Source organism: Betaproteobacteria bacterium, assembly GCA_016720855.1.
Taxonomy (GTDB): Bacteria; Pseudomonadota; Gammaproteobacteria; order Burkholderiales; family Usitatibacteraceae; genus FEB-7.
In genome coordinates this window covers 452,839-510,013 of record JADKJU010000005.1, presented here as the reverse complement: position 1 = coordinate 510,013, position 57,175 = coordinate 452,839, and the positions used below count along the sequence as shown (strand labels likewise).

Below are 57,175 nucleotides of genomic sequence, written 5' to 3'. Positions count from 1 at the left end.
ACGTGAACGGCCCGATCGCCTCCGCGCTCGTGGGTCGCGAGGGCGCGAACCAGGCGGAGGTGGACGAAACGCTGATTGCGCTTGACGGCACCGCGCAGAAATCGCGACTGGGCGGCAACGCCGTCATCGCCACGTCGATGGCTGTCCTGCCGCGGCCGCGGCCGCTCGCGGGCTGCCGCTGTGGCGGCATGTCGCTGGCGAAGCGCCGGTCACGCTGCCCCTGCCGGAGGTCCAGATCTTCGGCGGCGGTGCCCATGCCGGCCGGCGCGTCGACATCCAGGACTTCCTGGTGATGCCGGTGGGGGCGCGCAGCTTCGACGAGGCGATGGTCATGGTGGCCGAGGTGTACCGCGCGGCGGGGGAACTCATGCAAGCGGCGGGGCGGCGCTGCGGCGTGGCCGACGAGGGCGGGTGGTGGCCGGACTTCCGGGCCAACGACGAGGCGCTCGACATGCTCGCCCGGGCGATCGGGAAGGCGGGCTTCGGCCATGACGACGTGGTGATGTCGCTCGACATCGCGGCCTCCGAGTTCGGCTCGAACGGGCGTTACCGCCTGGGTCTGGAGGATCGGGAATTCGATGGCGGCGAATGGCTCGAAATGCTGCTCGGCTGGACGAGGAGCTACCCGATCGCCTCGGTCGAGGATCCCGTCGCGGAGGATGACCCTGAGGGCATGCGAGCCTTCACCGCCGCCGTCGGGGATTCGATCCAGGTGATCGGCGACGATTTCCTCGTCACCAGCGCGGAGCGCATCGCGCAGGCCGCGGCGCAGGGGGCAGTGCAACGCGGCATTGCTCAAGCCCAACCAGGCCGGAACGATCACCGAGACGGTGGCCGCCCTCGCGGCCGCCCGGAAGGCAGGGTGGGCAACCGTCGTTTCGGCGCGGTCCGGCGAGACGGAGGACGTTACCATCGCACACCTCGCGGTGGGCTGGGGCGCAGGCCAGCTGAAGGTCGGGTCGTTCGCCCGTTCCGAGCGCATGGCGAAGTGGAACGAGTGCCTGCGCATCGAGGCCGAGCTCGGCAGCGAGGCGCGATTCGCGGGACGCGCCGCCCTGCGGGCCCGGTGACCTCGCGGGCCGGCAGGCGGGTGCCCGGCGCGTGACCCGCCTGCGCCCTTGCCCTCAAGGGGACCAGGCGAAGTCGGTGTCCAGGGGAAAGACCGGGCGCGGCACGTCACGATAGGGCACGCGCGACAGCACCGGCGTGGTGAGGCCGGGGACGTCCACTTCCACGATGCGTTCGTCGGAAAACAGCAGGTCGAAGGCGGCGCGGAAGTGGCCGCGCGACTTGACGATCACCGAGCGGGCGGCCGCGATGTCCAGGCCGAACACCTCGAACATCGCCGTGTCCTTGCACTGCTGGCGCACGCTCACGACCACGACGCGGATGCCGCCCATGCGCAACAGGGCCATTTTCCCCAGCACGATCGTGTGTCCCGCAGCGATGCCGCGCCGGCCCACCACGTTGCCGTCGTGCAACCCTTCGACCACCGCGTCGGCTTCGAACGTCCCCGACAGCGGGTGGGTCTCGCCGCGATTGAACCGGGCACGCAAAGCCGCGCCCTTGCCGAGCGCGTGCGCCTCGGCCGCCAGCGCCGGGTCGAAGAAGATGCCCAGGAGCGCGCCCTGGACGCCGGCCTGGTGAAACGCCTGCAGGATCCAGACCGTGTTGCCGCGCCCGCCGCCGCCCGGGTTGTCGGCCACGTCGGCGAAAATGAGGGAAGGCTTCGCCGCGTCGCGCCCGCAATCGAGCGCCATCTGCGTGGCATCGGCGAGATTCGTGAGGTGCGGCACATAGCGATTGCGTTCGGCCCAGCACTTGCGCGCGATGTCCTTCGCGAGGGCCTCGGCGAGCGTGGCGTCCCCGCGCGTGGTGACGGTGACGCTCATGCCGTTCTTCGGCGTGTCTCCCAGGGAGAAGCCGCTCACGACCGAGACGTTCATCACCCGGGCGTCGATCTTCGACTGGCCGTACGCGATGATGTCGGCATACGGGCCGCTCTTGGTGTTCTGGGTGACCGAAGGCGGAATCATCGGCAGTTTCACGAAGGCGGCAGCCGGCTTCGCGCCGGCGAGGATTTCGCGCATGAGGCGGGCGCATTCCGCGCCGCGCTCGGCCATGTCCACGTGCGGGTTGGTGCGGTAGGCCACCAGCACGCTGGCGTTGGCCACCATCCGGCGCGAGACGTTGGCATGCAGGTCGAGGGTCGCAAGGACCGGGATGCCGGGGCCGACGAGCTGCCGCACGCGCTCGAGGATCACGCCGTCGGGGTCCACCTGGCCGGTGGCGATGGCCGCCCCGTGCAGCGAGAGGAACACGCCGTCGACGGGCAACGCGGCATCGAGCCGGGAGACGATGCCGTCGGCCACCTCGAGGAAGAAGGCGTGGTCGATGGGGCCGCTCGCCCCGACGGTCGCCCCCATCAGGGGAACGGGCGTCCAGTCGCCCGAGGCGTCCATGGCGTCGACGAAGCCCGACAGGGTCAACGGTCCGATCGGGTGGGGACTGCGCAGGTCGGTCAGCATGTCGCCGCCCAGGCACAGGTAGTTGGCGGCGAACTCCTCGCGCGTGGCGACGGGCGAATGGGAGTTGGACTCGAGCATGAACGCGCCGATGGCAATGCGGGGGGATGGCATAGGAAGTGGAGACAGGATTGACAATGGCCTCAGGTTACACTGTCCCGGCAGGCATCGACGCCACCGCAAGCCGTCGCCAAAACCGTCCCCATTTCGCCGCTTTTTCGCCCCGAGGTACTGCCATGCTCCGCCGCCTTCTCTTCCTCGCCGCCTGCTGCCTCCTCCTTCCCGCCGCCTTCGCCCAGAATCTCGTCCTGGGCACCAAGCTCGAGCTCAACACGCTCGACCCGCACTTCTTCGCCGCCTTCCCCACCGGCTCGTCGCACGAGTACCTCTACGACAAGCTGGTGGTCCTCGACAGCAAGCTGAAGGTGACGCCTTCCCTGGCGCAGTCGTGGAAGCTCATCGACGACCTCACCTGGGAATTCCGGCTCCGGAAGGGTGTCACGTTCCACGACGGGTCGCCCTTCACGGCGGACGACGTCCTGTTCACGATCGACCGGGTGCCCAACGTCCCCAATTCACCGAACTCGTTCTCCCAGTTCACGCGCGGCATCGAGACGGTGACGAAAGTGGACGACCACACGGTCGTGATCCGCACCAAGGCGCCCAGCCCGCAGCTGCCCAACGATCTTTCCAACGTCTTCATCGTCTCGGCGAAGGCGGCGAAAGGGGCCACCACCGCCGACTTCAACTCGGGCAAGGCGGCCATCGGGACCGGCCCGTACCGGCTGGTCGAATGGGTGAACGGGGAACGGCTCGTGGTCGAGCGCAACGATCGCTACTGGGGCGCCAGGCCGCACTGGGCAAGGGTCACCGAGACCGTTATCGCCAAGGACCCGACGCGGCTCGCGGCGCTGCTGTCCGGCCAGGTGGACGCGATCGACGCGGTGCCGATCCCGGATCTCGACCGCCTGCGCAAGGAAGGCAAGTTCGCCCTCTATCGCGGAGCCGCGGCGCTGGTGCACTACGTGGCGCTCGACTCGGCCCGCGAGGTCTCCCCCTTCGTGACCGCGAAGGACGGCAAGCCGCTCGGCGCGAACCCCCTCAAGGACCCGCGCGTGAGGAAGGCCCTGTCGCTCGCCATCAACCGGGACCTGATCGTGAAGCGGATCATGGAAGGCAGCGCGATTCCGGCGAGCCAGCTGCTCGATGCGGAATTCCCCGGCGCCAGCAAGACGGTCAAGCCCGACCCGTACGACCTGCCCAGGGCGCAGGCGCTTCTGAAGGAGGCGGGATGGGCAGGGGGCTTCCGCATCGTCCTGCACGCCACCACCGAGCGCTATCCCAACGACAGCTCGGTGGCGCAGGCCATCGCGCAGATGTGGTCGCGCGCCGGGCTCAAGGCCGAAGTGGAGACGCTCCCCGGCGCCGTGTTCTTCACGAGGGCTTCCAAGCAGGAGTTCAGCGCGTTCGCCGCCCAGTACGGAGCCGAGGAAGCCGCCAACAGCCTGCGCGCGCTGGTGGCGAGCTTCAATCCGGCCAAGGGGTTCGGCACGGCAAACCGGACGCGCTATTCGAACCCGATCGTCGACTCGCTGCTCACGGAGTCCAACGCGACCATGGACGACGAGGTACGCCGCGAGACGCTCGCGCGAGCCATCAACCTCGCGATGGCGGACCAGCCGCTGATCCCGGTCTTCTACCCGATCTTCGACTTCGCGGCCCGCAAGGATCTCGTCGTCACCCCGCGGGCGCAGCGCCGGTTCAACGCGATGATGGTGGCGCCCAAGGCGAAGTAATAGAATCCCGGTATGGCGACCGCCCCCCCTGCATCGAGTGCCGCGAACCCACCCGCCCCGGCGCCCGTCGCGGGCGTTGACCGCAAGCTCACGCTGAAGGAAGTGCTCGAGTGGCTGGTGCAGGACGGGCACGCGAGCCGCGAGGATGCGGTCAAGCTCCTGCAGGACCATGCCCGGGCCCGGGGCGGCAAGCATCCGATCACGATCATCAGCGAGGCGCGGCTGCGCTCCCACGCGACGGCGGCCAGGACGCTCAACGCCGAGGCGCTCACGGCGTGGCTGGGCGCGCGGATGAAGATTCCGTTCTATCACGTCGATCCGCTCAAGATCGACCTGCGCGCCGTGACGGACGTGATGTCCTCCGAGTACGCGCAGCGCCGCGGCATCCTGCCGGTCGAGGCGAGCAGCAAGGAAGTGACCATCGCCACCTGCGAACCGTTCATGCGCAGCTGGGAGAAGGAGCTCTCGGAGATGCTCCGGCTCACGGTGAAGCGCGTGATCGCGAATCCCGCCGACATCGAGCGCTACCAGGGCGAGTTCTACAACCTCGCCAAGAGCGTGAAGCGCGCCGAGAAGGCGGGCGTGCAGACGAGCGGGCTCTCCAACTTCGAGCAGCTCGTGGAGCTGGGCCAGGCCGGCCGCCAGCTCGACGCGAACGACCACCACATCGTGCACCTCGTGGACTGGCTCTGGCAGTACGCCTTCGACCAGCGCGCGAGCGACATCCACCTGGAGCCCAGGCGCGACGTGGGCGTAATCCGCTTTCGCATCGACGGCGTGCTGCACGAGGTGTACCAGATTCCCTATACCGTGCTGGTGGCGATGACCTCGCGCATCAAGATCCTCGGGCGCATGGACGTGGTCGAGAAGCGCCGGCCTCAGGACGGACGAATCAAGACGCGCATGCCCGACGGCGAGGAGATCGAGCTGCGCCTGTCCACCCTGCCCACCGCGCACGGCGAGAAGGTGGTGATGCGGATCTTCGATCCGGAAGTGCTGATGCGCGACTTCTCCGACCTGGGTTTCAACAAGGACGAGTCGGAGACCTGGCACCACCTCACCAGCCAGCCCGCCGGCATCCTGCTCGTGACCGGGCCCACGGGGTCCGGAAAGACGACCACGCTCTACACCACGCTCAAGCAGCTTTCGACCTCGGAGGTGAACGTCTGCACCATCGAGGACCCGATCGAGATGGTGGACCAGCGCCTGAACCAGATGCAGGTGAACCACGACATCGACGTCACGTTCGCTTCCGGCGTGAAGGCGCTCATGCGCCAGGACCCGGACATCATCATGGTGGGCGAGGTTCGCGACAAGGAGACCGCGGAGATGGCGATCCAGGCGGCGCTCACCGGCCACCTCGTGCTCTCGACGCTGCACACGACCGATGCTCCCTCGGCGGTCACGCGACTGCTCGACCTGGGCGTGCCCGCCTACCTCCTCAACGCTTCCCTTCTCGGTGTGATGGCCCAGCGCCTGGTGCGTACGCTGTGCCCGCATTGCAAGGAGAAGGTCGCTTTCCAGCGCGAGGACGACCACGCCACGTGGCATGCGATCTGCGCGCCCTTCAAGTCCCCGCCGCCCGCGGAGGTCTGGCGTCCCGTCGGCTGCCTGGAGTGCCGGAACACGGGCTACCTGGGCCGCATCGGCATCTACGAGATCCTCAGCATCACGATCGACATCAAGCGCCTGCTCGTTTCCGAGCCGGACCTCACGACGCTGACCGAGGCAGCCTACCGCGCCGGCATGCGCCCGCTGCGCGTCGCCGGAGCGGTGAAGGTGGCGCAGGGCATGACCACGCTCGAGGAAGTGCTCAAGGTCGCCCCCGTCTGAAGCGCCGTCCATGAACAAGAGCCTCTACGACCTGGTCGGCGTGCCCCCCGTGGCTCCCCGGGAGATGATCGCCGCCGCCTGCCGCCGTCGCATCGCGAAGCTGGAGGCGGACCCGGGCGACGAGGCCCGTGCCCAGATCTATGCCGTTCGCGAAGCCTGGTCGATCCTCGGCGACGAGAAGCTGCGCGCGGGCTACGACGCCTCGCTCGCTGCGGCGGCGCCAGGGAACGACATGAAGCCGGCGGCGGCCCTGTCGGAAATCGACCCGCGCACCATCGCCGGCGAACTGTTCAAGCCGCGACGGCTTTGGGCGGAGAACTGGGAGCGCTACCGCAGGGTCGTGTTCGTGCTTCTCTTCGTGGGTTTCATCGCCCTGTCGACGGCCTGGAACCAGAACAGGCGCATGGCGATCCAGAAGCGCATCGAGGCGGCCGAATACGAGGCCGAGCGCGGCGAGCGGATGATGGATCCGGCAAAACCCGTGAAGGCCGAGGATGAGAAGCCGGCGGAGCCGTTCTCCGCCGAGAGATTCGAGCGCGAGCAGAAGGAGCGCGAAGCGGCGATCCAGGAGCAGGTGGCGAAGGACCAGGTCGCGAAGGAAGACGAGTTCCGCAACAAGCTCAAGCAGGATAACGATCCCTACAGAGGGCGCAGCCGCACCCGCTACCGCTAGCCCCCCGGCCGCGCGGGCGCCGCGGGTTCGCCCAGCACCTCGCGCACCAGCGCCGATTCGCGCGCGTAGAACCCCTCGGTGTGAAACGTCTCCGCGAGCTGGTAGAGCTCGTAGTCGAAGTGGTGGCACATCTCGTGCACCAGCGTGCGAAGGAAGGTGCGGAACTTAACCACGTCGTCGCGCGCGGCGGTGCGCATCCAGACGCTCACGCGGGCGACCTTCCCGTCGTTGTCCGGCTCGTACAGGCCGTGCAGCTCGCCGCCTGCGTCGCTGGGCCGGCGCGCCAGGATGCGCGTGCGAACCGGGGGTGTGCCGAGCTGCGCGTTGAGGGCATCGACCAGCGCCTGGCACGCCGCCTGTGCGGCGCGCGGCTCGCCCGTGGCGAGCGCCGGCTCGATCGCCTTGGCAAGCGCAACCAGCGAGGCGGCATCGGGAAGCGCCACGCGGGCGATCGCATCGCTCCTGCGGTAGATGCGCTGCCGGGCGGGAGAGAGCCGGTCGTAGTAGGCGAAGGGCATGGCTACCCGAATTCTAATAGACTCGATTGCATGAAGACTTCCCCCCTTGCGCGGCTTGCCTTTGTCGCGTTCGCGGCACTCGTCATTCTCTCCGGCTGCGCCGCCGCTCCGCCGGCGTCAGAGTCCGCGGATAGGCCGCGCCTCGTCGTCCTCATCGTGGTGGACGGCCTGCCGCAGGGCCAGGTGACCGGCTACCGCGACCATTTCGGTCCCGGCGGATTGAACCGGTTCCTCGAGCAAGGCGCGTGGTTCGCCGATGCGCACTACGGCCACGCGAATACGCTGACCGGCCCGGGTCATGCCGTGATCCTCACGGGCGCCTATCCGCACCGCACCGGCATCATCGGCAACGACTGGCGCGACCCCGTCACCGGGGAGCCGGTGTACTGTGCCGGCGACCCGGCACACGGATACCTCGGGCACCAGACCTCGAAGTTCGCAGGCACGAGCCCGAAGAACCTCGAGGTCGAATCGCTGGGCGACGTGCTCAGGCACGCCGACGCGCGCTCGAAGGTGATCGCCATTTCGGGCAAGGACCGTGGCGCGATTCTGCCGGCGGGCCGCGACGGCACGGCCTATATCTTCATGGCGCAGACGGGGCAGTTCGCCTCGACGACCTACTACATGAAGGAGCATCCGGCTTGGGTGACGGTGTTCAATGGCGCAAAGCCGGCGGACCGGTATTTCAAGGCGACCTGGTCGCCGCTCCTGCCCGCAATGGCTTACGCGCGCTCGTTGCCCGACGGCCAGGCGTGGTTCGCCCCTGGCGGCAGGCTGCCCATGGTGATCGGCGAAGGCCAGGATTCCCCGGGGCCGAGGTATTACGCGAACCTCGAAAGCAGCCCCTTCCTCGATGCCCTTGCGCTCGATTTCGCGCGCGCCGCGATCGAAGGCGAGTCGCTCGGGTCTGACGAGGCGCCCGACATCCTCGTCGTCAGCCTCTCGACGCACGACTACGTGAACCATGCGTGGAGCGCGGAATCGCGACTTTCGCACGACCACCTGCTGCAGTTGGACAACCTGTTCGCCGCCTTTTTCCGGGACCTCGACCGCAAGCTCGGCAAGGACCATTACGTGGCGATCCTCACGTCCGACCACGGGTTCATGCCCGCGCCGGAGTTCCTGCTCTCGAGGGGGCGCGAGGGCGGGCGGCTGGCATCGGGCCGGATGGTCGCCCGGCTCAATGCCGGCCTGGACGGGAAATTCGGCGAGGGGCAGTGGGCCCGGGGCATGAGCGCGCAGGGCATCCTCTTCGACCGCGCGCTCATCGCGCGCAAGGGCGTGGATCCGGTCGCGCTCGGCGCGGAAGCCAAGCGCATCCTGCTCGCGGAGCCGGGAATCGCGGGGGTGTTCACGCGGGCGGAGGTAGAGGATTCCTCGACGCCTCCGGCGCCCTTCCTCGATGCGGTGCGTGCGGGATGGCATCGCGAGCGATCGGCCGACCTGCAGGTGGTGCTGAAGCCCGGATGGATGTTCTCCTCGTCGCGAATCGGGGCCACCCACGGTTCGCCGCATCCTTATGACACGCACGTGCCGATCCTCCTTTACGGGCCAAAGTGGGTGAAGCCCGGCCGCATCGACGCTCGCGTGGAGGTCGTGGACATCGCGCCCACGCTGGCCGGACTGCTGGGCATCGCCGTGCCGTCCTCGTCCGAGGGACGGCCACTCCCCTTGCCGCCGTGACGCCGATAAAGGGGTCTGTCCCCTTTTCCGGAAAAGGGGACAGACCCCTTTTCGAACGGGTCGAGGCGTGGTTTGCGGCCAATGGGTGGCGCGCGTTCGACTTCCAGCGCGAGGTGTGGAGCGCCTACCTCGCGGGCGAGTCGGGACTCATCCACTCGGCCACGGGAACGGGCAAGACGCTGGCCGCATTCCTGGGCCCCGTGGTGGAGGCGATCGGGGAAGGCGGTGACAAGGCGCCGCCACTGCGCGTGCTGTGGATCACGCCGATGCGCGCGCTTGCGGGCGACACGGTGCAGTCGCTCCAGAAGGCCGTCGAGGGAACGGGCCTGACGTGGACCGTCGGCATGCGCACCGGCGACACGCCGGCGGCGGAACGCGCACGGCAGGCGCGCAGGCTTCCCAGCGCTCTCGTGACGACCCCCGAAAGTCTCTGCGTCATGCTGTCCCAGGCCGAGGCGCGGGAAAGGCTTGCGAGCGTGCGGTTGGTGATCGTGGACGAATGGCACGAGCTGCTCGGCAACAAGCGCGGCGTGCAGGTGGAACTGGCGCTTGCGCGCCTGAAGCGCTGGAATCCGTCGCTTCGCCTCTGGGGCCTGTCGGCCACGCTCGGCAATCTCGACGAGGCGCGGGATCGGCTGCTGGCGGGCGCGCCCGGCCGCGTGGTTCTCGGCGTCACCGACAAGCAAGTGGTCATCGACACGCTTATCCCCGCCCAAGCCGAGCACTTCCCGTGGGCCGGGCATCTGGGTCTCGTCATGCTCGACGACGTGATCGGGGTCCTGGAGGGTTCGCGATCCACGCTCGTCTTCACCAACACGCGCTCGCAGGCGGAGATCTGGTACCAGGCGATCCTCGAAGCGAAGCCGGAGTGGGCGGGACTGGTCGCGCTGCACCATGGATCGCTCGACGCCGAGGTGCGGCGCTGGGTGGAGCAGGGGCTCAAGGACGGGCGCCTCAAGGCTGTCGTCGCGACCTCGAGCCTCGACCTGGGCGTGGACTTCTCCCCGGTGGAACGCGTCCTGCAGATCGGAAGCCCGAAAGGCGTGGCGCGTCTGCTGCAGCGGGCCGGCCGGTCGGGCCACGCGCCGGGGCAGGTGAGCCGCGTGACCTGCGTGCCCTCGCACGCGATGGAGTTCGTGGAGGCGGCGGCTGCGCGACGGGCGGCGCAGGCCCGGCGGATCGAGTCGCGGCGGCCCGTGGAAAATCCGCTGGACCTGCTCACGCAGCACCTCGTCACCATCGCCGCGGGGGAGGGCTTCGTCGAGGAAGAGCTGAAGGCGGAGGTCCGGTCCACGCGCGCTTTTCACGATCTCACGGACGCGCAGTGGAGCTGGGCGATGGACTTCGTCACGCGCGGCGGGGAATCGCTCAAGGCCTACCCCGAGTACCGGCGTGTGGAGGAAGTGGACGGCTGGCACGTGGTGAGGGACGCCGCGATCGCGAGGCGGCATCGCATGTCCATCGGCACGATCGTGTCGGATGCCTCCATGGACGTTCGCTACCTCACCGGCCGGCGCCTGGGCCACGTCGAGGAATCGTTCATCGCCTGGCTCACGCCGGGGAATGCGTTCGTCTTCGCCGGGCACGTGCTCGAGCTGATCCGCGTGGAGAACATGACGGCGCTGGTGCGGCCGGCGAAGGCGGGGTCGGCGACGGTGCCGCGCTGGCAGGGCGGGCGCAGTCCGCTGTCGAGCGAGGTGGCCGACAGCATGCGCGAGCTGCTGGAAGCGCACGTTGACGGCCGCGAGAGCGAGCCGGAGATGCGTGCGGTCGAGCGGTTGCTGGCGCTGCAACGATCGTGGTCGCGCATCCCGCGCCGCCACGAGCTCCTCGTGGAGCAATGCGAGACACGCGAAGGGCACCACATCTTCTGCTATCCCTTCGAAGGGCGGCACGTGCACGTGGGGCTCTCGGCGCTCATCGCCTGGCGGCTTGCGAAAACGCGCGCCGCGTCCTTCTCGCTCGCCTTCAACGACTACGGCTTCGAGTTGCTGTCGCGCGAGCACTTCGAATTGCTGCCCTTGCTCAGGGCCGGGCTCCTCTCGCCGGAGAACCTTCTCGCCGACGTGCTCGCGAGCCTGAATGCGGCGGAGCTGTCCAAGCGCCAGTTCCGCGAGATCGCGCGCGTGGCCGGGCTCGTGTTCCAGGGCTATCCCGGGCAGCCGAAGACGAACAAGCAGGTGCAGGCCACCAGTGGCCTCATCTACGAGGTATTCGCACGGTGGGACGCGGGCAACCCGCTGCTCGCGCAGGCGGAGCGGGAGGTGCTGGAACGGGAGCTGCAGTTCTCGCGGCTTGCTGCGGCCGTGGCGCGGATTTCGGCTTCCCCGGTCGTCCTGCGCGGCACGCACAAGCCGACGCCCTTCGCGTTCCCGCTGATGGTGGCGCGGCTGCGCGAGAAGCTCACCAGCGAGAAGCTCGCCGATCGCGTGCGCCGCATGCAACTCGACTTCGACAGCGCCGTCGAGGAGGCGGACGACGGCGCCCAGGCGGAGCTGTTCACGTGACCGAAACAGGGGACAGGCCTTTTTTCCCGAAAAGGGGTCTGTCCCCATTTTCGGAGTGCTTCGTTGCCGGGGAGCGCCTCGTCCTGATGGCGGAGCGCGCCGTCTGGTGGCCGGCCGCGAAGACGCTCTTCATCGCGGACTTCCACCTCGGCAAGGCGGCAAGCTTTCGCAGCGCCGGGATCCCGATGCCCGCGGGCACGACCACGGAAAGCCTCGAGCGGCTCGATCGCGCACTTTCGTCGGGCCCGGCGGCGCACCTGGTGATCCTCGGGGATTTCCTGCACAGCGCGCAGGGCAGGGCGGAGAAGACGCTCGCCCGGTTCGCGGCGTGGCGCGATACGCGGCCGGATCTCGCCGTGACGCTCGTGCGTGGCAACCACGACGAGCGCGCCGGCGATCCCCCGCCGGAATGGAACATTCGCTGCGTTGAGCCGGGCGAGCGGTTGGGCCCGTTTGCCCTGGTGCACGAACCCGCGCCGGTTGCGGGCGCCTACGCGCTTGCGGGCCACATCCATCCGGCCGTTCGTCTTTTCGAGCGCGGCGGGCAGGCGCTCAGGCTGCCGTGCTTCTGGTTCGGGCCGCGGGTCGGCGTGCTGCCTTCGTTCGGTGCCTTCACCGGGTCGGCGCTCGTGCGGCCGCGCAAGGGCGACCAAGTCCTCGTCGTGGCCGGCGACGAGGTTGTAACAATGGGGTCAGGTTCGCGAACCTGACCCCATTGTTACATCAGCGTTCGGGAGGGCGGATCTCGCCGAAGCGGGGCAGGAACATGCCCGTCGCGCGGTCCTCGAAGAAGTGCGCCAGCGTCCGCCGCACGCTTGCGAAGGCCAGCTCGTCCCACGGAACCTCGTCTTCGCGCACGAGCTTCACTTCGAGGCTCTCGTCGCCCGGCGAGAAGTCGAGGTCCAGGAGCCTGGCGCGGAAGAGCACGTAGACCTGGCTGATGTGCGGCACGGAGAAGAGCGTGTAGAGCTGCTCCACGTCGATCCTCGCGTTGGCTTCCTCCAGCGCCTCGCGCGCCGCGCCCTCGGTCGCCGTTTCGTTCAGCTCCATGAAGCCCGCCGGCAACGTCCACTTTCCGTGCCGCGGCTCGATGGCGCGCTTGCAAAGCAGGATGCGATCCTCCCACACCGCCACGGAACCGACGACCACTTTCGGGTTCTGATACTGGATGTTGCCGCAGTCGGGGCAGACGGCGCGCGCATGCGTGTCGCCCGCCGGGACCTTGAATTCCACCTTGGCGCCACAGGCATTGCAGTGGTTGATCGGCACCGGTGCGCGAGTCATTCGAGGCCGCGGAGACGGGAAGCAATCATGCGCGGCATGGTAGCATAAGCCCATGAAATATCTCGGGAAAGCGATTCTTGTCGCCGCCCTCGCGTGGGGCGGAGCCGCGCTTGCGGAGTTCGGCCCGGGCGAGAAGGTGATCGTCCTGAATTCCGGCGACGGCAGCATCTCCATCGTCGATCCGGTGTCGCTCAAGGAAGAAAGGCGCATTCCCGTGGGCAAGGAGCCGCACCATCTCATGGCCACGCCGGACAACACCGAACTCATCGTCGCCAACGCGACGAGCAACGACCTCGTGTTCCTCGATCCGAAGACGGGCGAGATCCTGCGGCGCGTCCCGAACATCAGCGACCCCTACCAGATCGGCTATTCGCCGGACAGGAAGTGGTTCGTCTCCGCCTCCAATCGGCTCAACCGCGTGGACATCTACCACGCCGGCACCTTCATGCTCGCCAAGCGCCTCGCGCTGCCCAAGGTGCCCAGCCACATCGCCTTCAGCGCCGACAGCAAGGTCGCCTTCGTGACGCTGCAGGAGGCGAATGAGTTCGTCGCCATCGACCTCGACAGGCAGGAGGTGCTGTGGACGATGGCCACCGGCAAGCAGCCCGCCGGCATCTGGATGACGCCCGACGACCGGCATCTGCTCATCGGCATCACGGGCGAAAGCCACCTCGAGATCTACGACTGGAGGGAGCGCAAGATGGTGAAGCGCATCAAGACGGGCCTGGGCGCGCACAACTTCACGGCCAAGGGCGACGGCCGCCACGTGTTCCTCTCCAATCGCATGGCCAACACGATTTCCCTGATCGACCAGCAGACGCTGGAAGTGAAGGAGACCTTCCCGGTGCCGGGCGGTCCCGACTGCATGGAGATCACGAAGGACGGCAAGCAGCTCTGGACGACCACGCGCTGGATCCGCATGCTGACCGTCGTGGACCTGGAGACGAAGAAGATCCTGCACCAGATCCCCGTGGGCAAGTCGCCGCACGGCCTTTTCTTCCTGTCGCACGCGGCGCGCCAGTGAGGATCCGCGACCTGTTCGCGGCCGCGGCCCTCGCGGCGCTGCCCGCCGCCGTTGCCGCTCCCTGCACGGGCACGGTCTATCTCACGATAGACACCGGCAATATGGAACCCGCGGAAGCAATCGCGGGCATCCTCGACAAGCACGGCGTGAAGGCCACGTTCTTCCTGGCCAACGAGAAGACCAAGCGCGGCGACACCGCACTCGATCCGTCGTGGGCTCCCTTCTGGAAGCGCCTGGCCGACGCGGGCCATGCCTTCGGCTCGCACACCTGGCGGCACTGGTACTTCGCGGGCGACACGGCGGCAGGCAAGGTGCGCTATGCGCAGCAGGGCTCGACGCAGGGCGAGATGCTCGATGCGCAGGCGTTCTGCGCCGAACTGAAGAAGCCCGAGGAAGCCTTCCGCGCCATGACCGGCCGCGGCTTCGACGGCCTGTGGCGCGCGCCCGGCGGCCGCGTCACGCCGATGGCGATCGAGTACGCGAAGCGCTGCGGCTACACGCACGTGCACTGGACGCCCGCGGGGTTCAGCGGCGACGAGCTGCCCTCCGACCGCTACCCGGGCGACAAGCTGATCGAGCGCCAGCTTCGCGACATCAAGGACGGCGACATCCTCCTGTGGCACCTGGGCATCTGGTCGCGGCAGGACCCGCTGTGGCCCCATCTCGATCGCCTCATCGCAGGCCTCAAGGCGAAGGGCCTGTGCTTCGCGCGTCTTGCGGACGACAAGCGGTGGATGCACTGATTGCGCTGTGGGCGAGGCTGAATGACGCCGTCTTCGAGTCGGTGGTGCAGCCTGTCGTCTTCCGGCTGGGCCTCGTGACCTGGCTCGAATCCGCCTTCGACGCGACGGAAATCTTCCTCGTGGGCGCGATCGAGGTGGCGGTGCTCGCGGTCGTCCTCGGCGCACTGGAGAAATGGCGCCCGGTCGAGGTGTGGGCGGACCGCAGGCCCGTGCGCGTGGACATGATCTACACGCTCCTCGTGCGACTGGGCCTGTTGCCCCTCGCGATCTTCTTCCTGCTGCTGCCGTTCGTGGATGGCCTGGACGGGTGGCTGCGGATGCACGACTTCATCCCGCCGAAACTCGAGGATGCCTTCCCGGCGCTACTCGCGCATCCGCTGGCTTCCTTCCTGGCCTATCTCGTCGTCATCGACTTCGCGATGTACTGGCTGCACCGCGCGCAGCACACGTTCGGCTTCTGGTGGTCGCTGCACGCCTTGCACCACAGCCAGCGCAGAATGACGTTCTGGACCGACGATCGCAACCACCTGCTCGACATGGTGCTGACCGACGCGGTGCTCGCCGTCGTGGCGCTGCTCGTGGGCGTGGCTCCCGCCCAGTTCGTCGCGATCGTGGCCCTCACCCGGGCCGTCGAAAGTCTTTCGCACGCCAATGTCCGGATGTCTTTCGGCCGCACGGGGGACCGGCTTCTCGTGAGCCCGCGTTTCCACCGCGTCCACCACGCCATCGGCCTGGGCCACGAAGGCCGCAGCCGAGGCTGCAATTTCGCGGTGCTGTTCCCGGTCTGGGACCACCTGTTCGGCACGGCCAACACGGCGCGCGAGTTCCCGGCCACGGGCATCCGCGACCAGCTGCACGGGCGCGACTACGGCCGGGGATTCTGGCGGCAGCAGTGGCTCGGCTTCAAGCGGCTGGCAGGGCGCGCATGAGCATTGCCCGGTGCCTGGCGCTTGCGCTCCTGGCCGTGCCGGTCCTCGCCATGGCGGCGCCCGAGATGCCGGGGCGCGAATGGAGCGCACCGGAAACGCGCCCCGCCGCGCTTCGCGTGACCGAGGCCGCCACCACGTTCCGGTGGGGCGAAATCGATGCGAAATCGGCGGCGGGCGACGACGGTCGGCGCATGCAGGTCGGATTCGTGCGCGCAGCACCGAAGGACTTCGCCGAAGTCGGCTGGCAGGCGGTCGCGGGCGGTTACGTCGCGCGGTTCGATGTCGCTTCGGCGGGCGCCGAGGGGTTGCGGGCGCGCCTCGTGTTTTCGGGCACCGGGGCGCTGGAGATCCGCGTTCGCGATGGCGGCGGCCGTGTGGAGTCGATGTCGGTTCCGGCGGGTGCGGGCGAGGCCTGGGGCCCGTGGACGGAAGGCGCGGTCCAGGCGGTCGAGGTGTTCTCGCGCGCGCGCCTGGTGGCGGGGACCGTGCGCCTGGGCGCGATCGTGCATTTCGACCGGCCCCTCGACGCCAAGGCGGCCGGAAGCTGCACGATCGACACGCCCTGCAGCACCGGGGACCCGGCTGTTGACGCGGCCATCGCAGAACGCAAGAAAGGCGTCGCGCGCATTTCCTTCGTGGACGGGGGTCAGGCTTTCGTCTGCACCGGCACGCTGATCAATACCGAGAAGTTCCCCACGCCCTACTTTCTCACGGCCAACCACTGCATCGGTCGTGCCGATGTCGCCACGAGCATCACGAGCTTCTGGTTCTACGAGGCCACCGGCTGCGGCAGCGGCGTGAGGAACCCCGACTACCGGCAGGTGTCGGGGGGGATGACGATCGAGTTCTCCGACCCCAATACCGACCACACGCTGTTGGTGATGAACGCCGCGCCGCCCTCCGGCGTCACGTTCTCCGGGTGGAACGCGACGAAGCTCACGCCGGGCGCGTCGGTGTACAGCATTTCGCATCCCGCCGGCGACGTGTCGAAGTGGGCGCAGGCGACGATAAGCAGCGCGGCGCGCTTCCCGGAGTGGGAGCAATCGGCCTGGCTCACCGCGTTCTCGCGCGGCATCATCCAGGGGGGCTCGAGCGGATCGGGGCTCTTCACGATGACCAATGGCGAGCTGCAGCTGCGCGGCGTGCTGTCGGCGTCGACGACCAACACCAGCGGCGCGTTGTCGTGCACGAACCTCGGCCTGTTCGGGGTCTATAACCGGCTGGATGTCTTCTATCCGCAGGTCGCGCGCCGCCTCATGGCGAGCCCGCCGCCCGTGGCCGACGACCACGGCGACCGGCCGACGGAGGCGAGCCTGCTCAAGGTCGGCGCCTCGGAGACCGTGGCCGCAGGGCGCATCGACTATCCGGGCGACGTGGACGTCTTTCGAATCCCCGTGACGACGCCGGGGACGCTCATCGTGCGTTCGTCGGGCGGGATGGATACGGTGGGGGTGCTCCTGGATGCCGATGGCGAGCGGCTCGCCTCGAACGACGACGCCCAGACGAACGCCAACGATTTTGGCATCACGTACCGCGTGCAGGCGGGAACCTATTACCTCGCGGTGTCGCGTTGGGAGTCGGCCGGCACCGGGCCGTATTCGCTCGCCGTGTCGCTTTCGCCGGTCACGGACAACTACACGGATCTCTGGTGGAACCCGGACGAGTCGGGCTGGGGCATCAACTTCAACCACCAGGGGCAGGTCATCTTCGCCACGCTCTTCACGTACGGGGCCGACGGTGCGCCCGACTGGTTCGTGATGTCCGAGGGCGCGCTCCAGGGTGACGGGAGCTTCCGCGGCGATCTCTATCGCGCGAGCGGCCCCGTGTTCAACGCGAGCCCCTGGAGCGCGATCTCCCTCGCCCGGGTGGGCACGATGCAGGTTTCCTTCCCGGCGCCGAACACGGGCACGCTCACCTACACGGTGGACGGCATCGCGGTCACGAAACAGGTCCGGCGCCAGAGCTTCTCCACCAGCACGACCTGCGCGTGGTCCGCCTTCGACCGCAGCTACGCGGACAACTTCCAGGACCTGTGGTGGAACGCGAACGAGTCCGGGTGGGGCATCAATTTCGCCCATCAGGGCGACATCCTCTTCGCCACCCTCTTCACCTATGGCGCGGACGGGCGAAGCCTGTGGTTCGTGATGTCCCGAGGCGACCGTAACCCCGGCACGCGTACCTTCGAGGGCACGCTCTACCGGATGGCGGGCGCGCCGTTCAACGCCAATCCGTGGCGGCCGGCCACCCCGACGTCCGTCGGATCGATGCGGGTGGCGTTCTCGGACGGGGACACGGCCACGCTCACCTACTCGGTGAACGGGGTCACCGTCACGAAATCGATCACGCGGCAGGTCTTCGGCATCCCCGCGACGCAATGCGAGAGCGATGACTGAGGCCCCGCGCCAGGCCGCGACGGGCGTCGCCACGATCGAGTCGATCGACCACGAGGGCATCGGGGTCGCTCACGTCGATGGCAAGGTCACCTTCATCGAAGGCGGCATCACGGGCGAGCGCGTGGCCTTCTCGAGGCGGCGCAGCCGCGGCAACTTCGACCTGGCCACCGTGACCGAGGTGCTGGTCGAATCGAGCCAGCGCGTGCGGGCGCGCTGCGAATACTTCGGCACCTGCGGCGGCTGCGCGATGCAGCACGTGGAGCCGGCGGCGCAGGTGGCCGCCAAGCAGCGCGTGCTCGAGGACAACCTCGCGCGCATCGGCAAGGTGACGCCCGAATCGGTGCTTCCCCCGATCCAGGGCCCCTCGTGGGGCTACCGCCACCGCGCGCGCCTTTCCGTGCATTTCGTCGCCAAGAAGGGCGGCGTGCTGGTGGGCTTCCACGAGCGCAAGTCGAGCTTCGTGGCCGACGTGCGCTCCTGCGAGGTGCTGCCGCCGGCGGTCTCGAACCTGATCGTGCCGCTGCGCGAGATGTTCACGACCATGGCGCTTCGCGAACGCCTGCCGCAGATCGAGCTGGCGGTGGGCGAATCGGTCACCATTCTCGTGCTTCGTCACCTGGATCCTGTGGGCGAGGAGGACTGCGCGAAGCTTCGGGCGTTCGCCGACCGCCACGCAATCCAGTGGTGGTTCCAGCCCAAGGGACCGGAGACCGCACACCCGTTCTACCCCGCGGATTCCCCGGCGCTCGATTACCGGTTGCCGGAATTCGGGCTCTCGATCGGCTTCCGCCCGACGGAATTCACGCAGGTGAACACCGCCGTGAACCGGGCACTGGTGAAACGCGCGATCGACCTCCTCGACCCGCAGCCGGGGGAGCGCGTGGGAGACCTGTTTTGCGGACTCGGCAATTTCACGCTGGCGATCGCCTCACGCGGTGCGAAGGTCGTGGGCATGGAAGGCGCGGCGACGCTCACGGCGCGCGGCGAGGAAAACGCGCGGGCCAATGGTCTGGAGGCGCTCGCGAGCTTCCTCACCTACGACCTCTACACGGATGCGCCGGGCGCGCTGCAGCGCCTGGGGCCGGTCGACAGGCTGCTCATCGACCCGCCGCGCGATGGCGCGATGGAGATCTGCAAGGCGCTGCCCGATGCGGGCGCCCCGACCCGCATCGTCTACGTTTCCTGCAGCCCGTCGACGCTGGCCCGGGATTCGGGGGTGCTGGTGAACGTGAAGGGATACCGGTTGCTGGCGGCGGGAGTGGTCAACATGTTCCCGCACACGGGGCATGTGGAGAGCATCGCGGTGTTCGACAGAGTGGGGAGTGACGCCACCCAAAGGCAGGGACACGGATGAACACGGATGAATACGGATGAATACGGATGAATACGGATGAATACGGATGAATACGGATATTGGCAAGGGATAGTCATGGCCCCTCGTCGAGACGAGTGACCGTTCTCGACGTCATCACGTCGATCCGCTTTTATCCGTGTTCATCCGTGTCGCGAGGTTTCTCCCTCCCTTTCTGCACATCGGTTCCAAAACGACAAGGGGCGGCCGAAGCCGCCCCCTGAAGCGAATCCAGAGACCCGTCAGTCGCGATTGCCGCCGAAGATGCCGAGCAGCGCGAGAAGGTTCACGAAAATGTTGTAGAGGTTCAGGTACACCGCGAGCGTGGCCGAGATGTAGTTCGTTTCCCCGCCCGTGATGATGCGGTTAAGGTCATAGAGCAGGAAGGCGGAGAAGATGCCCACCGCGATGACCGAGATCGCGATCATCAGCGCCGGCAGCTGCAGGAAGATGTTGGCGAACGCCGCCACCAGCAGCAGCACCACGCCGATGAACAGGAACTTGCCCATCCCGGACAGGTCGCGCTTCGTGGTCGAGGCGACCGACGACATGATCGCGAAGATCACCGCCGTGCCGCCGCCAGCGAGGCCGATGAGGCTGGCGCCGTTCCGGAGCCCCAGCACCACGCCCAGCATGCGCGAGAGCATGAGGCCCATGAAGAACGTGAAGCCCAGGAGAAGCGCCACGCCCCAGCCGCTGTTCTTCGTTTTCTCGATGCCGAAAATGAAGCCGAAGGCGATCGCCATGAAGGCGATGAATCCGATGCCCGGACTCGCCTGAAAGAACGAGAAATTCATCTGCACGCCGATCCACGCGCCCAGCACCGTCGGCACCATCGAAAGGGCCAGCAGGGCGTAGGTGTTGCGCAGGACCCGGTTCTGCGCCTGCGCAATCGTCTGCGTCGGCGAGGCGGGCGTGATCATCGGGGCTTCTTGCATAAGTCAGGCTCCAGTCGGTTATGAGTGCCGGTCACGATTGACCAAGGGTTAGAGTAGGGATTGGCAGCGGAAGTTTCAAGAGTACAGGCATTGTCTTGCGCAATGGCCCTGCGCAAGGCGGGGAATGGGCTTGGCCGAAAAAATGCCTGTATCTACAATGGGTTATCGCTGCGTGACGTTGGCTGGGTGATTTGCTTCACGGCTGCCGACATGCGGGCGACTTCGACCTTTCGTGGACGCCCGCCCTTTCTGCCGTTTGCCCGGGATGAGGCGGACTTGGCGGGCGACGTCGCGTGACCGGCTTGTCGCGCGAGCGCCGTCATCCATGTCTTCGTGCCAAGACAACCCGCGACGAGGTCCGGCACGCTGATGTCGAGGTCGAGGCTCGGCCAGTACAGTCCATGGCCCTTGCCGACAATCTCGACCCTCCTGATCACGATCGGCTTGGCGGCGGCCAATCCCTCCACCGCGATGACGGGTACATCCACGGCAACTCCCGAGGCAAGCTCGATGTGGAGTCGCTTCCGTCGCGGCTCATAGCGTACCGACACGGCGAGGTCTCCTCGCTTGCGGCGCTCCGCGCCGGCGGCAACCGCCGCTGCGAGGCGAGCGTCAACGGCCTTGGCGATTTGTGCTTTGCTTGCCATGGTGCTTTTCCCGGTTCTTCCGGCACTCGTTGTGACGGTCCATGATAGCCACCGCGATTCGTCTAAGACTGGCAACGGGGATGCCGCGGGTTTCCATCAACATCACGTTTTCGGGAACCGACCCCAACCGGAACCTGGCATGGCCGTTGGCGCCGATCGCGTGCACGTGCGCCGGGCCGTGGTCGTTGATAAATACCATCACGCGGTAGGGTCCGACGAGGAACAACGTGGGCATTATATCCTAACCGATAGGTTTCTGCGGAGCGCTTGCCCCTGTCAACGTTCCGCAGTTGATCCCGGTCAATCGAGCCGTTCAAGGTAAAATTCATTTCCGAATTCGGAGGGTTGGCCGAGCGGTTTAAGGCACCGGTCTTGAAAACCGGCAACAGGGTAACCTGTTCGTGAGTTCGAATCTCACACCCTCCGCCACCATCCCTGGAGAAATTCTCATGCGCCGCGTCCTGACTGCCCTCGCCGCCTGCATCACCGGCCTGTCCGTCGTCGCCGCGCCTCCCGCCGCCCCCGCCACCGCGCCCGACAGCAAGGCCTGGCTCGAGTCCCAGGGCCTCGAATCCGCGGCGAGCAAGGAGTTCCAGGAGTACGAGGCCATCGTCGCCAAGGTGAAGGGGGCGAAGGATCCCGTCGAGGCGCAGGAACGTGTCGTGGTCTTCGCGAAGGGCAAGCTCGCCTGGCAATCGAACGCGAAGGAACTGGTGGAGCCCACGCAGAGATTCACGTTGCACTCACTCGGCCGCGACCTGGACGGCAGCGGCCAGCCGCTACTGCATTTCTCCGGCTACTCCGGAGGCGCGCACTGCTGCACCACGCATTACGTGTACCGGCTCAAGCCGCAGGTGAAGCGCCTTGCGGTGTATCCGGCCCGGAACGTGGGCGGCACCGATTTCATCGAACTGCCCGGGCGCAAGGCGCCCGTGATGATTTCCGCCGACGACTCCTCGGCCAACGTGTTCGCGCCGTATTCCAGTTCGTACTTCCCCGTCGTCGTCCTGGAGGTGAGTCCCAAGGGGCGGTTCCAGTTCGCGCAGGACCTGATGCGAACGCGCCTGCCTGGCATGCCGCCGCCCGTCTGCGCGCAGCCCGCGGCCACGGCCAACCCCTGGCTCAAGGAGAGGTGCGGGGAGTTCGCGGGCGCCAGCCGCAAGGCGCGCACCACGGACATCCAGGCCAAGCTGCGCGAGATCAAGGGCGCGCGCTCGGCCGACAAGATCAAGTGGGACGACTATGTCGAAACGGGCGTTCTCACCGCCGTGGCTGCGGAGATGAACCGCTATGCGTACACCGGGTACGCGGCCGCCGGGATGAACTGGCTGGAGACTGTCTGGCCCGGCAACGACGCCATCAAGGTGGCCTTTCTCGGCAAGCTGCGCGAGACGCGGGCCAAGAGCGTCTTCGCGGAGGACTTGCGCGTCCTCGCGACCGATACCCGCTAGTCCGCTCCACGCTGGCGTGGTGCCGCTGGCATGGTGCCTGACACCGCCGGATCGGCGGATTGTGCGGCGCACCATTCCCCGCTCGGCCGGGGTAAAATGGCGCTCCCGCATCAATCGCCAGAAGCAGATCCCCGTGTCCCTCATCGTCCAGAAATACGGCGGCACCTCCATGGGCAGCCCCGAGCGCATCCGCGAGGTCGCGCGCCGGGTCGAGCGGTTCGTGAAGGATGGCCACCAGGTCGTCGTCGTGGTCTCGGCCATGTCCGGCGAAACGAACCGTCTCCTCGCCCTGGCGAAGGAGCTGAACCCCGAGCCAGATCCCCGCGAGATCGACGTCATCGCCTCGACGGGCGAGCAGGTCTCGATCGGGCTCCTCGCCATCGCCCTGCACCGGATGGGCGTCAAGGCGAAGAGCTACACCGGCTTCCAGGTGCGCATCCTCACGGACGACGCCTATTCCAAGGCGCGCATCCTCTCGATCGACGAGGAGAACATCCGCAATGACCTCGCCGAGGGCAGCGTGGTCGTCGTGGCGGGCTTCCAGGGCATCGACGACAGGGGCAATATCACGACGCTCGGCCGCGGCGGCTCGGACACCACGGGGGTCGCGATCGCAGCGGCGCTCAAGGCCGGCGAGTGCCAGATCTACACTGACGTGGACGGCGTCTACACGACCGACCCGCGCGTGGTGCCCGAGGCGCGGCGCCTGGACACGATCACCTTCGAGGAGATGCTCGAGCTCGCCTCGCTGGGGTCGAAGGTCCTGCAGATCCGCGCCGTGGAATTCGCCGGCAAGTACAAAGTGAAGTTGCGGGTGCTGTCGTCGTTCACCGACGTGAACTCGGCCGACATGGGCACGCTCATCACCTTCGAGGAAGACCAGAACATGGAACAGGCCATCATCAGCGGCATCGCCTTCAACCGGGACGAGGCGAAGATCACGATCGTGGGCGTGCCCGACCGCCCCGGCATCGCCTACGCGATTCTCGGGCCGGTGGCGGACGCGAACATCGACGTGGACATGATCATCCAGAACGCCTCGATCGAGGGGCTGACGGACTTCTCGTTCACCGTGCATCGGAGCGAGTTCAAGCGCGCGATGGACCTCCTCGAGAAGACGGTGAAGCCCGCCATCGGCGCGCGCTCGATCGTGGGCGACGACAGGATCGCCAAGGTCTCGCTCGTGGGAATCGGCATGCGAACGCACGCAGGCATCGCCTCGAAGATGTTCCGTACGCTGTCGGAGGAGCGCATCAACATCCAGATGATCTCGACCTCCGAGATCAAGACCTCCGTGGTCGTGGACGAGAAGTACATGGAGCTCGCCGTGCGCGTTCTGCACCGCGCCTTCGAGCTCGAAAAGCCCGCCACCGAAGAGCGCATGAAGTCCTGAATCAAAAACGGGGACAGCCCCCTTTTTCGGAAAAGGGGTCTGTCCTTTTTTTGATTCGCATTTTCCGGAGCCCCACGCCCATGAAGCGAATCCTCCTCGTCCTTGCCATGACCTTCGCCGCCCCCGCCTTCGCCGAGCCGGAAGACCCCTACCTGTGGCTCGAGGAGATCACGGGCGAAAAGGCCATGGCCTGGGTGAAAGACCAGAACGCAAAGAGCCGGCCCGCGATCGAGAAGGAGCCCGGCTTCGCCGTGCTGCGCAACAGGTTCACCGAGATCGCCCAGTCGCGCGACCGCATCCCGGCCATCTCGAAGCTGGGCCCCTACGTCTATAACTTCTGGCAGGACGAAGCCAACCCGCGCGGCCTGTGGCGGCGCACGACGCTCGAGGAATACCGGAAGGCAACACCAGCGTGGGAGGCGGTGCTGGACCTCGACACGCTCTCCGCGGCAGACAAGGAGCAATGGGCCTGGAAGGGCGCCGCGTGCCTGTACCCGAAGTACGAGCGCTGCCTCGTGTCGATTTCGCGCGGCGGCAGCGATGCGGTGGAAGTGCGCGAATTCGACCTGGTGAAGAAGGCCTTCGTCGAGGGCGGGTTCAGGCTGCCCCAGTCCAAGGGCGGCGTGGCCTGGATCGATGCGGACACGATTTACGCCGCGCGCGATTTCGGCCCCGGGACCATGACGCGTTCGGGCTATCCGCGAGGGGTGAAGCGCGTGGCGCGCGGCCAGGCGCTCGCGGACGCACCCGTGATCTTCCAGGTTTCCGATGAGGACATCGGCGCCTGGCCCACGGTTACCCACGAGAAGGGCTCCCGCGTCGAGATGATGACGCGCGCGATCTCCACGCGACGCAGCGAAGCGTTCGTGGTGCGAGACGGAAAGCTCGTGAAGCTGGAGCTTCCCGACACGGTCGATGCCTCCGTGAGCGGCGGCATGCTCTTCGTCCGCCTGCGCGAGGACTGGAAGCTCGCCGGCAACGTCTACGTGGCGGGCCAGCTCCTGGCCATGGATTTCGAGAAGTTCCTCGACAGCGGCACCGACTTCGACGTGCTTTTCACGCCCGGGCCGCGCGTCTCGCTCGCGTCCTTCGTGACGATGAAGTCGATCGTGCTCCTGAACCTCCTGGACAACGTCGCGAGCCGCCTGGTCGAGCTGCGGCGCGGCCCCGATGGCAAGTGGGCGCGGCGCGATGTCGATGCGCCGAAGCTCGTCACGCTGGGCGCCACGGCCTGGGATCGCCGCGAGTCGGACGACTATTTCCTCTTCGTGACCGGGTTCACGACCCCCACGACGCTGCATTTCGCGAAGGGCGGGACGGACAGCCGCGAGAAACTGAAGGGCCTTCCGGAATTCTTCGACGCCACGGGCCTCGAAGTCACGCAGCACGAGGCCACGTCCAAGGACGGCACGAAGATCCCGTACTTCCAGGTGATGAGGAAGGACGCGAAGCTGGAAGGGAAGAACCCCACGATCCTCTACGGCTACGGCGGCTTCGAGATTTCGCAGGTGCCCAGCTACTCCGCGTTCGTCGGCAACGGGTGGCTCGCGAAGGGCGGCGTGTGGGTTCTTTCCAATCTGCGCGGCGGCGGCGAATTCGGGCCGGCGTGGAACCAGGTGGCGCGGCGCGAAGGGCGCCAGAAGACGCACGATGACTATGCGGCAGTCGCCGAGGACCTCATCAGGCGCAAGGTCACCTCGCCCGCGAAGCTGGGCATCCTGGGTGGCAGCCAGGGCGGCCTCCTCGTGAGCGCCACCATGCTCCAGCGCCCCGAACTCTTCGGTGCGGTGGTGGCGACGGTCCCGCTCATGGACATGAAGCGCTACCACAAGCTCCTCGCGGGCGCCTCGTGGATGGGGGAATACGGCGACCCCGACAAGCCCGAGGACTGGGCGTTCATTTCGAAGTACTCGCCCTACCAGAACGTGCTGCGCGGGCGCGTGTACCCGAAGATGCTCATTCTGACCTCCACGCGCGACGATCGCGTGCATCCCGGCCACGCGCGCAAGATGGCCGCGCGCATGCAGCAGTTCGGCTACGACACCACCTACTTCGAGTACACCGAGGGCGGCCACGGCTCCGGCACGACGCCCGCGCAGACCGCCTATACCTGGGCTTTCATCTACACCTGGTTTGCGAAGACCCTGATGTAGCGGCCGGTTCCGGAGAACCGCCCCCAAAACCTGCCCCGACCATGTAAAATTCGCCTTCCCGGAGAGATGACCGAGTGGCCGAAGGTGGCGCCCTGCTAAGGCGTTATGTGGGCTTAAACCTGCATCGAGGGTTCGAATCCCTCTCTCTCCGCCAGAATCCTGATTTCCAAAAGTCTCTCGACGATTGGAAGTCGCACAGAACCCCGCGCTACGCGGGGTTTTTTGCGTCTACCTCCTGACTGCGCGGTTCCGCCACAGTCCAGAAACCCGGTCTCAGCGGGCCAAATTCTCCAAAGCTCCTGACTTGTTGTGGGCTGTTCAGAGCTTGTGCCTTTCGTATCGTCGCGCCTTCGTGCCGCGTCTGGGTGGCACGACGGGAACGCCGAAAAGTCTAGTTAAACCAAACAATTACGGGATTTGTCTATTCGGTCAAGAGGTTTGACCGTCCCGCGCATGCGTCGAAAACACCATGTCCACTGCCATCCGCACGTTTGCTCTCCTCGACAGGCGACAGCGGGTCCGATAGTTCCGCACTGGCTTCAACACCGGGAGCCTCAAGGTCTGCGACACGTACGCCGCGCGCGCTCTAGCTAGCGGGGCCGCCTTGTGGGTGTGATGCGCTCAAGATGCTTTTTCATCACCCATCCCTGACGCGCGACACCCGATTTGTGATCTTGAAATTCAACCTGAATCCATTTTCCTTCGTGACCGATCTGCGTCACGACTTGGAAGGGAAGTAGCGCGCCGATAACTTTGGGGCCACTCTGCAGCCGCGCGCGAACGACGACGAGGTTTCCTCGGGCCGCCCATTTTACCGACTGAGAAGCCTCCTTCTGTTCAGCTATCTCCTCCATCAAGGCGTCCAGCTTGGCGGTGAGTGCATCGACCACTGCCGCCGTGTGTTTCTCACGGTCTTCCAGCGTTGAGACTTTGGTTTTCGCCTCAGAGAGCTGACCCTGGACCGCCTGAAGCGCATGGAGCATATGTATTTCCATCATTACGCCGAACAGAAGATGGACTATGGCGAACCATTCCCCAGGGCTGATATGTGTGACGCCCTTGAAAGCGTTGGCCAGGTAGCCCTTAATGACTTGGAAATAGCTTTCCGCCTCCTCATCGGGCGGAGTCGCGTCCGATGCCGCGAAATACTCCATCTGTTTGAGGAGCTGCTGATAGACCGATTGCGTGTCGTAAAGCCCGAGTAGTTGCTCCTGAGCGGCCCTAGCTGCGGAGCCAGTCAAGAATGCCCATTCGGGTTGCAGCATCATCTGCCGCGTTTTGTCCAGTTCCTTGGCCAAGGCTGAGGCACCCGACCATTCCTTTGCCTGTTGGGCGAAACAAAGTGCGCTCCTGTCGATGCTCATCAGCACGTTGGCGAGCGCGGTACTCCCGACAAGCTCTTGCCACTGCGTGAGCGACCTACCAACTCCCGACTCGCCGTAGCCCGCCGCGAGAGACCTGACAGCTTCGGACGTGCCGTGGTCGTAGCCCGCCGCGAGACGCGCTGCGGCGGAATGTTCTTCCATTTGCTTGATGAAAATCCGCGCCGTGGTGGAGCCGAGATGTGCGTCGGCGAAGGTGCGAGCGAACGAGCTGGAAAGAACGAGTTGGTGGTACAGGGCTTGAGTGGAATTTGCCTGCCGCAGGACTTCCCGCATCGTAGCGTCGCCACCAATCATGTCCTCCAATTGCCGTTGCTGCTTAAGAATGTCGTCGATCATGGAAGTCAAGATGGTTCGCGCCGCGCCTCAGTAATACTGCCGGATGTAGCTGTACGCCTTCTCGAACAACTCCTCGTCAGCGTGCAGCTTGTATTTGAAGAGTGCCTTGCGCAGCGCTTTCTTGACCTCGCGCTCGCCGGCCTGTGTGCCTTGCCAGCCCGGGAAGCGGACCAGGCGCACGATCTCGTCGATATCCGCGACCACGCGTTCAACCAAGATTGGCGTCTCTGCCGTCTTGACCTCGTTGAACAGCTCAGTCAGCGCCGCCTTGCCGCGGTCCTCGTCTTCTTCGAGCGGGACCTCTTTCTCGGCCTGCAGCGTCTCCTTGGCGATCTCCAGCAACTGCTTCAGAAACTCGACGCTGTTGATCTGACCGGACTCGAAGCGGTCCTTCAGCGCATCGAGCCTTTCTGACAGCTTCTTGAACTTGGGGTTGCCGCCGTGCCCGCGCAGCCGGCGCTTGAGCTTGATCTCGATTTCCTTGGCTTTCTTCGGATCGGGGTTCGAGAGCACTGCCTCCAGCAGATCGGCGTCCAGCACCAAGGTGTCGAGATCATCCCGCACGGCATCGACATGCACGTTCTGATGGATCAGCTCGATGGTCTTGGCGCCCAGCGAATGCCAGATCAGCTTGCCGTGGCCGCTGGACGGCTGCACCGACTGGTACACCTGCGACAGCCATTTGTAGTCCTTCTCGAAGGGACCTAGAACGGTGTCCGGCGAGAGTGCCTCCCAGATCTTGTTAAGCACGCTGTACTCGGCGGCGAAGTTGTCGCGCACCTCGTTGTTGGGCAGGCACTGCTGCGCAGCAATCAGGCCCTCATATCCCTGCAAGCTGCGGTCGCAGCCCGCAAAGAAGGCCAGGCACTTCTGCATGGCTTCGGGCAGCTTGTCTTTCAGCTCCTGTATGTTGCTGACCACCTGCTTGACGCTCTGGTCGTCGAACTCCAGCGCGGCCGCCACGTCATCGAAGATGCCGAGGTAGTCCACGATCAAGCCGTGGGTCTTTTGCTCGGAGTAGGTGCGGTTCACCCGGCAGATGGCCTGCAGCAGCGTGTGGTCCCGCAGAGGCTTGTCCAAGTACATTGCCTGCAGGATGGGCGCGTCGAAGCCCGTCAGCAGCTTGGCCGTGACGATGATCAGCTTCAGCGGGTCGGCCGGGTCGCGGAAGCGGTCAAGCAGCCTTTCCTCTTCATCGCGTGTGCGGTCGTAGTGTGCGTACTCCGGGTGCTCCTTCTTGTCGGACGCCTGTACCGACATCACGATGTCCGTGGCCTCGGGCGGCAGCAGCTTGTCTAGCTCGACCTTGAACAGCAGGCACGACTCCCGGTCGAACGTGACGATCTGACCCTTGAAACCGTTGGGCTCCACCTTGCTCTGGTAGTGCTGGACGATATCCTCGCACACCTTGCGAATGCGCTCGGGCGTCTTCACCAGTACAGCCATCTTGGCAGCGGTTTTGGCCAGGTTGTCCTTGTCCAGGTCTGACAGGCCGCCGGTAAGATCTTTGTAGGCGGTGTCCAACGCGGCCTTGTCGATGTGCAGGTCGATCAGGCGCGGCTCGAAGTGCAGCTTCAGAGTGGCGCCGTCGCGGATTGATTCCTCGAAGCCGTAGCGGCTCATGTAGCCCTTCGCGTCCTCGTCGGCACCGAAGGCGTAGAAGGTGTTGCGGTCGACTCGGTTGATCGGCGTACCGGTCAGGCCGAACAGGAATGCGTTGGGCAGGGCCTCGCGCATCTTGCGGCCCAGGTCGCCTTCCTGCGTGCGGTGGGCTTCGTCCACCAGCGCGATGATGTTGCTGCGCTCGTTCAGCGCACCACTGGCCTCGCCGAACTTGAAGATCGTCGTGATGATGATCTTGCGCACGTCCTGCGCCAGCAGTTGCTGCAGCTTCTCGCGGCTGTCGGCCTTCTCCAGGTTCGGGATGTCGGCGCCGGTGAAGGTGCCGGTGATCTGGGTGTCCAGGTCGATGCGGTCCACCACGATCAGCACCGTGGGGTTCTTCAGACTGGCATGCATGCGCAGCTTCTGCGCGGCGAACACCATCAGCAGCGACTTGCCCGAGCCCTGGAAGTGCCAGATCAGGCCCTTCCTGGGATAGCCTGCCAGCACGCGCTCGACGATCTTGTTGGCCGCCTCGTACTGCTGGTAGCGGCAGATGATCTTGATGCGGCGCTTCTTCTTGTCGGTGGCGAACAGGTTGAAGCTGCCGAGGATGTCCAGCACCACATGTGGGCGCAGCATGCTCTCGGCCGACAGCTTGAGGGACTTCAGTGGGTGGTGCTGCGTATCGCTATCGTCCAGATGCCACGGTCCCCAATCCTTGACCGGGAGGCCAATCGACCCGTAGTGGTAGGCCTTGCCCTCGGTGGCCACCGAGAACACATTGCAGATGAACAGCTCGGGCACGAACTTCTCGTAGTCGTCGTGCACCTGTACCGCGCCGTCGACCCAGCTGATGCACTTCTTGACCGGCGTCTTGGCCTCGATCAGCACCAGCGGCAGACCGTTGACCAGCAGCACCAGATCGGCCCGGCGCTCGGTGGGGCCTGCGCGGTAGGTGTACTGCTGGGTGACGATGTACTGGTTCTGCGCCAGGTCATCCAGGTCGATCAACCGCACCGGCACATGCTCGTTGTTGGGGCCGAAGGGCATGGAGCGCTCGCCGCGCATCCAGGCGGTCATTTCCTCGTTGGCGCGGATCAGGCCATCCGAGCGCACCGACAGCACGATGGCGCGCAGCTTGTAGAGCACCTCGTCGGCGCGGTCGGGCTGGGCGGCGATCTCGGGGTTCAGACGGATCAGCGCATCCCGCAGCCAGGGCTCGACCAGGACTTCCTGGATCTGGCGCGGTACGTCAGCCGGAGCAGCGTAGCGCCAGCCGATGCCTTTGGGGCTGGGGCCGTAGCTGGGCAGGGGTTCCTGTACGGTGTTCGGTGGTGTCGCCTTGATGGGGCCAGCGAGCAGGTCGCGGACGTAGGCCTCGACGGTGTTGGATTCGTTAAATGCCATCTGAGCTCCCTTCAACCATCTGAATCGCCACCTGCATCACAAGAGAGCGCGTGCTGGATAGCCGGCTCATTAGGGATGTCTCCGCGACCCCAATCTGTGCAAACTCCGTAATCGCAACAGATTGGTCTGATAGGGCCGGAACCGGAATCTCAATCTTGTGTACAACTTCTTGTGTGATCAGTGGAAGGTATTCGCCCAGCTTGCTCCGATTGAGATTTGAAGCACGTAAACAAATGGCCAGGAACTCTGGTTGGATGTCTGGGCTCATCTTCGCTGGATAGAGCGCGTTGTCAGTTATCCAGCAAGGCCCGGCCGTCATTGACGTGACACCGCAAAATTGTCCAACCCGACCAATGACAACGGTCGGCTCAGATGTGCCATCCATGACGATATCCGTGTACCCAGAGATTCCGTTGCCCCCATGAACAGGAACCGGGTTCATATCCGACGGAGCTTTGGGTAAGTCTGAAACCCGAATACCTCGACCGCTCGTGAACTTGGCGATATCACCGACTTTCTGTTTCGGCACGCCGTCCATCGATAGCAGACGCGTCTCCATCGAACGTCGAAGTATCGGCAGCGCATCGATGGCGGACCGCAGCTCGTCAACGGTGCTCAGTCCGGCACTGAGAAGAGCCAACGTCCGCCGCTGCTCTTTCATCGCCGGCAAAGCAAACTCGAAACCCGCCAAGCTCGTCCAGTTGGTACGCGGGCTCAGCGAGCCAGCCGATGTGCCCACCGCGTGATCGAAGAAGGCGTCGGTCTGGCAAATGAATGGCAGCAACTCCGGCAGCAAGACCAGCGCGTCCTTGGTCTCCAACACATAGATGTCACCGGAACACACGCCGGCGAAATCCGCCACGGCCACCTTGCGCTGGTAAGCGCGGCGCTTGCCGAACAGCACCTGCCCGGGTTGAAACACGCTGGTGAAAGTCACGCCGTCAGCGACGTTTCCCCAACGGCGGATGCGCAGATCGCCTGGCTCGAGGTGTTCCAGACCAACGTAGCGATCAAAGCCATCGGTCAGCGGCTCCTGGCTGCGGGCTTTCGAGAGGCGCACCACGTCGCCGAATTTCACTCGACGCCAGCCGGGCTTCAGGATTTGTTTGTTCTTGTCAGACACGCTCGATGTCCTCCGTAATCAATCCATCCAGCGTTTCCACCAGCGCGTCCATCTGTTGCCAGAAGGCACGGCCATCGGTTTGCCATTGATCCCAGGCGGAGCGCAGCGATACCGCGTTGCCATTGCTGTCGGTGGCGATGGCGGCGGCAACGCGCTTCACGTACAGCGCGATCGAGAGGTTGCCCGCATTGGCGCCGATTTCGGCCAGGGTGGCGACCTTGGCGAAACCGGGTACATCCGCAAAGGTCTTGTAAGCGCTCAGGATGCGCTGCTGGTGCGCGGGCTTGAGGAAGCTCTGCGCGCGCTCGCGGGCAACCTCGTTCACCGCGTCGATGAAGATCACCTTGCCCTTGCGTGCAGCCGTCTTCTTGCGGTTGCAGATGACGATGCACGACTCCATCGGGGAGTTGTAGAACAGGTTGGGCCCCAAGCCGATGACGGCCTCCACCCAGTCCTGCTCGACCATCTTGGCGCGCATGGCCTGCTCTTCGTTGCGGAACAGCACGCCGTGGGGCCAGAGCACGGCACTACGCCCCTTGGCCGTGAGGCTGGTTAGGATGTGCTGCTGGAAGGCGTAATCGGCGCGGCCCTGCGGCGGCGTGCCAAGGGAGTTGCGGCCCCACCTGTCGCTGCTCCAGGCCTCGCGGTTCCACTGCTTGATGGAATACGGCGGGTTGGCCAGGATCACGTCGAACTGGCGCAGGCGGTCGCCCTCGATGTGCTTGGGATCGGCCAGGGTGTCGCCCCGGATGATCTCGAAGTCCTCCACGCCATGCAGGAACAGGTTCATGCGGGCGATGGATGAGGTGATGAGATTGCGCTCCTGCCCGTAGAGCTTGAGCGTGCGGTACTCGCCGCCCGAGCGCTTCACTTCGTCCAGCGCCGAGATCAGCATGCCGCCGGTGCCGCAGGTGGGGTCGTAGATCGACTCGCCGGCCTGTGGGCCGAGCAGTTGCGTCATCAGGTGGACGACGGTGCGGTTGGTGTAGAACTCGGCAGCCGTATGGCCGGAGTCATCCGCGAATTTCTTGATCAGGTATTCATAGGCGTTGCCGAGCTCGTCCTCGGGCACGTTGGCCACCGACAGCGTCTGGGTGGAGAAATGCTCGATCAGGTTCTTCAGCGTTTCGTCGGGCAGGCGCTCGCGGTTGGTCCAGGGCGCGTCGCCGAAGATGCCGTCGAGCAAATCCGGGTTGGCGGTCTCAATAGCGCGCATGGCCTTCTGGATGGCCGCGCCGACGATCTTGGGTGCCTGGCGCACATCGTTCCAGTGAGCGCCTTGGGGGATCTGGAAGCGGTGGTTCTCGGCGAACTGGGCATAAGAGAGGTCGCCCTTCGAGTTGGCCAGGGCCGCCTGGTATTCCTCTTCCCACACATCCGACACGCGCTTGTAGAACAGCAGCGGGAAGATGAACTGCTTGTAGTCACCCGCGTCGATCAGGCCGCGCAGCAGCACGGCGGCGCCCCAGAGGTAGCTTTCGAGTTCTTGCTGGGTGATGCGTTTGCTTGGGTGACTCATTTCAGCCATCCCCCTTCAGTCATGACCTGCGCAAGCCGTTCTTCGGCCTCGCGGCAACGGGTGAGCGCATCTTTGAACGCCGCGATGGCGTCGGGCAGCGGCGGGATGTCTTCTTGCAGTGGTGGCAAGACATAGCGCGAGATGTTCAGCGTCCAGTCCTCGGCTTTGATCTCGTCGAGGCTGACCAAGCGGACCGCGTCCTGCACATCGGCAAAGCCGCGATACCAACCGAGGATCTCGGCGGCATGCTCGGGTTCCAGATAGTTCTGCGCGCGGCCCCGGCGGAACAGGCCCGAGGCATCGGCAATCAGCACCTTCTTCTTGTGCTTGACCGGCTTGCGCTTGCGCAGGACCAAGATGCACGCGGCGAGGCCGGTGCCGTAGAAAAGGTTGGGCGCCAACCCGATCACAGCCTCGACCAGATCCATTTCCAGCAGCTTCTGGCGGATGCTGCCTTCCACGCCTTTGCGGAACAGGGCGCCCTGGGGCAGCACCACGGCCATCCGGCCGCTGACGTCGGCCATAGACTTGACCATGTGCTGCACCCAGGCGAAGTCACCGCTGGACGAGGGCGGCAGACCGGCAAAGTTGCGGCCGAAGGGGTCGTTCAACCACAGGTCCTCGCCCCACTTTTCCAGCGAGAACGGCGGATTGGCGATCACGCAGTCGAAGGTGGCGAGCCGGTCGCCCTCGAAGAAGGCCGGGTTGCGCAGCGTGTCGCCGCGCACCACCTGAAAGTCCTCGATGCCGTGGAGGAACAGGTTCATCCGCGCGATGGATGAAGTGGTGAGGTTCTTCTCCTGCCCGTACAGCTTGCCCCACAGCCGCTTGACGTCGCCGTGCATCTCTTTGACGTGCTGCACGGCGGCCAGCAACATGCCGCCCGTGCCACAGGCCGGGTCGTAGATGGTCTCGGCTTCCTTGGGATCGAGCATGTCCATCATCAGCCGCACCACACTGCGCGGCGTGTAGAACTCGCCGGCCTTCTTGTTGGTGGCGTCGGCAAACTTCTTGATCAGGTACTCGTAGGCGTCGCCCAGCAAATCCGAGCCAACGCTCTGATTACCCAGGGGGAGCTTGGAGAAGTGCTCGATCAGGTCCTTAAGAAGCGCGTCGGACAAGCGTTCCTTGTTGGACCATTGCGCGTCGCCGAACACGCCGTACAACGTGTCGGGGTTGGCTTTCTCGATCTCGCGCATGGCGCGCTGTAGCGCCGCGCCGACGTTCGTGGCCTTGGCGCGCACGTCGTTCCAGTGGCAGTCATCCGGGATCTGGAACCGGTGCGACTCAGGAAACCGAGCGAGCTGCTCGTCGCCGGTCTCGTCGACCATCTCCTGGTACTCCTCGTCCCAGACATCGCAGATGCGCTTGAAGAACAGCAGCGGAAAGATGTAGGTCTTGAAGTCGGCCGCATCCACCGGGCCGCGCAGGATGTTGGCGGACTCCCAAAGATGGTTTTCAAGCTGACCTAAATCGATCTGTTCGCTGTTCATTCTGCCAAAGCCAGAGGGGGTGTAAGGGTCTTTAAAAACAACGGGTTAAAAGTGTATTGCCAAAACGTCAACATATACCGGTTGATCGGCTCACTGGGTGAGCCTAATCGAAAAGCAGCATTGAGATCGGATAGCTAGCCCGGACTTTGGTGGCGCAAATGTAGGAGGCGCTTGGCGGGACGGTACGCTTGACCGCTGGCAGGTGCCATCACTCCCGTCAGATGTTCGGCTTCCTAATGGCGGTGTTAGCAAACACCGCCGCCCTACGTTCGCTACAGGAAAGGATTTGGGAAGCAGCGCCTGGCGATGAAATTCCCGACGACCTTCACGTCAGGGAAGTGCTCGTTTAGCTTGCGGCTAACGGCCACGTAATGAGCGCCGGTGGTCAACAGGTCGTCAAACAAAAAGATCAGACCTGGGCGCGAGTCAGGCTTCCCGTTAACCGGGTCGAAAGTAAGCTCATTGAAAAGCTGATCAGGTGAGGGGCGGTCTTCAGAGTCGTGGCTGGCTGCATACGCTCCACTGAAACTGAGGCAATCCCGGATGTCGAGCGGCAGCCCTACCTTGATCGCGACGGCGTTCAGCATGTCTAGCATTCTCGGATCGAACATAGGATCGGTCCGCGCCTTAGAGGGTGGAATGGGTACCAGCGCAACCCGATGTTGCTCGTGGAGCGTTTTCCATTTCCACATTCCAGCAAAACCCGTCGCCGCGGAGTCAATTGCGGATTCCGGTCCATGCCGGGCCAGCGTTCCGGAGCATGCCGGGCCACCATTCCGGAGCATGCCGGGCCAGCGTTCCGGTCCATGCCGGCCGGGGGTGATGCGGGTAACCAGGGCTACCGTGGGCTCCTTTCCCATCTGGAAGGAGTCCGGCGGTGGCGCAACCGAGGTTACCCATGCGGAAGATCCGAGAGGTTCTGCGTCTCAAGTTTGAAGTCCGTCTGAGCGACCGCGAGATTGCCGCGGCCGTCGGGAGCGCCCGTTCGACGGTGCAGGAGTGCCTGCGCCGCGCGCACGCGGCGGGCGTGGGCTGGCCGCTGCCGGCCGGGCTTGACGAGGCGGGCCTTCAGGCGCGGCTCTACCAGCGCGAGGTGCCGCTGTCTCGCACCCCGCAGCCGGACTTCGCGTTTCTGCATGCCGAGCTCAAGCGCCCCGGGGTGACGCGGCAATTGCTCTGGCAGGAGTACAAGGCGAGGCTCCCCGATGGCTGGCAGTACAGCGTCTTCTGCGACCAGTACCGGCGCTGGCTCGCCAACCAGGATCTGGTCCTGCGCCAGAACCACGTTCCCGGCGACAAGCTCTTCCTCGATTACGCCGGGCAGACGATGCCGGTCGTGGATCGCACGAGCGGGGAGCTGCGCGCGGCCCAGATCTTCGTGGCCGTCCTGGGCGCGAGCAGCTACACCTATGCGGAAGCGACCTGGACGCAGGCGTTGCCCGATTGGCTGGGCTCCCAGGTGCGCACTCTGGAATTCCTCGGCGGCGTTCCTCGTGCCCTCGTGCCCGACAACCTGAAGAGCGCCGTCCACAAGGCGCACCGCTACGAGCCGGACTTGAATCCCGCCTACCAGGACTTCGCCGAGCACTACGCGGTGGCGATTCTGCCGGCGCGGGTGCGAAAGCCCCGCGACAAGGCCAAGGTCGAGGCGGGCGTGCTGGTGGTCGAGCGCTGGATCCTTGCCCGTCTTCGTAACCGGACGTTCTTCTCGCTTGGCGAACTCAATGCCGCGATCGCGCTCCTCGTGGCCGATCTCAACGCTCGCCCCTTCAAGAAGCGCGAAGGGTGCCGCGCGAGCCTGTTTGCCGACATCGAGCGTGCGGCGCTGCGCCCGCTTCCGCACAGGCCTTACGAATTCGCCACCTGGAAGAAGGCCAAGGTGCACCTGGACTATCACGTCGAGGTCGAGCGCGCCTACTACTCCGTGCCTTACAAGCTGGTCGGACGCACGGTCGAGGTACGCCTGAGCGCGCGTGTGATTGAGATCTTCCATCGCCAGCACCTGGTCGCCACGCACCTGCGTGCGCCCTCGCGCGGGCAGTTCGTGACCCTCGCCGATCATCGTCCCGAGCGGCACAGCGCCGTCATCGACCTCACCCACGAGCGCTTGATGCAGCGCGCCTTGGCCATCGGACCGGCCACCGCCGAGGTGCTCACCGAGCAACTGCACCGCAGGCGCCATCCCGAGGAGTGCCTGCGCTCGAGCCTGGGGATCCTTCGCCTTGCGCGCGACTTCAGCCCCGAGGCGCTCGAGGGGGCCGCCACGCGGGCGGTTGCGATCCGCAGCTTCAGCTACCGCTCGCTTCGAACGCTCATCAACACGCCCGCGCCCGCCCCGCCCGCCCAGGCCGCGCTCCCCTGGAGCACGACAACGTGCGCGGCGAGAAGTACTTCCAGTAGGCCCGTCACCCACCCCAGAGGACATCGATGCTGACCCAACCGCTCGTCGAGCAACTCCAGCAACTGCGCCTGCGCGGCATGGCCGCCGCCCCTTGAGCAGCAACTGTGCACCCCGGATCGTTCGCAACTTACCTTCGAGGAGCGCCTCGGGCTCATGATCCAGCACGAGATCACCGAGCGCGGTTCGGCTCGCCTGGCACAGCGCCTGCGCTGGGCTCGCTTGCCGCAGGGCGCCGTCATCGAGGACATGGACACGAGCGCCCTTCGCGGCCTCGACCCCGGCGCCATGGTCCGGGTGCGCGACCTGGCCTGGATCGCCGAACACTTGAACGTGCTCATCACCGGGCCCACCGGCGTCGGAAAGAGCTTCCTGGGCTGCGCGCTCGCCCACTCGGCCTGCCGTGCGGACTTCTCGGTGCGCTTCTTCCGCCTGCCGCGGCTCGTCGATGAACTCGCCCGCTATCACGCGCTGCAAAACCGCTCCGCCTTCCTCAAGCTCCTGGCCAAGGTCGACCTCCTGGTCCTCGACGACTTCGGCCTCACCCCGCTCGCCGAGCAGACCAAGCGCGACCTCCTGGAAATCTTCGACGACCGCTATGACCGCCGCTCCACCATCGTCACCAGCCAACTGCCCGTCGAACAGTGGCACACGCACCTGGCCGACCCCACCCTTGCCGACGCAATCCTCGACCGGCTCGTTCACAACAGCTATCGCCTCGCCCTCAAGGGCGACTCGATGCGAAAGCAGAAGACCACCAACCCGAAACCACCAACACGCACCAAGGCACATTGACGTCTCCCATCAACTCAGCGACAGTGCGCTACCCGCATCACGCCACGGCCCGGCATCGACCGGAACGATGGCCCGGCTTCCGCCGGAACGCCGGCCCGACTTCACCGGAATCCGCAGTCAATGGCGTCGATCTTGTGGCGCCACTCAGGTAGACCTCGGCGGTCCATCTTCTTCTTCAGGTTGTAGATCAGCTTGTTGGTTGCCGAATACTCCCACGGCAGGCCATCAACGTGCTTCGCGGGCGTGTACTCACCCCAGAAGTAACAGGGCGCGTCTTGAGGGAGGTAATAATGATCACCACGCTCGAGGTCGCCCACAACCGTTATGCGCGTGGGCATTGGCATGATCAGGCAAACTCGCGCTCGATATCGGAAAAGTCACGAACGCGAATTGCGCCAAGCTTCTCGAATTTCGCCGGCCACGTGATCGAGGAATTGTCGAAGTTGCTCTCCAGAATGAAGAGTTTTCGCCCTTGCTCGAGAGCAGCTTTGGCTTGAATCAAGGTGCCCGAAGTTTCTCCGGCTTCGACAATGATTGTGGCATCGGTTAGGGCCGACATTGTCTTGTTGCGCTCGGGAAAGAACAGGCGATTCCAGTTTGGCCCTTGGGACTGATAACGGAGCACTGGTACCTGACTTACGAGCAAATACTCAGACGCAATCCGCCGCTGAAGTTCGGCGTTCTCCTTCGGGTACACCTCCGAAATGGGCGTGCCAATTACCGCGACCGTGCGCCCTCCCATTTCCAACGCCGTTTCGTGGGCGATGGTGTCGACGCCTTGGGCCAAGCCGGAGACGATGGTGAAGTCATGTTCGACGAGTGCCCGCACAAGCTTGCGGGTTCGGGCTGCTCCTTCCCGGGTTATTTGGCGCGTGCCGACAACGGCCACTCTGCGGGGCGCCTCAGCCAGTTCCCAGGATCCAAGAAAATATAGGAACTCGACGGGGTCTTTTGCGTCTCGAAGCCGCGATGGATAGTCAGCCGACCCATGAATGCGTACGCCAAATCGCTTGATTTGCCGCTTTGCAAAATGCTCTAAGACCTGGTCAGCAACCTTCTCTGCGAGGTCGCTATCAACAAGGTCTGAAGGCAGTCGACCTGGATTTGATTCAAATAGCTCGGCCAGACTCTTCGTACTCGTATGGGGCAACTGCCACAAATACTCGTACGCACCTACTTCGATGCGAGTATCTACCGGCTTTTCGACAAGAAACTCGAGCCACGGACTCACGACATGGTCTCCGGACGTCCTAGCAGTCTCCGCCATGGTGGGGGAGGGCCTCGGTATGCGTGAAGTATTCGATGGGAAAATTATAGTAACTCGCCGGCCCTTTCAGGTGGGCCCCCCGGGGGATTATTGTCGGGGCCAGGAAAGGCATTCCGCCTGCGCCTTCCATTCGAGCGGGAAGGGTACCAGGAGGTCCTTCATCGTTAGGTGGGCTGGATGTTGCCCGTCGAGGATCGCCTGGACGATGGTGGGGGAGAGGTAAGTCAGCCGCAGTATGCGGCTGATGTATGACGGGCTGATCTTCTCGGCCGCTGCCATCTCATCCATGCTGGTATAGGTCCCGTCATTCATTAGGCGCTGCCACCGGAAGGCTCTGGCGAGGACCTTAATCATGGTGTTGTCGACGGTGGCTTCTTGCTGTGTCGCGGCGCGAGAACCGTCTGGCAGCACAATTGCGACCTTGCCGCCGCGGCGCCGGAAACTCATCCGGACTTCAGTCGACCTGCTCAATGGCATGTAATCGGTCATGCGGCCTTCTTCATTTGTGCTGGCGCGAGGGTGTCACGCAACAGTTTGGTGAGCCCATCCGCCTTCCACTTGATACTGATACCGTCCGGGCGCACGGTGATTCGCTCGACCAAGGTGTGGATGATGCGGGCCTGCTCGGCGGGGAAGAGCTCATTCCAGACGAGATCCACAGACCGAAGCGCCTCAATCGCGGCGGCCTCGCCAATGTCAGGTCGCTGGAGACTAACCTCTCGAACGGCGTGGGCTAGGACTTCCGGCGCGCTCAGTATGTGGCGGAGCTTCTCCACGACAACGGTCTCGATCTCGCCCGCGGGCATTCGGCGAACCTCGCAGGTGGCGGCGCCCTGCTTTATGGCCTGCGTATTGATGTAGTAACGGTAGTACTTAGCGCCTTTGACCGTGTAACCCGGCGTGAATGCTCGTCCCTGGTCGGAATACAGCAGCCCGCGAAGTAGGGAAGGCGCCTTCGACATGGTCTCCGGCTTGGAGATGCGGGCGCTCCGCCAGGCCTTCTTGAGAGAGTCGCCGTTGGTAAGGTGCTCGTGGACCTGGTCCCAAAGAGCCTTATCCACAATCGCGTCGTGCTCTCCCGGAAAGTGTCGCCCCTTGTGAGCGGCGATACCGATATACACAGGGTTGTTGAAGATCTTGTAGATGAATCCCTTGTCGACGAGCCGCCCAGTTCGGACCTTCCCCGTCGCGGTCGTCCAGGCCTTAGTAGTGATCCCTCGGGCGCGGAGATCCCTCACCAAGGTGGCCATGGAGGGCACCTGCGCGAAGCGGGTGAACATTTCCCGGACGATTCTCGCCTCTTCCGAGTTGGGAAAAAGTTTCCGCTCGATGACGTCGTAGCCCAGGGGGGGCATGCCTCCCATCCACATGCCGCGCTGCCGTGAGGCGGCGATTTTGTCGCGCACCCGTTCGCCGGAGAGCTCGCGCTCGAACTGTGCGAACGATAGGAGGATGTTGAGCGTGAGCCGCCCCATCGAGGTTGTCGTGTTGAAGGCCTGGGTGACGGAAACGAAAGTCACCTTGTGCTCGTCGAATATCTCGACCAGCTTCGCAAAGTCGGCCAGCGACCGCGACAGCCGGTCGATCTTGTAGACGACGATGATGTCGACCATCCCTCGGCGAACGTCAGCCAGCAGCTGCTTGAGGCCAGGCCGCTCCATGTTGCCGCCCGAGAAGCCACCATCGTCGTAGCGTTCCCGCAGCATCAGCCAGCCTTCAGATTTCTGGCTGGCGATGTAGTTCTCGCAAGCGTCGCGCTGAGCGTCCAATGAATTGAAGTTCTGCTCGAGCCCTTCATCGGTGGACTTGCGGGTGTAGATCGCGCAGCAGAGTTTCCGCGGCGCCGTCATGAAAAGCCTCGCGACGACGGAAACCCGAAGAACTTCCATCCGTTCCACTGAGTGCCCGTGATCGCCCGTGCGACACTCGAGAGCGACGTGTAGTGCCGCCCCTGGTACTCGAAGTGGTCGATGCCAACCGTCACCTCGTGGCGCACGCCATCCCATTCGCGTATGAGGCGCGTCCCGGCTATCGGGCGGCCGTCCACCCGGCGCCGGCGCAGCGTGGCTTTCCCGCCGTCCAGCTGCTCGCCCAGTCGCTCCAGGCGCTTGATGGTCTCTCTCTTCAATCCGCCGTAGGCAAGCTCCTGGATGCGGTAGGCCAGGCGGCTTTCAAGGAATCGACGATTGAACGGCGGCGGCTCCTGCTGGAAGAGTTCGCGCCACATCTGCTTCAGGTCTTTCACCGGCGCGGATTTTAGGGCCGCGACCCGGGCCACAACGCTGCTAGTCACTGGCGTTCTCCTTGGTGGTCAGGACGCCGTCACTAACGCGCTGTTCGGTGAGGCTATCAAGTCGATCTTCGCGGCTCCGCCGGTCGTGCAAACGGATCACGCCCAGGGCGAGGATGGCTCCGACGATGTACGTGGCGCTGAAGGTCTCGCGCGGGGCGGGGGGCTGTTCGGCGGGCATGGAAGTTCATACCGGCCGACCTGCCCGTTTTTCTCAAGGCGGACCGTGTGAAAGGACGTCTCCCACGGGCGTTGAGGTGCACTTGCAGGCCCCAAATTCTTCTGATAAATTGCGCGTTAACTAAACACTTAACGAGCCTCATGGTTACCTTTGGATCCTTCATCCGCAACAAACGGCAGGAGGCGGGCTATCCCAATTTGACGGAGTTCGCCAAGTTGCTGGGCATCAGTCCGGCGTACTGGTCCCGAGTCGAAAACGACAAGGAAAAGCCCCCTACCGACGAACTGATTAAGAAGGCTGCCGAGATTCTCAAGATGAACGCGGATGAGCTCTTTATCGAGGCAGAGCGTTTGCCGCCCGACATGCAAGAGCGGGCCAAGATCGAGACTGTTGTGCGCCTATACCGAGACCTCCCAAAAACGAAAAAGTAACCTTAAGTCATGACCGCTCTGAATCTTTCTTACCGGCAAATTCGCCACGAGCCGTTCAAATTCACCCGGAACACCGAGATCGCCGCGGTAGCTGCGGAAGTTCGCAAGCAGCTGGGGGCAGCCAACAGGCTGGCCATCACCCTCGATGATCTGAAGGCGATCGACAAGCTCTCCGTCAACGGCTTGAGCTACGACCTCTGGGTCGACATGGACAGACCCGTCCATGACGACGATGGCAACGAAATCCTGGGTGTCTTTGAGTTCGCGCCGCTCAGCTCGACCGAGGCGGTGAGCATCTCGGTTTCCCCAGCCAATACCCAGGTCGGCCCGCAACTTGTGCTGTCTACCGCCGCCCACGAACTCGGGCATGCGATTTACGATGGCCCTGGCTTGATCGCGGGCTACCGCACGCGGTCGCTGTTCGATCACGGTGACTCGCGACCGGTTCAGGCTTTCCGTCTGGCGACGGATGCGCAAGATCATCTCCACCGCCAAGCCGGCACGATGCCTGAGCACATTCTGCGTTCCGAGCGGCGGGCCAATGAGTTCATGGGCTCCCTCCTGGTGCCGCGCGACTTGCTTTGGCAGGTCATCCAAGAGGAGGCGCCGAAGTACGCGCTCGAGATTCGTTACGAAGACACGCTGTTTGCTGCCTCCCCCGACGGAAACAAGGAGCTCGTCTGGACTGAAGCCACGTACGACATCGATACGTGGACGTTTACCCGTGCCTTGGCACCGCACTTTGGGGTCAACCCGGCATTCATCGAGATCCGGATGAAGCGCTACGGAATCATGCCCTCAGATACCAGACCGAATTGATCGCAAGCCATCGCTTGCCCCATGCGGGCACCCACGGGTGTCCATTTTTTTAATCTAGCCGTTAACCGTTTAGTTAATACCAAAAAACATGAACGCCATTGGCATTGACGACCAGTACGTGAAGTCCATGAAAGTTGCCGCCACCGTTCGCGCCGGGTGCCTCGCCAGAAGCCTCGGCCTGTCGCAGGCCGAACGCGAGGATGTCCAGCAGGAGATCTTGCTCGAAATGCTGGAGCGCGCGCCGCACTTCGACCCCGAGAAGGGGAGCGCCAACACCTTCACGGGCATGGTGTCTGAACACCGCGCTGCGGAGATCGCGAAGGAGATCATCAAGAACAGGGTTCGCGTCACCACCTTCAGCGATTTCACGGGCGCCGATGCCGCGAACGACGAATACATCGACGGGGTGCCGGGTGAAGCCGCGGAAGGTGCCGTGCCTTTGTGGGGAGGGGACGCCGACCTCTTCGCGAACTCGATGGCACTTCGCGATCTCGAGACCTCGATTGCCTACATGAACAAGGAGCAGGCCGCTCTCTTTGGGTTGCTGGAATCTCACCAGGACCTCACGAGCGCCTGCAGGGCCTCGGGCGTTTCCACGGCCACCTTCTACCGCCGCGTCTCCGAACTGCAGATGCACCTGCGAATGTTCGGCTTCAAGTCGGCGGCCTGAGTCGTATCGAGTCGACTGAGAAAAACCATGGCCAGGTCCAGTAAGAACCTGCATGACGCCTGAAAAGCAACGAGCCTGAAGCTCGGCCATCAGCGCGGATTCCGAACGACGCACCCTGCGGTTGGGGTGCCCGATGACCAACACGCTGCTGATGGAGTTCGACTTGCCGGCACCGACTCGACCGATTGACCTCTCCCCGGAGACGCCGGGCCTCGCGTGGGACCCGGACCAATTCCCGCAGCGTGTGTCCCTGTATGTCCCGCCGATGCCTCTCACAGAGGGCGGACTCTGCGACTGGATCGCGAACGCCATGCCGGGTGCTGCCATCGAGTACCACCAAGGATTCCTTCTCGTCGATCGCTCAGAAACTGCGAGCGAGTTGCCGACCAAGGAACGGTCCCGACTTCATGCAATCGCCCGCCGCGCATGGATCGCCTGTGAGCTGGGCCTCGTCCACCTCTTCTCGATGAAGGTGGCCGAAGCCGCCTACCGCTACATCGCCGTCCGATCGGCTACTGCTTTGCCGCCCCCCGAAATCCGGAACCGCCTCCGCAGCCTGAGATTTGTTCCTGCCCCGCGTAACTCCCATTGAAGGAGCTTCACCATGATTCCTGAACCCGACGTGCTGGAGGAGGTTGGCCAGCTCCAAGTTTCCGACCTTGAGACGCTCGCCGTTGGCGATCTCGCCAAGTTGATTGACCGCGTGACTGAGGCTAAGGAGCGGGCCCGCAATTATGAGCACCTGCTGCAGTCCGCGATGAACCACCGCTTCAGCCAGCGCGCCCATCAACTGCGCCAGGAGGTCGGCAAGACGACCGGCACCGTCCGCTTCCAGGAGGAGGGCTTCGTGGTCATCGCCGACCTGCCGAAGAAGCCCGAGTACGACCAGCGCAAGCTCAAGGAAGCGGTGGAGGCACTGCGTAAGTGGGGCGAGAACCCGGAGGACTACGTCTCGCTCGAGATCAAGGTCTCCGAGACGAAATACAACGCGTGGCCTCCGGGTGTGCGGCAGCTCTTCGAGCCCGCCCGCACCCTCAAGGTCGGTAAGCCCACGTACAAGCTCGAACAGTTGAAGCCGGGCGCTGTCGCCGCGGCCGCCAACGACAGCATGTATTGCGAGGAGCGCTAAATGGCCATCACCCTCGCACAACTCACGCGGGCACACGCGCCCAAGCCCCCGCGCATTCTGACCCACGGTGTTGCCGGCGTCGGGAAGACCACCTTCGCCTCGCAGTCCAACAAGCCCGTGTTCGTGCAGACAGAAGATGGGCTCGGCACTCTCGCGTCGCCGCACTTTCCGCTGGCTCGGACCTTCGAGGAAGTGATCGAGGCGCTCGCGTGCCTCTACACGGAGGAACACGACTTCAAGACTGTCGTCATCGACAGCGTTGACTGGCTGGAGCCGCTGGTCTGGGCCAAGGCCTGCCGCGACAACGGCTGGGCCTCGATAGAGGACGCGGGGTATGGGAAGGGCTATGTCGCAGCCCTCCATCTCTGGCGGCAGTACATCGACGGGCTCAATGCGCTTCGCGACGACCGCGGGATGACCGTGATCCAGATCGCGCATACCGACATCAAGCGCTTCGACAGCCCCGAGCACGACCCCTACGACCGCTACGTGATCAAGCTGCACGCTCGGGCCGCGGCCCTGCTGCAGGAGCACTCCGACGTCGTGCTCTTTGCCAACTACCGAATCTCGACAGCGAAGGCCGACGTCGGTTTCAACAAGAAGGTGAACCGTGCCATGGGCTCCGGGGAGCGCGTCATTCACACCGCCGAGCGCCCAGCCTTCCTCGCCAAGAACCGCTACGGCCTCCCGGAGACGCTGCCCCTCGACTGGCAGGCATTCGTCCAGGCAATGCCCGAATCCATCCAGCCGACGCTCATCGCTCAGTAAATCCCATCGGAACCCCTCATTGGAGAACACACCATGGCTTCACTCGGACAAGTCTTCGACGCCTCCACCATTGAACCGAGCACGACCTTTGAGGTGCTCTCGCCCGGGAAGTACCTTGCGCAGATCGTTGCGAGCGAGATGCGCGTTACCAAGGACGGCGCCGGGCAGTACCTGAACTTGGAGTTGGACATCCTCGACGGGCAGTACGCCGGCCGCAAGCTTTTCGATCGCCTGAATCTCGTCAATGCGAACCCCGACACGGTCCAGATCGCGCAGCGGACGCTGTCTTCCATCTGTCGCGCCGTCGGGAAGATGCAGGTCAGCAATTCCGAACAGTTGCACCTGATCCCGCTCATCGTGGACGTCCGCGTGCGCCCGCCAAAGGGCCAGTACGGCGAGACCAACTCCGTCCGCTATCTCCCCCGTTCGGGCCCCACGGCGCCACAGGTGGCCCCCACGTCGGCGCCAGCGCCCAAGGTGGCTGTTACCCCCGCACCGGCGCCGACGGCGCCTGCCGCCGGCCTGCCCTGGAAGCGCCAGGCCTGAGCATGAGCGAGCACACCGTGCCGGCGGCGCCGATCAACATGCCGGAAAACGTGATTGGGTGCCGGAAGCTATTGGCATGCCTGCAGGACGACATTGCCGCCATCCGGGTCCAGATCGCGACCAACGACATCCGGCGCCAGACGGCCCGGAAGGGGCTCGACCCGGACTGGTTCCATCGAGCGAGGACGGCTCTTCGTCTCAAGCAGTACGAGGTGGCACAGGTCACCGTACACCTTGCGAATCTCCTGCGAGGGGTGCGGCACATTCATTTCAAGGACACGTTAATCGCGGTGTTGCGCGAGGAATTCGACGACGGCGAATGGGCGAAGGTCCTTGATGAGGCACGCGCCCGACACATAGAGCTCGAGGAGGAATGTGACTGAGCTCCCGATCATCACGAGCCCCACCCGGGAGGCCATCTTCCACGGCTACGAGGAGGACGCCAGCGAAGGCTTCCGGCCCCACCTGGGCGCGTCCCTCATCGGCAAGGACTGCGAGCGCGCGCTCTGGTACGACTTCCGGTGGACGACGCGCTCGCGATTCGCGGGGAGGGTGCTGCGTCTTTTCGAGACCGGCCAGCTCGAGGAGGCTAGGCTCGTCCGAAACCTTCGGCGCACTGGCGCCACCGTGCTCGAGGTCGACCCGCAGACCGGGCGGCAATGGCGAGTGGAGGCGCTCGGCGGCCATTTCGGCGGGTCTATGGACGCGGTGGCGATCAACCTGCTGGAGGCGCCGAAGACCTGGCACGTACTGGAGTTTAAGACCCACGCGGCAAAGAGCTTCGCCGATCTGGTTGCCAAGAAGGTCCGCGAGAGCAAGCCGCAGCACTTCGCCCAGATGCAGGTCTACATGCACCTGGCCGGCCTCACCCGGGCGATGTACCTCGCCGTCAACAAGGACGACGACGACCTTTACGTCGAACGGGTCGACGCGGATCCCGCGTTCGCCGAAAAGCTCCTTGAGAAAGCCCGCCGCGTGATCTTCGCCGCGGTGCCGGGGGCGCGGATCAGCGAGGACCCCACCTGGTACCAGTGCCGCTGGTGCGACCACGCTGGCGTGTGCCGCGGTGAGGCCGAGCCCGCCGTCAACTGCCGCACTTGTCTGCACGCTACGCCCGTGGAGGGCGGCTGGACCTGCGAGCGGCACCAAAGATCCCTCACGGAAGCCGACCAGCGGGCCGCCTGTCCGCAGCACCTGTTCCTCCCCGCGCTGGTGCCGGCCGAGCAGGTCGACGCGGGCCCGGACTGGGTCGAGTACGTGTTCGCGGATGGGAATCGTTGGCGCGACACCGGTATGAAAAAGTACGTCACTCCGATTTCAGGAACTTCACCATGACCCTCACCCTGCGTCCGTACCAGAGTGCCGCCATCAACGGCATCTACAACTATTTCCAAGACGAAACCGGCAACCCCCTGGTGGTGATCCCGACCGCCGGCGGCAAGTCGCTCGTTATGGCGACCTTCGTCGAGGGGGTGCTCAAGACCTACCCGGACCAGCGGATCCTCATCGTCACCCACGTCAGGGAGCTGATCGAGCAGAACCACGCCGAACTCATGAGGCTTTGGCCGGAGGCCCCTGCCGGCATCTACTCCGCCGGCCTCAAGCAGAGGGACATCCGCGCGAGGATCCTTTTCGCGGGTATCCAGTCCATCCACAAGCGGGTCTACGACGTGCAGCAGTGTGATCTCGTGCTGATCGACGAGGCACACCTCATCCCGCGCACGTCCAACACCATGTACCGGCGCTTCCTCGATGGGTTGAAGCGCCTGAACCCGGCGATGAAGGTGATCGGGCTCACCGCGACGCCATTCCGGCTCGATTCCGGTCTGCTAAACGAGGGCGAGGACGCGATCTTCACTGCCATCGCGTACGAGGCGTCGGTACGTGAGCTTATCGATGATGGCTACCTCGCACCGCTCATCTCCAAGCGCATGGCGACCCAGCTCGACGTCTCCGGGGTGGGCACGCGCGGCGGCGAGTTCATCGCGAAGGATCTGGAGTCCGCCATCGACAAGGCGAGCATCACTCAGAGCGCGCTCGACGAGGTGTTCGTCTACGGCGCCGACCGCCGCAGCTGGCTCGTCTTCTGCGCCGGCGTCGGTCACGCGCATCACGTACGGGACGCCATCCGTGCCAGGGGAGTGACCTGCGAGACCATCGTGGGGGATACGCCGAGTGCTCAGCGCGAGGCCTTCATCAACGATTTCAAGGCCGGGCGCATCCGGTGCCTCACGAACGCGAACGTGCTCACCACGGGCTTCAACGCCCCGGCGGTCGACCTGATTGCGATGCTGCGCCCGACCAAGTCGGCGGGCCTCTACGTGCAGATCGTCGGCCGGGGCTGCCGCATCGCTCCGGGCAAGGAGAACTGCCTGGTGCTCGACTTCGCCGGCAACATCGCGCGCCACGGCCCGATCGACATGGTGAAGCCGAAGCGCCCGAAGGGGGGCGAGGACGGTGTCGCGCCCACCAAGGACTGCCCGGACTGCCACAGCATCGTCCACGCGGCCGTGCGGGTCTGCCCGGACTGTGGCCACCAGTTCCCGCCGCCGATGGTGAAGCTAGAAGCCCGCGCGAGCCAGCTGGACGTCGTTTCGGCAGGCAAGCCCGAGTGGGTGCCGGTCCAGCGTGTGACCTACTCCCGCCACGAGAAACCGGGGAAGCCGCCTTCCCTGCGCGTGGAGTACACCTGCGGGTTGAACGCCCACCGGGAGTGGGTCTGCATCGAGCACGAGGGTTTTCCGCGGCAGAAGGCCGCGACGTGGTGGGCGAACCGGGCGCCCGGAGTGCCGCTGCCGCGGCGGGTCGACGAGGCGCTTGCGGTGGCCGGGCAGCTGCGTAGTCCCTCGGCTATCGCCGTTCGCCCCAGCGGTCGCTACGTGGAAATCGTCGGCGCACGGTTCTGATGCTGTGCGCCATCTGCCGGCGCGATGCCCGGGGATTCGGGTTCGCGCCGGCGCTCATCCGCGTCGAGGGTCCGAGCGTGAAGCTCTGCTCCCGGCGCTGTCAGGACTTGGTTGCGAGGTGGAAGGGCATGATCGATCCGAACAAACACGAGGAGGCCGCGCTCGCCGCCGCCGCCGTGACGGGGGGTGAATACGTGGAGGCGATCGGGAAGACCGATCTCGCCACCTGGACCGGTCCCGAGTGGGCAACGCTCGTCGACACGATCGTGACCGCCTTCCAGGACAGCCTGCGCGCGGCCTACGCCGACGATCCTCCGCTTTGATGCCGGCCATGACCGGCAAGAACTTCATGGCGCAGTTGGGCGCCACGCTGGTGGACCGCGGTTGGCCGATCCTGCCGATCCAGCCCCGCTCCAAGAAGCCGGGCATGTACCGGCGTGGCGCCTGGCACGACTACCCGAAGTGGAGTCGGCACTGCGAGCGCGATACCACGGAGCACGAGGTCGATGTCTGGGCCGACTGGCCCGAGGCCGGGATCGGTGTGGCCGCCGGGCGCGTCATCGGTATCGACATCGACGTGCTGGACTCCCCGGACATCGCCAAGCAAATTGAGGCCCTGGCCAAGCAGATGCTCGGCGATACCCCGGCCGTGCGGATCGGGCACGCGCCAAAGCGCCTCCTCGTGTACCGCGCCGTCCAGCCCTTCAGCGGCTTCAAGTACCCGCCCATCGAGGTGTTGGGCCTCGGGCAGCAGTTCATTGTCTACGGCGTTCATCCGGACACCGGCAAACCCTACGACTGGCCCGTAGACACGCTGGCCGACTTGAAGCCGGAGGAGCTTCCGGCGATCACCGAGCCGCAGGCGCGGGAGTTCGCGAAGGAGGCGTACCTCCTGATCCCACCGGACCTGCGGCCCAAGACCCTGGGAGTGGGTCTTCGAGGGGTGACCGATTTTGCGAGCCTGCCTGCGCAGCGGGGCACCCTCGAGGCAGTGCAGGACGCGCTCAAGTTCGTCACCAATGCCGACGTGGACTACGACAGCTGGGTCCGCATCGGCATGGCGATCAAGGGCGCGCTGGGCGATGCGGGCTGGCCGCTCTTCGAGGCGTGGTCGGCGAGCTCCACGAAGAACGACGTGAAGGCGACCGCCAAGGCCTGGCGCAGTTTCAAGCCCGAGCGCATCGGCGCCGGGACGATCTACAAGCTGGCACTCGATGCGGGGTGGGAGCCGGCACCCGATCTCCAGCTCAATGGCGAGATCGTCATGAACGGGCACCACCCGGCTCGCCAGATGCTGGAGGCCCTGCAGACGAGCGATCCCATCACCACGGAGCCGGATGTCGCGGCCGCGCTGCCGCCCCCCAAGCCGCTGCCGGCTGGCTGGGACAACGTGGGCGGCGTGATCGCCGACATGATGGCGCTGATGGCCTCGACCGCGAAGCGGCCCCAGCCGGTGTTGGCGCTGGGCGCGAGCCTGTGCGCCGTGGGCGCGCTCATGGGGCGCAAGTACCGCACCGAGAGCAACATCCGGTCGAACCTGTACGTCGTCGGCATCGCCGAGAGCGGCGCGGGCAAGAACCACAGTCGGGTGGTGATCAACGAGCTCTTCCGGAAGGCAAACCTTCTCCAATACCTCGGGGGCAATAAGATCGCTTCCGGTTCCGGGTTCCTCACAGCCATCCAGCGCCAGCCCGCGATCCTCTTCCAGTTGGACGAGTTCGGGATGTTCCTGTCGGCCGCCGCCGACCGAAAGCGCTCGCCGCGCTATGTGTGCGAGATCCTGGACCTGATGACCGAGCTCTACACGACGGCCGGCACGACCTATTTCGGGGTCGAGTACGCGAGCACCCAGCACAACAACGCGCACCGGGCGATCCACCAGCCCTGCGCCTGCATCTACGGCACCACAACGCCGCTGCACTTCTGGCAGGCGCTGCAGGCCTCCAATGTCGCTGACGGCTCGCTTGCGCGCTTTCTGATCATGGAGAGCGAGGACGATTTCCCGGACAGCAACGACATCTTCGGCACGATCGATCCGCCGCAGGATCTGATCGACCGGCTACTCCTCATCCACGACGGCGGCGGCAAGCTCAACGGCAACCTGACCGACGTGGGGGCCATCGACGAGGTGTTGGTGGAACCCCGGGTCGTGCCCATGACGCCGCAGGCAAGATCCGCCTTCCGGCAGCTGGATCAGGAACTGGTGGTTCAGTTGCGAATGTCTCGGGGCACGGGGTACTCGTCGATTCTCGCAAGGATCGAGGAGAACGCGACCAAGCTGGCCTTCATCCGTGCTGTCTCCCGCGATCCTGTCGATCCCCGGATCGAAGACCACGATGCCCACTGGGGGATCATGCTGTCGCGGCATTGCGCGGAGCTCACCATTCGGGAGGCAACTGCCCGGGTGTCCGAGAACCAGGTCGAGTCACACCACAAGCGCGCGATGCAGATCCTGCGAGACGCGGGCCAGGCCGGCATGTCCAAGAGCGAGTTCACGCGCCGCACGCAGTTCATGGACCACCGCAGCCGCGATGGGGTGCTGCGCACGCTGGCAGAAGCCGGACTCATCGAGACGGTGATGCTTCAAAACAAGGGCCGACCGAGCCAGTGGATAAAGGTCTTGTAAATGAATGCGTTAGGGGCGCGCGAGGGGATTCTTCAATTCTTCATTTCTTCAAGGGGAGTGTCTCTCATATACATATATCCAGACCCCCCCTAGAGATCCTCGCGCACGCGTGCGCGCGCCCAAAATCTAAAGATCAAAAAAATAAAGTATCTAGATTGAAATAATGAAATATTGAAATATCTCTCTATAGGACTACGCCAAGACCCACTAGGTTGAAGGAATGAAGTATTGAAGAAAGTCCCTGATCCGAATTCAGTCGGACATGAGGGAGCCGCATCAGCCCTGACCCGGCGATGAACGTGCTCCTCCAGGTCGCCTAAACGCCCCCAGGAGGAGTCTGTGTCATCACCTGCTACATCCCCTCATCCCACATCCGTAGCGGCCTCTGGCGCCGTTCTTGCGCTCGACCTCGGCCAGAACACCGGCTGGGCGCTGCGTCAGCCCAATGGCCTCGTGACCTCCGGCACAAATGGCTTCAAGCCAGGACGCTTCGAGGGTGGCGGAATGTCGATGCTCCGCTTCACCACCTGGCTCGGCGAACTTCACGTGAGCGCAGGGCCGCTGGCGATCGTGTACTTCGAGGAGGTGAGGGCGCACAAGGGAACGGCGGCCGCCCACACCTACGGCGCGTTCTTAGGCCAGCTCTCGGCCTGGTGCGAAGCGAACCGGGTGGCCTACGCCGGCGTGCCGGTTGCGACGATCAAGAAGCACGCCACCGGCAAAGGCAACGCCGGCAAGGACCTCGTCATCGCGGCGATGCGGGCGCGGGGCTTTGATCCGGGCGACGACAACGAAGCGGACGCGCTGGCGATCCTGCAGTGGGCGCTGGCCCATGGCGTTGTGGAGGGCAGCCGCCATGGGTAAGAAGCGAGCACGTGAGCCTCAGGCTCTGGCGCACGGAACGGTAGTCCAACTCGCCGGCGGCCGGCTCGCCGAGTGGAATAGCTTTGCCGAGGAGGGGACCACCTACCGGACCGAGCACTTCCGGTGCATCGACACGCTGGGCACCATGCTGCGCAACGGATCAATCACGCAGGAGATGCACGATGCCGGGCAGGAGTTCAACCGCAACTTCGCCCACGCCCAAATGAATCCTGCAGGCGCTCCGCCCCTGGATCGCATCCGGGGTGGAGGCCCGTGGCGGGACAGCATGACCGAGCGTTGTGCGTTTGCCCGCAAGCGTCTGGGGAAGGCCCTGGATGCGGTCGGCGGCATCAACAGCCCCGGCGGCTGCGCCGTCTGGCACGTCGCTGGCCTCGGGCGCAGCGTCAAGGAGTGGTCAGCCTTGGAGGGGTGGAACGGTCGGCCGCTCAATCAGTACGAGGCGAAGGGCATTCTGGTCGGGGCGCTCGCCGTGCTGGCGGTGCATTACGGGTACGCGCGCGGCGAGAACGATTGTCAGGACAACGTCCGGACGCTATAATGGGCCCTCAATCGTCAATGGGATCGCCCATGAGTGCCGCCCCTCCCTCCAAGACTGAGCGGATCGATGTCCGCGCCAGTTCGCCCGTGAAGCAACTGCTTCAGGAGGCTGCACGTACTGCGCACAAGAACGTGAGCGAGTTTCTCCTGGATGCCGGCATCGCCGCGGCCAATCAGACCTTGGCGGACCGGCGGCGCTTCGAGTTGCCAGCAGCCAAGTGGCGCGAGTTTCAGGCAGCACTGGACCGGCCGGTCACCAAGAAGCCGAAGCTTCGGAAGCTCCTCTCCGAGCGCGGGTTACTGGATTGACCGCTCGGCGCTTCGAGGCGATCCGGAAGATCGCCTCGCTGGATTCCGTCGAGTCCTTTGACTGTGGCAATCCGGCGCTCAACCAGTTCCTGCAGCGCCATGCGCTGACGGCCCAGCAGTCGGAGAGCGCGCAGACCTACGTGGGCTGCTGCGACGGCGTGGTCGCTGGCTACTACAGCCTGGTGGTCGGGGGTGTCGAGCGCGCAGCGGCAGCGGCCAGAGTAGCCAAGGGCATGCCGCAGCATCCGGTGCCCGTGATGATCCTGGCCCGGCTTGCGGTGAATCGGGATCACCAGCGTGTCGGACTCGGCAAGGCATTGCTGAAGGACGCGCTAAAGCGGACGGCGCAGGCGGCCGACATCGCCGGCATTCGCGCGCTACTGGTGCACGCCAAGGACGAAGACGCCCGCAAGTGGTACCTGCAATGGGAGTTTGAGCCCAGTCCGACCGACCCGATGCATCTGTTTCTCCTCATGAAGGATCTCAAAGCCTTGTTGCGCGGAGTGTCGTGATTGGGGGAGCTGGCTGCGCGGCATGATCGATGTGAGGAGCCGGCTGCAATTCATCGAAAAGCGATTGACGCGTAAATATCGAAGGCATAGCATTCAGCTACTTCGCAAAGATGCGCCCGCAAGGTTGAGCCCTGCGGGCGTTTTCATTTGCGGCGTTCGATTCACGGGTCCTTCCTGGCCGAAGAGCCATGCGGGAGGCGCGAGCCCGGCGCTTCGCTACCGTCAGGGTGCAAACCTAGGTTTGCAGGTTTGCGGTTTGCACCCCTGGGTTTACGACGGGGGAAGGTACTTGGCGGCGAAGTCACGGTAGTGCTGCCGCAAGCGCGTCGCGTCTGCCGGCAACAAGTCCAAGATCCGCGGTACCAAAGCCTCAAGGTGAACCGCCTTCACGTGGCCGCGGTACTTCTCGTTGACCAGCTCAAGAAACGCGTCGAGCTCCTTGGTCAGTACCTTGTTCGCCTTCGGAAATACGATGAAGAGCTGATCTCCGGGGCGCTGCAGGTACGAGAAGTTCCGGCAAAGCTGGTAGGTTGAGAAGAACTTCTTCTCTTCGAGCAGCGCGGGATCGACGCGCTCTCTAAGTCGAGGCTCGTAGATTTTAGCGAGCTTTCCACGGTGTCGTTCATCGTTCTTGGCCGTACCGAAGCCGCTCTCCGATAGCTTGATCTCAAAGAAAGCGGTGGCGCCGATGCCGGTTCGATAGAGGAAGTCGAAGTTGGTGTTCTCTTCCTCGTCGAGGACTTTCTCGAACGACCAGGATTTGCCACGCGCCATGTCGGGGCGCCGCCGAGCGCGTCAGTCAGGGTCTTCCTTCTCCTCGTCGGCAGCCAGCGGGAAGAAGAGATTCAGGCACATCGCCTGTGACGAGTTCAGATGGTGGAAGTCCCTGTGGAGGGTGATCTCGTCGCTTTCCTCAACCAGGGATCGGAGTTCCTCGCGGAAGGCTCCGAGAAAGTTTTCGAACTTTCGCGCGGCCGGAAGGATGTGACTGTAGGCCTGCTTGTTTCGTGTCCAGATGCCGTTGGCCGTAATCCCAAGCTTGCTGACCTTGTACTGGGAGAGGTGATCTTTCAGTCGGTCCTGGTAAGTCGCACTCACAGCGTGACCCCTCAAGGCGGCTGCCAAAGTGGCATCTGCCGAGACCGTAGCGCAAATCGTCGCGCCAGTGCAAAAACTGGATAGCAACCCAATTCCACAGGCGATCGCTCACACGCATGCTTAACGTCGAATACCGGAAGGTCGAGACGCTGATCCCATACGCTCGCAATCCGCGCACCCATAGCGAAGAGCAAGTCGCGAAGATTGCGGCCAGCATCGTCGAGTACGGCTGGACCTCGCCCGTCCTGGTGGATGGCGCAAACGGAATCATCGCGGGCCACGGACGACTCGCGGCCGCGCGAAAGCTGGGCCTTGCCGAGGTGCCGGTGATTGAGCTTGCGCACCTCTCGCCCACGCAGAAGCGCGCCTACATCATCGCGGACAATCGCCTGGCGCTTGACGCCGGCTGGAACGACGAGCTGCTGGCCTTAGAGCTGGCGGAACTCACGGAGGCGGGTTACGACCTGGCGCTCACTGGATTCGACGCCACCGAGATCGAGGCCCTGCTGGCAGACGATGCTGACCGAGGAGGCGACCAAGAGAACGACGCCGACGGACCGGACGCGGCCGATGAAGTGCCCGAGGCCCCAGCGGTGCCAGTCTCCCGGCCGGGCGACGTATGGCTCCTCGGGGCCCATCGCCTGATCTGTGGCGATGCCAGTGACGCCGCCGTGGTCGCGGCGCTGATGGAGGGCTCGCAGGCGCGCCTCTGCTTTACCTCCCCGCCCTACGGGAACCAGCGCGACTACACCAGCGGCGGCATCGCCGATTGGGACGGCCTAATGCGTGGCGTGTTCGCTCGGGTCCCGATAGCTGAGGATGGCCAGGTGCTCGTGAACCTGGGGCTCATCCATCGGGACAACGAGTACATCCCGTATTGGGATGCGTGGCTCGAGTGGATGCGGACCCAAGGCTGGCGGCGCTTCGCTTGGTACGTGTGGGACCAGGGGCCCGGGATGCCCGGCGACTGGGCGGGTCGGTTGGCGCCGAGCTTCGAGTTCGTCTTCCACTTCAACCGCCAGAGCCGCAAGCCCAACAAGATCGTCCCCTGTAAGCACGCCGGCCAGGACTCGCACCTACGAGCAGATGGTTCCTCCACTGCCATGCGGAGCAAGGCCGGGGACGTCGGCGGCTGGACCCACGCGGGCCTGCCCACGCAGGAGACCCGGATCCCGGATTCCGTCATCCGCGTCATGCGCCACAAAGGCAGGATCGGCCAGGACATCGACCACCCGGCCGTGTTTCCGGTGGCGCTGCCCGAATTCGTGATCGAGGCCTATTCGGCCAAGGGCGACATCGTATTCGAACCCTTCGGCGGAAGCGGCACGACGATGTTGGCGGCCGAGCGAAAGGGGCGCGCCTGCCGTTCGGTCGAGATCGCGCCCGAGTACGTGGACGTCGCCATCAAGCGCTTTCAGCAGAACTACCCTGGCCAACCGGTGACGCTGGTGGCTACCGGACAGTTGTTTGAGGAGGTCCGCAGGGAGCGGCTCTACCTCACGGAGGCCGCGGCATGACCTCATCCTGGCTAGCCGACAAGATCGAGCGGTGGCCGACGGCCAAACTGCTCCCCTACGGTCGCAACGCACGCACCCACTCGGAGGACCAGGTCGCGCAGATCGCGGCCTCGATCGCCGAGTTCGGTTTCACAAACCCGATCCTCGCCGGGGCCGATGGTGTGATTGTCGCCGGCCACGGAAGGCTCGCCGCCGCGCAGAAGCTGGGACTCTCGACGGTGCCGGTGGTCGTGCTGGATCACCTGACGCCGACGCAGCGCCGCGCGTTGGTCATTGCCGACAACCGGATCGCGGAGAACGCGGGCTGGGACGACGACGTGCTTCGGACGGAACTCGCTGCCCTGCAGGATGAGGACGTCGATCTCGCGCTCACCGGCTTCGATGCCGATGCACTGGCCGAACTCCTGGCAGATGAGAACGGTGCCAGAAGTGGCGACACCGACGACGATGCCGTTCCCGAGCTCACGGAGAATCCGATCTCCCGCCCCGGCGACATCTGGGTCATGGGCCAGCACCGGTTGCTATGCGGCGATGCCACATTGGCCGAGTCGTACCAGAAGCTGCTCGGAGACGGGCTGGTGGACATGGTGTTCACGGATCCGCCCTACAACGTGAACTACGCCAACTCGGCCAAGGACAAGATGCGCGGCAAGGATCGCGCGATCCTGAACGACAACCTGGGGGATGGGTTCTACGACTTCATCCTGGCGGCACTGACGCCGATGCTCGCCCGCTGCCAGGGCGCCGTGTACGTCGCGATGTCCTCCAGTGAGCTGGACGTC

The 57,175-nt window shown here is 64.9% G+C and carries 52 protein-coding genes, 2 tRNA genes and 3 pseudogenes (2 of these 57 running past the window's edge); 37 read left to right on the top strand and 20 right to left on the bottom strand.

Features of this window, described 5'->3' with window-relative positions; all coding sequences use genetic code 11:
• Positions 1–1,070, top strand: a pseudogene (gene eno / locus IPP91_20285) (phosphopyruvate hydratase) (it extends 208 nt beyond the left edge of the window).
• A 54-nt stretch (positions 1,071–1,124) separates the two neighbouring features.
• Here eno and IPP91_20280 read toward each other — a convergent pair.
• The gene (locus IPP91_20280) at positions 1,125–2,639 is read right to left on the bottom strand and encodes a M81 family metallopeptidase (GenBank protein MBL0144371.1); all 1,515 of its coding nucleotides are present in this window, start codon (positions 2,637–2,639) and stop codon (positions 1,125–1,127) included.
• Positions 2,640–2,761: 122 nt separating this feature from the next.
• On the opposite strand from IPP91_20280, the gene IPP91_20275 reads away from it, so the two are divergent.
• From IPP91_20275 to IPP91_20265, 3 genes are read left to right on the top strand one after another with little or no spacing between them, the layout of a single operon-like run.
• On the top strand, positions 2,762–4,321 hold the full coding sequence (locus IPP91_20275; GenBank protein MBL0144370.1) for an ABC transporter substrate-binding protein: 1,560 nt from the start codon (positions 2,762–2,764) through the stop codon (positions 4,319–4,321).
• A gap of 12 nt (positions 4,322–4,333) precedes the next feature.
• Positions 4,334–6,154 (top strand): type II/IV secretion system protein, encoded by a 1,821-nt coding sequence (locus IPP91_20270; GenBank protein ID MBL0144369.1) that lies wholly within the window; start codon positions 4,334–4,336, stop codon positions 6,152–6,154.
• A gap of 10 nt (positions 6,155–6,164) precedes the next feature.
• Positions 6,165–6,827, top strand: a complete 663-nt coding sequence (locus IPP91_20265) for a hypothetical protein (protein MBL0144368.1) — start codon at positions 6,165–6,167, stop codon at positions 6,825–6,827.
• Here the strand turns inward: IPP91_20265 and IPP91_20260 are convergent.
• A complete protein-coding gene (locus IPP91_20260) occupies positions 6,824–7,345 on the bottom strand; it encodes a hypothetical protein (GenBank protein ID MBL0144367.1) in 522 nt (173 codons plus the stop codon). The two genes, IPP91_20265 and IPP91_20260, sit on opposite strands and share 4 nt — an antisense overlap.
• Positions 7,346–7,375: 30 nt before the next feature.
• Between IPP91_20260 and IPP91_20255 the strand changes: the two genes are divergently transcribed.
• From IPP91_20255 to pdeM, 3 genes are read left to right on the top strand one after another with little or no spacing between them, the layout of a single operon-like run.
• Positions 7,376–9,028, top strand: coding sequence for an alkaline phosphatase family protein (locus IPP91_20255; protein MBL0144366.1), 1,653 nt, complete (start codon positions 7,376–7,378; stop codon positions 9,026–9,028).
• A 5-nt stretch (positions 9,029–9,033) separates the two neighbouring features.
• On the top strand, positions 9,034–11,535 hold the full coding sequence (locus IPP91_20250; GenBank protein ID MBL0144365.1) for a ligase-associated DNA damage response DEXH box helicase: 2,502 nt from the start codon (positions 9,034–9,036) through the stop codon (positions 11,533–11,535).
• 38 nt (positions 11,536–11,573) lie between these two features.
• Positions 11,574–12,245 carry a ligase-associated DNA damage response endonuclease PdeM gene (gene pdeM / locus IPP91_20245; GenBank protein MBL0144364.1) on the top strand — a complete coding sequence of 224 codons (672 nt, stop codon included), beginning with the start codon at positions 11,574–11,576 and terminating at the stop codon, positions 12,243–12,245.
• A 13-nt stretch (positions 12,246–12,258) separates the two neighbouring features.
• Here pdeM and IPP91_20240 read toward each other — a convergent pair whose 3' ends face one another.
• A complete protein-coding gene (locus tag IPP91_20240; GenBank protein MBL0144363.1) occupies positions 12,259–12,798 on the bottom strand; it encodes an NUDIX hydrolase in 540 nt (179 codons plus the stop codon).
• A gap of 73 nt (positions 12,799–12,871) precedes the next feature.
• Between IPP91_20240 and IPP91_20235 the strand changes: the two genes are divergently transcribed.
• Genes IPP91_20235 through rlmD form a run of 5 tightly spaced genes read left to right on the top strand, consistent with a single transcriptional unit; the run spans position 12,872 to position 19,262 of the window.
• Positions 12,872–13,843 carry a YncE family protein gene (locus IPP91_20235; GenBank protein MBL0144362.1) on the top strand — a complete coding sequence of 324 codons (972 nt, stop codon included), beginning with the start codon at positions 12,872–12,874 and terminating at the stop codon, positions 13,841–13,843.
• A complete protein-coding gene (locus IPP91_20230; protein MBL0144361.1) occupies positions 13,840–14,586 on the top strand; it encodes a polysaccharide deacetylase family protein in 747 nt (248 codons plus the stop codon). The genes IPP91_20235 and IPP91_20230 overlap by 4 nt, the downstream gene beginning before the upstream one ends.
• Positions 14,574–15,515, top strand: a complete 942-nt coding sequence (locus IPP91_20225) for a sterol desaturase family protein (GenBank protein MBL0144360.1) — start codon at positions 14,574–14,576, stop codon at positions 15,513–15,515. The genes IPP91_20230 and IPP91_20225 overlap by 13 nt, the downstream gene beginning before the upstream one ends.
• Positions 15,512–17,908, top strand: coding sequence for a trypsin-like peptidase domain-containing protein (locus tag IPP91_20220; GenBank protein ID MBL0144359.1), 2,397 nt, complete (start codon positions 15,512–15,514; stop codon positions 17,906–17,908). Before IPP91_20225 ends, IPP91_20220 begins: the two co-directional genes overlap by 4 nt.
• A complete protein-coding gene (rlmD, locus tag IPP91_20215; protein MBL0144358.1) occupies positions 17,901–19,262 on the top strand; it encodes a 23S rRNA (uracil(1939)-C(5))-methyltransferase RlmD in 1,362 nt (453 codons plus the stop codon). The genes IPP91_20220 and rlmD overlap by 8 nt, the downstream gene beginning before the upstream one ends.
• A gap of 239 nt (positions 19,263–19,501) precedes the next feature.
• Here the strand turns inward: rlmD and IPP91_20210 are convergent, their stop codons facing one another.
• The 3 genes from IPP91_20210 to IPP91_20200 form a co-directional block, all read right to left on the bottom strand.
• On the bottom strand, positions 19,502–20,182 hold the full coding sequence (locus tag IPP91_20210) for a Bax inhibitor-1/YccA family protein (protein ID MBL0144357.1): 681 nt from the start codon (positions 20,180–20,182) through the stop codon (positions 19,502–19,504).
• Positions 20,183–20,349: 167 nt separating this feature from the next.
• A complete protein-coding gene (locus tag IPP91_20205) occupies positions 20,350–20,844 on the bottom strand; it encodes a DUF2442 domain-containing protein (protein ID MBL0144356.1) in 495 nt (164 codons plus the stop codon).
• Positions 20,810–21,079 (bottom strand): DUF4160 domain-containing protein, encoded by a 270-nt coding sequence (locus IPP91_20200; GenBank protein ID MBL0144355.1) that lies wholly within the window; start codon positions 21,077–21,079, stop codon positions 20,810–20,812. The genes IPP91_20205 and IPP91_20200 overlap by 35 nt, the downstream gene beginning before the upstream one ends.
• A 104-nt stretch (positions 21,080–21,183) precedes the next feature.
• On the opposite strand from IPP91_20200, the gene IPP91_20195 reads away from it, so the two are divergent.
• The 5 genes from IPP91_20195 to IPP91_20175 all read left to right on the top strand — a co-directional run bounded on the left by IPP91_20195 (position 21,184) and on the right by IPP91_20175 (position 25,995).
• Positions 21,184–21,273, top strand: a tRNA-Ser gene (locus IPP91_20195).
• A gap of 20 nt (positions 21,274–21,293) precedes the next feature.
• Positions 21,294–22,295 (top strand): hypothetical protein, encoded by a 1,002-nt coding sequence (locus IPP91_20190; protein MBL0144354.1) that lies wholly within the window; start codon positions 21,294–21,296, stop codon positions 22,293–22,295.
• 133 nt (positions 22,296–22,428) lie between these two features.
• Complete coding sequence (locus tag IPP91_20185) at positions 22,429–23,688, top strand: aspartate kinase (protein MBL0144353.1); 1,260 nt, start codon at positions 22,429–22,431, stop codon at positions 23,686–23,688.
• A gap of 80 nt (positions 23,689–23,768) precedes the next feature.
• Positions 23,769–25,841 (top strand): S9 family peptidase, encoded by a 2,073-nt coding sequence (locus IPP91_20180; GenBank protein MBL0144352.1) that lies wholly within the window; start codon positions 23,769–23,771, stop codon positions 25,839–25,841.
• A 60-nt stretch (positions 25,842–25,901) separates the two neighbouring features.
• Positions 25,902–25,995, top strand: a tRNA-Ser gene (locus IPP91_20175).
• 436 nt (positions 25,996–26,431) lie between these two features.
• Here the strand turns inward: IPP91_20175 and IPP91_20170 are convergent.
• From IPP91_20170 to IPP91_20145, 6 genes are all read right to left on the bottom strand, one after another.
• Positions 26,432–27,562 (bottom strand): hypothetical protein, encoded by a 1,131-nt coding sequence (locus IPP91_20170; GenBank protein MBL0144351.1) that lies wholly within the window; start codon positions 27,560–27,562, stop codon positions 26,432–26,434.
• 27 nt (positions 27,563–27,589) lie between these two features.
• Entirely contained in the window at positions 27,590–30,574 is a 2,985-nt protein-coding gene (locus tag IPP91_20165) for an HsdR family type I site-specific deoxyribonuclease (GenBank protein MBL0144350.1), read from the bottom strand.
• Positions 30,564–31,697 carry a restriction endonuclease subunit S gene (locus IPP91_20160; protein MBL0144349.1) on the bottom strand — a complete coding sequence of 378 codons (1,134 nt, stop codon included), beginning with the start codon at positions 31,695–31,697 and terminating at the stop codon, positions 30,564–30,566. Before IPP91_20160 ends, IPP91_20165 begins: the two co-directional genes overlap by 11 nt.
• Positions 31,690–33,216, bottom strand: coding sequence for an SAM-dependent DNA methyltransferase (locus tag IPP91_20155; protein ID MBL0144348.1), 1,527 nt, complete (start codon positions 33,214–33,216; stop codon positions 31,690–31,692). Before IPP91_20155 ends, IPP91_20160 begins: the two co-directional genes overlap by 8 nt.
• On the bottom strand, positions 33,213–34,709 hold the full coding sequence (locus tag IPP91_20150) for an SAM-dependent DNA methyltransferase (GenBank protein ID MBL0144347.1): 1,497 nt from the start codon (positions 34,707–34,709) through the stop codon (positions 33,213–33,215). The genes IPP91_20155 and IPP91_20150 overlap by 4 nt, the downstream gene beginning before the upstream one ends.
• 272 nt (positions 34,710–34,981) lie before the next feature.
• Entirely contained in the window at positions 34,982–35,296 is a 315-nt protein-coding gene (locus IPP91_20145; protein ID MBL0144346.1) for a hypothetical protein, read from the bottom strand.
• A 290-nt stretch (positions 35,297–35,586) separates the two neighbouring features.
• On the opposite strand from IPP91_20145, the pseudogene IPP91_20140 reads away from it, so the two are divergent.
• Positions 35,587–37,109 (top strand): annotated as a pseudogene (locus IPP91_20140) (IS21 family transposase).
• A 27-nt stretch (positions 37,110–37,136) separates the two neighbouring features.
• Positions 37,137–37,902: pseudogene (locus tag IPP91_20135) on the top strand (ATP-binding protein).
• A gap of 101 nt (positions 37,903–38,003) precedes the next feature.
• Here the strand turns inward: IPP91_20135 and IPP91_20130 are convergent.
• From IPP91_20130 to IPP91_20105, 6 genes are all read right to left on the bottom strand, one after another.
• Positions 38,004–38,246: a hypothetical protein gene (locus tag IPP91_20130; protein ID MBL0144345.1), complete on the bottom strand. Its 243-nt coding sequence runs from the start codon at positions 38,244–38,246 to the stop codon at positions 38,004–38,006.
• A gap of 2 nt (positions 38,247–38,248) precedes the next feature.
• A complete protein-coding gene (locus IPP91_20125) occupies positions 38,249–39,169 on the bottom strand; it encodes a DNA-protecting protein DprA (GenBank protein ID MBL0144344.1) in 921 nt (306 codons plus the stop codon).
• Positions 39,170–39,256: 87 nt separating this feature from the next.
• The gene (locus IPP91_20120; protein MBL0144343.1) at positions 39,257–39,646 is read right to left on the bottom strand and encodes a hypothetical protein; all 390 of its coding nucleotides are present in this window, start codon (positions 39,644–39,646) and stop codon (positions 39,257–39,259) included.
• Positions 39,647–39,654: 8 nt separating this feature from the next.
• Entirely contained in the window at positions 39,655–41,019 is a 1,365-nt protein-coding gene (locus IPP91_20115) for a recombinase family protein (protein ID MBL0144342.1), read from the bottom strand.
• Complete coding sequence (locus IPP91_20110) at positions 41,016–41,462, bottom strand: DUF2924 domain-containing protein (protein MBL0144341.1); 447 nt, start codon at positions 41,460–41,462, stop codon at positions 41,016–41,018. Before IPP91_20110 ends, IPP91_20115 begins: the two co-directional genes overlap by 4 nt.
• Positions 41,455–41,640, bottom strand: coding sequence for a hypothetical protein (locus tag IPP91_20105; GenBank protein MBL0144340.1), 186 nt, complete (start codon positions 41,638–41,640; stop codon positions 41,455–41,457). The genes IPP91_20110 and IPP91_20105 overlap by 8 nt, the downstream gene beginning before the upstream one ends.
• A 140-nt stretch (positions 41,641–41,780) precedes the next feature.
• On the opposite strand from IPP91_20105, the gene IPP91_20100 reads away from it, so the two are divergent.
• The 16 genes from IPP91_20100 (at position 41,781) to IPP91_20025 (ending at position 53,778) form a co-directional block, all read left to right on the top strand.
• Positions 41,781–42,071: a helix-turn-helix transcriptional regulator gene (locus IPP91_20100; GenBank protein ID MBL0144339.1), complete on the top strand. Its 291-nt coding sequence runs from the start codon at positions 41,781–41,783 to the stop codon at positions 42,069–42,071.
• Between the two features lie 9 nt (positions 42,072–42,080).
• Positions 42,081–42,890: a hypothetical protein gene (locus IPP91_20095; protein MBL0144338.1), complete on the top strand. Its 810-nt coding sequence runs from the start codon at positions 42,081–42,083 to the stop codon at positions 42,888–42,890.
• Positions 42,891–42,978: 88 nt separating this feature from the next.
• Entirely contained in the window at positions 42,979–43,560 is a 582-nt protein-coding gene (locus IPP91_20090) for a hypothetical protein (GenBank protein ID MBL0144337.1), read from the top strand.
• Positions 43,561–43,693: 133 nt separating this feature from the next.
• Positions 43,694–44,152, top strand: a complete 459-nt coding sequence (locus IPP91_20085) for a hypothetical protein (GenBank protein ID MBL0144336.1) — start codon at positions 43,694–43,696, stop codon at positions 44,150–44,152.
• A 12-nt stretch (positions 44,153–44,164) separates the two neighbouring features.
• Positions 44,165–44,689 (top strand): hypothetical protein, encoded by a 525-nt coding sequence (locus IPP91_20080; protein MBL0144335.1) that lies wholly within the window; start codon positions 44,165–44,167, stop codon positions 44,687–44,689.
• Complete coding sequence (locus IPP91_20075; protein MBL0144334.1) at positions 44,690–45,457, top strand: ATP-binding protein; 768 nt, start codon at positions 44,690–44,692, stop codon at positions 45,455–45,457.
• A 33-nt stretch (positions 45,458–45,490) separates the two neighbouring features.
• Positions 45,491–46,003, top strand: a complete 513-nt coding sequence (locus IPP91_20070; protein ID MBL0144333.1) for a DUF669 domain-containing protein — start codon at positions 45,491–45,493, stop codon at positions 46,001–46,003.
• Positions 46,004–46,074: 71 nt separating this feature from the next.
• Positions 46,075–46,386, top strand: coding sequence for a hypothetical protein (locus IPP91_20065; GenBank protein MBL0144332.1), 312 nt, complete (start codon positions 46,075–46,077; stop codon positions 46,384–46,386).
• Positions 46,379–47,338, top strand: coding sequence for a PD-(D/E)XK nuclease family protein (locus IPP91_20060; GenBank protein ID MBL0144331.1), 960 nt, complete (start codon positions 46,379–46,381; stop codon positions 47,336–47,338). Before IPP91_20065 ends, IPP91_20060 begins: the two co-directional genes overlap by 8 nt.
• A complete protein-coding gene (locus IPP91_20055) occupies positions 47,335–48,909 on the top strand; it encodes a DEAD/DEAH box helicase family protein (GenBank protein MBL0144330.1) in 1,575 nt (524 codons plus the stop codon). The genes IPP91_20060 and IPP91_20055 overlap by 4 nt, the downstream gene beginning before the upstream one ends.
• A 128-nt stretch (positions 48,910–49,037) precedes the next feature.
• Positions 49,038–49,232 (top strand): hypothetical protein, encoded by a 195-nt coding sequence (locus tag IPP91_20050; GenBank protein ID MBL0144329.1) that lies wholly within the window; start codon positions 49,038–49,040, stop codon positions 49,230–49,232.
• Positions 49,233–49,240: 8 nt separating this feature from the next.
• Positions 49,241–51,535, top strand: a complete 2,295-nt coding sequence (locus IPP91_20045; GenBank protein ID MBL0144328.1) for a PriCT-2 domain-containing protein — start codon at positions 49,241–49,243, stop codon at positions 51,533–51,535.
• A 339-nt stretch (positions 51,536–51,874) separates the two neighbouring features.
• On the top strand, positions 51,875–52,399 hold the full coding sequence (locus IPP91_20040; GenBank protein ID MBL0144327.1) for a hypothetical protein: 525 nt from the start codon (positions 51,875–51,877) through the stop codon (positions 52,397–52,399).
• Entirely contained in the window at positions 52,392–52,958 is a 567-nt protein-coding gene (locus tag IPP91_20035; protein MBL0144326.1) for a hypothetical protein, read from the top strand. The genes IPP91_20040 and IPP91_20035 overlap by 8 nt, the downstream gene beginning before the upstream one ends.
• A gap of 29 nt (positions 52,959–52,987) precedes the next feature.
• On the top strand, positions 52,988–53,266 hold the full coding sequence (locus tag IPP91_20030) for a DUF1778 domain-containing protein (protein MBL0144325.1): 279 nt from the start codon (positions 52,988–52,990) through the stop codon (positions 53,264–53,266).
• Positions 53,263–53,778 (top strand): GNAT family N-acetyltransferase, encoded by a 516-nt coding sequence (locus IPP91_20025; protein ID MBL0144324.1) that lies wholly within the window; start codon positions 53,263–53,265, stop codon positions 53,776–53,778. Before IPP91_20030 ends, IPP91_20025 begins: the two co-directional genes overlap by 4 nt.
• 270 nt (positions 53,779–54,048) lie before the next feature.
• On the opposite strand, the gene IPP91_20020 is transcribed toward IPP91_20025, so the two are convergent.
• Complete coding sequence (locus IPP91_20020; protein ID MBL0144323.1) at positions 54,049–54,552, bottom strand: hypothetical protein; 504 nt, start codon at positions 54,550–54,552, stop codon at positions 54,049–54,051.
• 21 nt (positions 54,553–54,573) lie between these two features.
• A complete protein-coding gene (locus IPP91_20015; protein ID MBL0144322.1) occupies positions 54,574–54,876 on the bottom strand; it encodes a hypothetical protein in 303 nt (100 codons plus the stop codon).
• Between the two features lie 116 nt (positions 54,877–54,992).
• On the opposite strand from IPP91_20015, the gene IPP91_20010 reads away from it, so the two are divergent.
• Both IPP91_20010 and IPP91_20005 read left to right on the top strand, forming a co-directional pair.
• Complete coding sequence (locus IPP91_20010) at positions 54,993–56,393, top strand: site-specific DNA-methyltransferase (GenBank protein ID MBL0144321.1); 1,401 nt, start codon at positions 54,993–54,995, stop codon at positions 56,391–56,393.
• Positions 56,390–57,175, top strand: the 5' portion of a protein-coding gene (locus IPP91_20005) for a site-specific DNA-methyltransferase (GenBank protein MBL0144320.1). It continues 495 nt past the right edge of the window; the window shows 786 of its 1,281 coding nt (coding positions 1–786); it begins with the start codon at positions 56,390–56,392; its stop codon lies beyond the right edge, outside the window. The genes IPP91_20010 and IPP91_20005 overlap by 4 nt, the downstream gene beginning before the upstream one ends.

Bases quoted from the DNA above. Each gene is read 5' to 3' on its own strand.
- IPP91_20280 (MBL0144371.1), bottom strand. From the start codon at position 2,639: ATGCCATCCCCCCGCATTGCCATCGGCGCGTTCATGCTCGAGTCCAAC.
- IPP91_20275 (MBL0144370.1), top strand. From the start codon at position 2,762: ATGCTCCGCCGCCTTCTCTTCCTCGCCGCCTGCTGCCTCCTCCTTCCC.
- IPP91_20270 (MBL0144369.1), top strand. From the start codon at position 4,334: ATGGCGACCGCCCCCCCTGCATCGAGTGCCGCGAACCCACCCGCCCCG.
- IPP91_20265 (MBL0144368.1), top strand. From the start codon at position 6,165: ATGAACAAGAGCCTCTACGACCTGGTCGGCGTGCCCCCCGTGGCTCCC.
- IPP91_20260 (MBL0144367.1), bottom strand. From the start codon at position 7,345: ATGCCCTTCGCCTACTACGACCGGCTCTCTCCCGCCCGGCAGCGCATC.
- IPP91_20255 (MBL0144366.1), top strand. From the start codon at position 7,376: ATGAAGACTTCCCCCCTTGCGCGGCTTGCCTTTGTCGCGTTCGCGGCA.
- IPP91_20235 (MBL0144362.1), top strand. From the start codon at position 12,872: ATGAAATATCTCGGGAAAGCGATTCTTGTCGCCGCCCTCGCGTGGGGC.
- IPP91_20220 (MBL0144359.1), top strand. From the start codon at position 15,512: ATGAGCATTGCCCGGTGCCTGGCGCTTGCGCTCCTGGCCGTGCCGGTC.
- rlmD (MBL0144358.1), top strand. From the start codon at position 17,901: ATGACTGAGGCCCCGCGCCAGGCCGCGACGGGCGTCGCCACGATCGAG.
- IPP91_20210 (MBL0144357.1), bottom strand. From the start codon at position 20,182: ATGATCACGCCCGCCTCGCCGACGCAGACGATTGCGCAGGCGCAGAAC.
- IPP91_20205 (MBL0144356.1), bottom strand. From the start codon at position 20,844: ATGGCAAGCAAAGCACAAATCGCCAAGGCCGTTGACGCTCGCCTCGCA.
- IPP91_20200 (MBL0144355.1), bottom strand. From the start codon at position 21,079: ATGCCCACGTTGTTCCTCGTCGGACCCTACCGCGTGATGGTATTTATC.
- IPP91_20190 (MBL0144354.1), top strand. From the start codon at position 21,294: ATGCGCCGCGTCCTGACTGCCCTCGCCGCCTGCATCACCGGCCTGTCC.
- IPP91_20180 (MBL0144352.1), top strand. From the start codon at position 23,769: ATGAAGCGAATCCTCCTCGTCCTTGCCATGACCTTCGCCGCCCCCGCC.
- IPP91_20170 (MBL0144351.1), bottom strand. From the start codon at position 27,562: ATGATCGACGACATTCTTAAGCAGCAACGGCAATTGGAGGACATGATT.
- IPP91_20165 (MBL0144350.1), bottom strand. From the start codon at position 30,574: ATGGCATTTAACGAATCCAACACCGTCGAGGCCTACGTCCGCGACCTG.
- IPP91_20155 (MBL0144348.1), bottom strand. From the start codon at position 33,216: ATGAGTCACCCAAGCAAACGCATCACCCAGCAAGAACTCGAAAGCTAC.
- IPP91_20150 (MBL0144347.1), bottom strand. From the start codon at position 34,709: ATGAACAGCGAACAGATCGATTTAGGTCAGCTTGAAAACCATCTTTGG.
- IPP91_20145 (MBL0144346.1), bottom strand. From the start codon at position 35,296: ATGCTGAACGCCGTCGCGATCAAGGTAGGGCTGCCGCTCGACATCCGG.
- IPP91_20130 (MBL0144345.1), bottom strand. From the start codon at position 38,246: ATGCCAATGCCCACGCGCATAACGGTTGTGGGCGACCTCGAGCGTGGT.
- IPP91_20125 (MBL0144344.1), bottom strand. From the start codon at position 39,169: ATGGCGGAGACTGCTAGGACGTCCGGAGACCATGTCGTGAGTCCGTGG.
- IPP91_20120 (MBL0144343.1), bottom strand. From the start codon at position 39,646: ATGCCATTGAGCAGGTCGACTGAAGTCCGGATGAGTTTCCGGCGCCGC.
- IPP91_20115 (MBL0144342.1), bottom strand. From the start codon at position 41,019: ATGACGGCGCCGCGGAAACTCTGCTGCGCGATCTACACCCGCAAGTCC.
- IPP91_20105 (MBL0144340.1), bottom strand. From the start codon at position 41,640: ATGCCCGCCGAACAGCCCCCCGCCCCGCGCGAGACCTTCAGCGCCACG.
- IPP91_20100 (MBL0144339.1), top strand. From the start codon at position 41,781: ATGGTTACCTTTGGATCCTTCATCCGCAACAAACGGCAGGAGGCGGGC.
- IPP91_20095 (MBL0144338.1), top strand. From the start codon at position 42,081: ATGACCGCTCTGAATCTTTCTTACCGGCAAATTCGCCACGAGCCGTTC.
- IPP91_20090 (MBL0144337.1), top strand. From the start codon at position 42,979: ATGAACGCCATTGGCATTGACGACCAGTACGTGAAGTCCATGAAAGTT.
- IPP91_20085 (MBL0144336.1), top strand. From the start codon at position 43,694: ATGACCAACACGCTGCTGATGGAGTTCGACTTGCCGGCACCGACTCGA.
- IPP91_20080 (MBL0144335.1), top strand. From the start codon at position 44,165: ATGATTCCTGAACCCGACGTGCTGGAGGAGGTTGGCCAGCTCCAAGTT.
- IPP91_20075 (MBL0144334.1), top strand. From the start codon at position 44,690: ATGGCCATCACCCTCGCACAACTCACGCGGGCACACGCGCCCAAGCCC.
- IPP91_20070 (MBL0144333.1), top strand. From the start codon at position 45,491: ATGGCTTCACTCGGACAAGTCTTCGACGCCTCCACCATTGAACCGAGC.
- IPP91_20055 (MBL0144330.1), top strand. From the start codon at position 47,335: ATGACCCTCACCCTGCGTCCGTACCAGAGTGCCGCCATCAACGGCATC.
- IPP91_20050 (MBL0144329.1), top strand. From the start codon at position 49,038: ATGATCGATCCGAACAAACACGAGGAGGCCGCGCTCGCCGCCGCCGCC.
- IPP91_20045 (MBL0144328.1), top strand. From the start codon at position 49,241: ATGACCGGCAAGAACTTCATGGCGCAGTTGGGCGCCACGCTGGTGGAC.
- IPP91_20035 (MBL0144326.1), top strand. From the start codon at position 52,392: ATGGGTAAGAAGCGAGCACGTGAGCCTCAGGCTCTGGCGCACGGAACG.
- IPP91_20030 (MBL0144325.1), top strand. From the start codon at position 52,988: ATGAGTGCCGCCCCTCCCTCCAAGACTGAGCGGATCGATGTCCGCGCC.
- IPP91_20020 (MBL0144323.1), bottom strand. From the start codon at position 54,552: ATGGCGCGTGGCAAATCCTGGTCGTTCGAGAAAGTCCTCGACGAGGAA.
- IPP91_20010 (MBL0144321.1), top strand. From the start codon at position 54,993: ATGCTTAACGTCGAATACCGGAAGGTCGAGACGCTGATCCCATACGCT.